Origin of the sequence: Tissierella carlieri (assembly GCF_018917285.1) — a bacterium.
Lineage (GTDB): Bacteria > Bacillota > Clostridia > Tissierellales > Tissierellaceae > Tissierella > Tissierella carlieri.
The window spans coordinates 57,672-114,328 of record NZ_JAHLOH010000035.1 but is presented as its reverse complement, the minus strand read 5'-3'; the positions used below and the strand labels follow the sequence as shown (position 1 = coordinate 114,328).

At 31.7% G+C, this 56,657-nt stretch carries 52 protein-coding genes, 1 tRNA gene and 1 other RNA gene (1 of these 54 only partly in view); 40 read left to right on the top strand and 14 right to left on the bottom strand.

Going from position 1 to position 56,657, the window contains the following annotated elements; genetic code table 11:
* The coding region (locus tag KQI38_RS11825; protein WP_338114467.1) for an IS1 family transposase at positions 1 to 239 on the bottom strand (239 nt) is incomplete at its 3' end.
* 123 nt (positions 240 to 362) lie between these two features.
* On the opposite strand from KQI38_RS11825, the gene KQI38_RS11820 reads away from it, so the two are divergent.
* From KQI38_RS11820 to KQI38_RS11800, 5 genes are all read left to right on the top strand, one after another.
* On the top strand, positions 363 to 932 hold the full coding sequence (locus tag KQI38_RS11820) for a M15 family metallopeptidase (protein ID WP_216559658.1): 570 nt from the start codon (positions 363 to 365) through the stop codon (positions 930 to 932).
* Between the two features lie 294 nt (positions 933 to 1,226).
* A complete protein-coding gene (cuyB, locus tag KQI38_RS11815; RefSeq protein ID WP_216559656.1) occupies positions 1,227 to 1,925 on the top strand; it encodes a cysteate racemase in 699 nt (232 codons plus the stop codon).
* A gap of 108 nt (positions 1,926 to 2,033) precedes the next feature.
* On the top strand, positions 2,034 to 3,437 hold the full coding sequence (locus tag KQI38_RS11810; RefSeq protein ID WP_216559654.1) for an APC family permease: 1,404 nt from the start codon (positions 2,034 to 2,036) through the stop codon (positions 3,435 to 3,437).
* Positions 3,424 to 5,073: an amidohydrolase gene (locus tag KQI38_RS11805; protein ID WP_216559652.1), complete on the top strand. Its 1,650-nt coding sequence runs from the start codon at positions 3,424 to 3,426 to the stop codon at positions 5,071 to 5,073. Before KQI38_RS11810 ends, KQI38_RS11805 begins: the two co-directional genes overlap by 14 nt.
* A gap of 23 nt (positions 5,074 to 5,096) precedes the next feature.
* Positions 5,097 to 6,260, top strand: a complete 1,164-nt coding sequence (locus KQI38_RS11800) for a hypothetical protein (RefSeq protein WP_216559650.1) — start codon at positions 5,097 to 5,099, stop codon at positions 6,258 to 6,260.
* A gap of 258 nt (positions 6,261 to 6,518) precedes the next feature.
* Here the strand turns inward: KQI38_RS11800 and KQI38_RS11795 are convergent, their stop codons facing one another.
* From KQI38_RS11795 to KQI38_RS11770, 6 genes are all read right to left on the bottom strand, one after another.
* Complete coding sequence (locus KQI38_RS11795; RefSeq protein WP_216559648.1) at positions 6,519 to 9,158, bottom strand: ABC transporter permease; 2,640 nt, start codon at positions 9,156 to 9,158, stop codon at positions 6,519 to 6,521.
* Positions 9,158 to 9,838 (bottom strand): ABC transporter ATP-binding protein, encoded by a 681-nt coding sequence (locus KQI38_RS11790; protein ID WP_216559645.1) that lies wholly within the window; start codon positions 9,836 to 9,838, stop codon positions 9,158 to 9,160. Before KQI38_RS11790 ends, KQI38_RS11795 begins: the two co-directional genes overlap by 1 nt.
* Before the next feature lie 283 nt (positions 9,839 to 10,121).
* A complete protein-coding gene (locus KQI38_RS11785) occupies positions 10,122 to 11,702 on the bottom strand; it encodes an ABC1 kinase family protein (protein WP_216559643.1) in 1,581 nt (526 codons plus the stop codon).
* A 45-nt stretch (positions 11,703 to 11,747) separates the two neighbouring features.
* Positions 11,748 to 12,032 (bottom strand): phasin family protein, encoded by a 285-nt coding sequence (locus KQI38_RS11780; RefSeq protein WP_216559641.1) that lies wholly within the window; start codon positions 12,030 to 12,032, stop codon positions 11,748 to 11,750.
* A 111-nt stretch (positions 12,033 to 12,143) separates the two neighbouring features.
* Positions 12,144 to 14,153 carry a methyl-accepting chemotaxis protein gene (locus KQI38_RS11775; protein WP_216559639.1) on the bottom strand — a complete coding sequence of 670 codons (2,010 nt, stop codon included), beginning with the start codon at positions 14,151 to 14,153 and terminating at the stop codon, positions 12,144 to 12,146.
* A gap of 53 nt (positions 14,154 to 14,206) precedes the next feature.
* Positions 14,207 to 14,653 carry a YaaR family protein gene (locus KQI38_RS11770; protein ID WP_216559637.1) on the bottom strand — a complete coding sequence of 149 codons (447 nt, stop codon included), beginning with the start codon at positions 14,651 to 14,653 and terminating at the stop codon, positions 14,207 to 14,209.
* Positions 14,654 to 14,859: 206 nt separating this feature from the next.
* On the opposite strand from KQI38_RS11770, the gene KQI38_RS11765 reads away from it, so the two are divergent.
* The 4 genes from KQI38_RS11765 to KQI38_RS11750 are packed head-to-tail and all read left to right on the top strand — an operon-like array spanning position 14,860 to position 18,744.
* Entirely contained in the window at positions 14,860 to 17,217 is a 2,358-nt protein-coding gene (locus KQI38_RS11765; protein WP_216559635.1) for a DUF6240 domain-containing protein, read from the top strand.
* Entirely contained in the window at positions 17,214 to 17,420 is a 207-nt protein-coding gene (locus KQI38_RS11760) for a hypothetical protein (protein WP_216559633.1), read from the top strand. Before KQI38_RS11765 ends, KQI38_RS11760 begins: the two co-directional genes overlap by 4 nt.
* The gene (locus KQI38_RS11755; protein ID WP_216559631.1) at positions 17,407 to 18,294 is read left to right on the top strand and encodes a flagellin N-terminal helical domain-containing protein; all 888 of its coding nucleotides are present in this window, start codon (positions 17,407 to 17,409) and stop codon (positions 18,292 to 18,294) included. The genes KQI38_RS11760 and KQI38_RS11755 overlap by 14 nt, the downstream gene beginning before the upstream one ends.
* A 12-nt stretch (positions 18,295 to 18,306) precedes the next feature.
* Complete coding sequence (locus KQI38_RS11750; protein ID WP_216559629.1) at positions 18,307 to 18,744, top strand: flagellar export chaperone FliS; 438 nt, start codon at positions 18,307 to 18,309, stop codon at positions 18,742 to 18,744.
* 47 nt (positions 18,745 to 18,791) lie between these two features.
* On the opposite strand, the gene ffs is transcribed toward KQI38_RS11750, so the two are convergent.
* Positions 18,792 to 19,058, bottom strand: an RNA gene (gene ffs / locus KQI38_RS11745) — signal recognition particle sRNA large type.
* 13 nt (positions 19,059 to 19,071) lie between these two features.
* Positions 19,072 to 19,162: transfer RNA gene (locus KQI38_RS11740), tRNA-Ser, on the bottom strand.
* A gap of 199 nt (positions 19,163 to 19,361) precedes the next feature.
* Here KQI38_RS11740 and dnaX point away from each other — a divergent pair.
* Genes dnaX through recR form a run of 3 tightly spaced genes read left to right on the top strand, consistent with a single transcriptional unit; the run spans position 19,362 to position 21,972 of the window.
* Entirely contained in the window at positions 19,362 to 20,999 is a 1,638-nt protein-coding gene (dnaX, locus tag KQI38_RS11735; RefSeq protein ID WP_216559628.1) for a DNA polymerase III subunit gamma/tau, read from the top strand.
* A gap of 16 nt (positions 21,000 to 21,015) precedes the next feature.
* The gene (locus KQI38_RS11730) at positions 21,016 to 21,354 is read left to right on the top strand and encodes a YbaB/EbfC family nucleoid-associated protein (RefSeq protein WP_094898842.1); all 339 of its coding nucleotides are present in this window, start codon (positions 21,016 to 21,018) and stop codon (positions 21,352 to 21,354) included.
* An 18-nt stretch (positions 21,355 to 21,372) separates the two neighbouring features.
* Positions 21,373 to 21,972 (top strand): recombination mediator RecR, encoded by a 600-nt coding sequence (gene recR / locus KQI38_RS11725; RefSeq protein ID WP_094898843.1) that lies wholly within the window; start codon positions 21,373 to 21,375, stop codon positions 21,970 to 21,972.
* A 387-nt stretch (positions 21,973 to 22,359) separates the two neighbouring features.
* Here the strand turns inward: recR and KQI38_RS11720 are convergent, their stop codons facing one another.
* The gene (locus tag KQI38_RS11720) at positions 22,360 to 22,599 is read right to left on the bottom strand and encodes a hypothetical protein (RefSeq protein ID WP_216559627.1); all 240 of its coding nucleotides are present in this window, start codon (positions 22,597 to 22,599) and stop codon (positions 22,360 to 22,362) included.
* A gap of 111 nt (positions 22,600 to 22,710) precedes the next feature.
* Here KQI38_RS11720 and KQI38_RS11715 point away from each other — a divergent pair, with 111 nt between their 5' ends.
* The 17 genes from KQI38_RS11715 (at position 22,711) to KQI38_RS11635 (ending at position 40,223) form a co-directional block, all read left to right on the top strand.
* Entirely contained in the window at positions 22,711 to 23,274 is a 564-nt protein-coding gene (locus tag KQI38_RS11715; protein ID WP_216559625.1) for a pyridoxamine 5'-phosphate oxidase family protein, read from the top strand.
* A 67-nt stretch (positions 23,275 to 23,341) separates the two neighbouring features.
* Positions 23,342 to 23,692 carry a hypothetical protein gene (locus KQI38_RS11710; RefSeq protein WP_216559623.1) on the top strand — a complete coding sequence of 117 codons (351 nt, stop codon included), beginning with the start codon at positions 23,342 to 23,344 and terminating at the stop codon, positions 23,690 to 23,692.
* 133 nt (positions 23,693 to 23,825) lie between these two features.
* On the top strand, positions 23,826 to 24,248 hold the full coding sequence (locus KQI38_RS11705) for a hypothetical protein (protein ID WP_216559621.1): 423 nt from the start codon (positions 23,826 to 23,828) through the stop codon (positions 24,246 to 24,248).
* 314 nt (positions 24,249 to 24,562) lie between these two features.
* Positions 24,563 to 25,579, top strand: coding sequence for a C45 family autoproteolytic acyltransferase/hydrolase (locus tag KQI38_RS11700; RefSeq protein ID WP_216559620.1), 1,017 nt, complete (start codon positions 24,563 to 24,565; stop codon positions 25,577 to 25,579).
* Positions 25,580 to 25,758: 179 nt separating this feature from the next.
* Complete coding sequence (locus KQI38_RS11695; protein ID WP_216559618.1) at positions 25,759 to 26,253, top strand: RNA polymerase sigma factor; 495 nt, start codon at positions 25,759 to 25,761, stop codon at positions 26,251 to 26,253.
* Positions 26,250 to 26,687: a DUF3955 domain-containing protein gene (locus KQI38_RS11690; RefSeq protein WP_216559616.1), complete on the top strand. Its 438-nt coding sequence runs from the start codon at positions 26,250 to 26,252 to the stop codon at positions 26,685 to 26,687. The genes KQI38_RS11695 and KQI38_RS11690 overlap by 4 nt, the downstream gene beginning before the upstream one ends.
* A gap of 289 nt (positions 26,688 to 26,976) precedes the next feature.
* Positions 26,977 to 28,368 (top strand): MATE family efflux transporter, encoded by a 1,392-nt coding sequence (locus KQI38_RS11685; protein WP_216559614.1) that lies wholly within the window; start codon positions 26,977 to 26,979, stop codon positions 28,366 to 28,368.
* 262 nt (positions 28,369 to 28,630) lie between these two features.
* Entirely contained in the window at positions 28,631 to 29,713 is a 1,083-nt protein-coding gene (locus tag KQI38_RS11680) for an NlpC/P60 family protein (protein ID WP_216559612.1), read from the top strand.
* A gap of 190 nt (positions 29,714 to 29,903) precedes the next feature.
* On the top strand, positions 29,904 to 30,623 hold the full coding sequence (ric, locus tag KQI38_RS11675) for an iron-sulfur cluster repair di-iron protein (protein ID WP_216559610.1): 720 nt from the start codon (positions 29,904 to 29,906) through the stop codon (positions 30,621 to 30,623).
* A 229-nt stretch (positions 30,624 to 30,852) separates the two neighbouring features.
* Positions 30,853 to 32,211 (top strand): HdeD family acid-resistance protein, encoded by a 1,359-nt coding sequence (locus KQI38_RS11670; protein WP_216559608.1) that lies wholly within the window; start codon positions 30,853 to 30,855, stop codon positions 32,209 to 32,211.
* Positions 32,212 to 32,496: 285 nt separating this feature from the next.
* Positions 32,497 to 33,438 carry an ABC transporter permease gene (locus KQI38_RS11665; RefSeq protein WP_216559606.1) on the top strand — a complete coding sequence of 314 codons (942 nt, stop codon included), beginning with the start codon at positions 32,497 to 32,499 and terminating at the stop codon, positions 33,436 to 33,438.
* The gene (locus tag KQI38_RS11660) at positions 33,438 to 34,286 is read left to right on the top strand and encodes an ABC transporter permease (protein WP_216559604.1); all 849 of its coding nucleotides are present in this window, start codon (positions 33,438 to 33,440) and stop codon (positions 34,284 to 34,286) included. Before KQI38_RS11665 ends, KQI38_RS11660 begins: the two co-directional genes overlap by 1 nt.
* A gap of 13 nt (positions 34,287 to 34,299) precedes the next feature.
* Positions 34,300 to 35,271 carry an ABC transporter ATP-binding protein gene (locus KQI38_RS11655; protein ID WP_216559602.1) on the top strand — a complete coding sequence of 324 codons (972 nt, stop codon included), beginning with the start codon at positions 34,300 to 34,302 and terminating at the stop codon, positions 35,269 to 35,271.
* Entirely contained in the window at positions 35,271 to 36,287 is a 1,017-nt protein-coding gene (locus KQI38_RS11650) for an ABC transporter ATP-binding protein (protein ID WP_216559600.1), read from the top strand. The genes KQI38_RS11655 and KQI38_RS11650 overlap by 1 nt, the downstream gene beginning before the upstream one ends.
* Positions 36,288 to 36,424: 137 nt before the next feature.
* Positions 36,425 to 38,032 carry an ABC transporter substrate-binding protein gene (locus KQI38_RS11645; RefSeq protein ID WP_216559598.1) on the top strand — a complete coding sequence of 536 codons (1,608 nt, stop codon included), beginning with the start codon at positions 36,425 to 36,427 and terminating at the stop codon, positions 38,030 to 38,032.
* Between the two features lie 111 nt (positions 38,033 to 38,143).
* Positions 38,144 to 38,986, top strand: coding sequence for a serine hydrolase (locus tag KQI38_RS11640; protein ID WP_216559596.1), 843 nt, complete (start codon positions 38,144 to 38,146; stop codon positions 38,984 to 38,986).
* A 502-nt stretch (positions 38,987 to 39,488) separates the two neighbouring features.
* Positions 39,489 to 40,223 carry a TrmH family RNA methyltransferase gene (locus tag KQI38_RS11635; RefSeq protein ID WP_094898858.1) on the top strand — a complete coding sequence of 245 codons (735 nt, stop codon included), beginning with the start codon at positions 39,489 to 39,491 and terminating at the stop codon, positions 40,221 to 40,223.
* A 679-nt stretch (positions 40,224 to 40,902) separates the two neighbouring features.
* On the opposite strand, the gene KQI38_RS11630 is transcribed toward KQI38_RS11635, so the two are convergent.
* Positions 40,903 to 41,148, bottom strand: coding sequence for a helix-turn-helix domain-containing protein (locus KQI38_RS11630; protein ID WP_094898859.1), 246 nt, complete (start codon positions 41,146 to 41,148; stop codon positions 40,903 to 40,905).
* A gap of 103 nt (positions 41,149 to 41,251) precedes the next feature.
* On the opposite strand from KQI38_RS11630, the gene KQI38_RS11625 reads away from it, so the two are divergent.
* Positions 41,252 to 42,145, top strand: a complete 894-nt coding sequence (locus tag KQI38_RS11625) for a diguanylate cyclase (RefSeq protein ID WP_094898860.1) — start codon at positions 41,252 to 41,254, stop codon at positions 42,143 to 42,145.
* A 202-nt stretch (positions 42,146 to 42,347) separates the two neighbouring features.
* On the top strand, positions 42,348 to 43,175 hold the full coding sequence (locus tag KQI38_RS11620) for a MerR family transcriptional regulator (RefSeq protein WP_094898861.1): 828 nt from the start codon (positions 42,348 to 42,350) through the stop codon (positions 43,173 to 43,175).
* Positions 43,176 to 43,489: 314 nt separating this feature from the next.
* On the opposite strand, the gene KQI38_RS11615 is transcribed toward KQI38_RS11620, so the two are convergent.
* Together KQI38_RS11615 and KQI38_RS11610 are read right to left on the bottom strand one after the other, a co-directional pair.
* Complete coding sequence (locus KQI38_RS11615) at positions 43,490 to 45,052, bottom strand: sensor histidine kinase (protein WP_216559594.1); 1,563 nt, start codon at positions 45,050 to 45,052, stop codon at positions 43,490 to 43,492.
* The gene (locus tag KQI38_RS11610) at positions 45,045 to 45,758 is read right to left on the bottom strand and encodes a response regulator transcription factor (RefSeq protein WP_094898862.1); all 714 of its coding nucleotides are present in this window, start codon (positions 45,756 to 45,758) and stop codon (positions 45,045 to 45,047) included. The genes KQI38_RS11615 and KQI38_RS11610 overlap by 8 nt, the downstream gene beginning before the upstream one ends.
* A gap of 431 nt (positions 45,759 to 46,189) precedes the next feature.
* On the opposite strand from KQI38_RS11610, the gene KQI38_RS11605 reads away from it, so the two are divergent.
* The 9 genes from KQI38_RS11605 to thrB all read left to right on the top strand — a co-directional run bounded on the left by KQI38_RS11605 (position 46,190) and on the right by thrB (position 56,011).
* Positions 46,190 to 46,432 (top strand): hypothetical protein, encoded by a 243-nt coding sequence (locus KQI38_RS11605; protein ID WP_094898863.1) that lies wholly within the window; start codon positions 46,190 to 46,192, stop codon positions 46,430 to 46,432.
* A 262-nt stretch (positions 46,433 to 46,694) separates the two neighbouring features.
* A complete protein-coding gene (locus KQI38_RS11600; protein WP_216559592.1) occupies positions 46,695 to 47,375 on the top strand; it encodes a CPBP family intramembrane glutamic endopeptidase in 681 nt (226 codons plus the stop codon).
* 50 nt (positions 47,376 to 47,425) lie between these two features.
* Positions 47,426 to 48,280, top strand: coding sequence for a VOC family protein (locus tag KQI38_RS11595; protein ID WP_216559590.1), 855 nt, complete (start codon positions 47,426 to 47,428; stop codon positions 48,278 to 48,280).
* Between the two features lie 201 nt (positions 48,281 to 48,481).
* The gene (locus KQI38_RS11590) at positions 48,482 to 48,841 is read left to right on the top strand and encodes a BlaI/MecI/CopY family transcriptional regulator (RefSeq protein WP_216559588.1); all 360 of its coding nucleotides are present in this window, start codon (positions 48,482 to 48,484) and stop codon (positions 48,839 to 48,841) included.
* Between the two features lie 4 nt (positions 48,842 to 48,845).
* Entirely contained in the window at positions 48,846 to 50,603 is a 1,758-nt protein-coding gene (locus KQI38_RS11585; RefSeq protein ID WP_338114465.1) for a M56 family metallopeptidase, read from the top strand.
* 492 nt (positions 50,604 to 51,095) lie between these two features.
* Complete coding sequence (locus KQI38_RS11580) at positions 51,096 to 52,424, top strand: aspartate kinase (protein ID WP_216559664.1); 1,329 nt, start codon at positions 51,096 to 51,098, stop codon at positions 52,422 to 52,424.
* Positions 52,425 to 53,639, top strand: coding sequence for a homoserine dehydrogenase (locus KQI38_RS11575; protein ID WP_216559584.1), 1,215 nt, complete (start codon positions 52,425 to 52,427; stop codon positions 53,637 to 53,639).
* A gap of 13 nt (positions 53,640 to 53,652) precedes the next feature.
* A complete protein-coding gene (thrC, locus tag KQI38_RS11570) occupies positions 53,653 to 55,137 on the top strand; it encodes a threonine synthase (RefSeq protein ID WP_216559582.1) in 1,485 nt (494 codons plus the stop codon).
* Entirely contained in the window at positions 55,130 to 56,011 is an 882-nt protein-coding gene (gene thrB, locus KQI38_RS11565) for a homoserine kinase (RefSeq protein WP_216559580.1), read from the top strand. The genes thrC and thrB overlap by 8 nt, the downstream gene beginning before the upstream one ends.
* 265 nt (positions 56,012 to 56,276) lie before the next feature.
* On the opposite strand, the gene KQI38_RS11560 is transcribed toward thrB, so the two are convergent.
* Positions 56,277 to 56,657 carry the 3' end of a sigma-54 interaction domain-containing protein gene (locus KQI38_RS11560; protein ID WP_216559662.1) on the bottom strand. Its footprint extends 987 nt past the window's final position, so only the last 381 of its 1,368 coding nucleotides appear in the window; the start codon falls outside the window, past its right edge; its stop codon occupies positions 56,277 to 56,279.

The window sequence follows — 56,657 nt, the reverse complement described above, 5'->3', positions numbered from 1 at the left end:
TTATCACAACATCTAAAATTAGAATAAAGATCATAGTCATGGTGAAGAAAAGTAGCTTTACCACACATAGGACAACGGGGATAATTTTTATTAGACCTAAAACTAGGTTTATCAGGAGCAAATTGGTGCTTGCAGTTACGGCATAGATATTTTTGATAACCATCTTTATCTTTGCCATAATGATAAAATGAATGATTATTGTTGCACTTTGGACACTTTATTGATACAATTTTTTGCATGAGGACTTCATCCTTTCTGGGAGGTATTTGTTTTCTAGCAAAAACATTGTACCATACAGAGGTTGGAGTCCTCAATTTTCATTTAAGTTTACAAAACGCTCGGAATAATGGGGAGGAATAAGGATGAATGATAGAGACAGTTTGGTTAGATTATTAGACCTAGATGATGAGTTTGTTATTGATTTAAAATATGCAACTAGTGATAATTTTACACAAAAAAAGATTTATAATAGCAGTGAGTGCTATATAAATAAAGATACAGCTAAATTGCTAATCAAAGCAAAAGAAATATTTAAGCGTGATGGATACAAAGTGAAGGTTTGGGATGTATATAGACCTATAAGTGCCCAAAGGTTAATGTATGAGATTATTCCAGATAATAATTTAGTTGCTACACCACCAGATATGAGTAAGCCAATAGATTTTGAATATAGTCACATGAATGGAATGAGTGTAGATATAACTTTATTGGACTTAGATGGTAATGAAATTGAGATGCCTACTGAGTTTGATGATTTCACTGAGATGGCAGGTTTAAAATGTGATAAAATACCACCAATAGCTAAAAAGAATGCAGAGTATTTAAGGGATATAATGGAAAGTGTTGGATTTGAAGGCTATGATTATGAATGGTGGCATTTTAATGATATAACAAATGATCCTACGCCATATTCTGATATTCAATTTGAATAAAATAAATTCTGAAAGTCTAGATTATAGTGTTTATGAAGAAATTCTAAAGAACTATACTCTAGACTTTATTTATTAATATAGGGTTTTGATAAATTGAGGATAGTAACTAAAAAGTAGAATCTTTATGTTGAGAAAGGTAAATCAAATCTTAAGGGAAAATGGGTTAGATAATAGGACGAAATGTTACCCTAAAATCGATTTAATATTCACAAGTACTTGAAATTTAAAGTAATTATTCGGTGGCATATAATTTGCATATATAAGTAATTAGCTTATTAAATTGAGGTGATTAAAATGATTCTTGGAATAATGGGGGGGATGGGCCCTGCTGCTACTTGTGATTTATTTAAAAAAATTATTGATCTTACACCCGCAGATAGAGATCAAGAACATTTGCATATTATAATTGATAGCAATGTGGAAATACCTGATAGAACAGCTTATATTTTTGGTTCAGGAGAGAACCCTATTACAGAAATGATAAGGTCTATATTGAAGTTAGAAATGATGGGAGCAGACTATATAGCAATACCATGTAATACAGCTCATTATTTTTATAATGACATTGTTGAACATAGCAAGGTAAAGATATTGAATATGGTATATGAAACGGCGGCTTATCTAAATGAAGAATTTGGGCATAAGGATTATTTTCTTCTAGCGACAAAGGGTACGTATAAATCTGGTATCTATAAAAATATATTTGAAAAATTTAATTTAAATATAATAGAGCCTAATGATGTAGATCAACAGACAATTATGGATTGGATATATGATGTTAAATCTTCAAAATTTGATGTAGATCCTATGGAAATTGAAAATCTCATAAATCGATATATTGAAAATAAGGATATACCAATAATTTTAGGATGTACCGAATTACCTATCTTAGCAGAAAGGGTAGGAGCCCCGCAGAAATACATTGATCCAATTCTCATATTAGCTAAACGGTGTGTAGAAATTGGTAAAATTAATTCCTGTATATCATCTTAATTTTTATTGATATGATTTTAAGTATGTATTAAAAGTCAGAGAGTAGTATTTTAGCAAATTATATTATTATATAAATTGCTATGAAATATTATAATAGGAGGGAAATACATGGAAAAAGAGCAGAAGCTAAATGAAAACGAAGCAAATGATGCTAAATTTAGGCAGGAGATTGGTGTCTTTGGTGGTGTAAGTATTATAGGTGGTATTATGATAGGATCTGGCATTTTCTATCTAGGCTCCTATGTTATGCAGCGAACAGGTATGAGTATGGGCCTTTCATTACTGTGTTGGATAATAGGAGGGTTAATTTCATTACTTGGAGGTCTTTGTTTCGCTGAATTAGGGGCATCTCGTCCTGTAGCAGGTGGAATGGTAGTTTATTTGAACGAAGCTTATCACCCTGTAGTTGGGTTTATGTATGGTTTTGGCAGCTGGCTTATCAGTGGAGCAGGCTCTATTTCAGCTGTTGCTATTGCACTTCCAACAGCATTAAGAGCTTTCTTTGACCTTAGTGATATTGCTATTAAAGCAATAGCTATTGGGTTAATAGTTATGCTTACTGCTTATAATTATTTTGGTGTTAAAAAAGGTTCTATCTTACAAAATCTTTCAATGATTGCCAAATTGATACCTATTATATTAATTATGGGTGGAGCTTTAATATTTGGTAAGCAAACCCCTAATCTTAGTCTTATTCCAGCTGATGGAAATACAGTTACATTTAGTAGTATAATAGGAATGATAGCCTTTGCTACAGTTGCTACGTTATGGGCCTATGAAGGTTGGACAAACTTAAATACTGTAGCAGAAGAAATGAAAAACCCTAAGAAAAATTTACCTCTTTCTTTAATTATTGCTATTGGTGGAATTACAATTTTATATACATTATTTAACTACTCTATTTATAAAGTATTACCACATGAGAAGGTGGTTTCTATGATTAATAGTGGAGACTTTTACCTTGGTACTGAAGTTGCCAAGACTATTTTTGGTAATGTTGGGGGAATAATCGTTATTTTAGGTATGGTTGTTTCTATGTTTGGTTCACTTAATGGAATGATTTTAACCTTTTCAAGGACATATTATGCAATGGCTGAAGAGGGTCACTTCTTCAAGAGTTATAAGAGATTACATCCTAAATATAAGGTTCCAACTGCATCTTTAATAGGACAATGTATTATTTCGGTTCTTTTAGTCCTATCAAGAAGTCTTGATCAACTTACATCAATGGTAGTCTTTATAGGGATGTTCTTTAATGTTTTATGTATTTTAGCGGTGTTTATTTACAGAAAGAGATTTCCATCTTTAGATAGACCTTATAAGGTATGGGGATATCCAATCACAGTAATAATAACAGTTCTAATATTTGCGGGACTAATGATCAATACATTTGTTGAAGATCCAGTTACTGCATTAATTGGTTTTATAGTTCCGGCTTTAGGAGCTTTAGTTTATATGTATTTTGATAAAAAGAATAAAAGGGAGGCAGAAATAAAGAATGATACTATTTAAGAATGGAAACATACAAACTATGGATTCTACATTGCCTCAAGCCGAGGCAATGATCATGGATGAAAACAAATTTGTATATGTAGGCACACAAAATGGTGCTTATGAGTACTTGAGGGAACATGGAAATGCAAAGAAAGAGATCGACTTAGAAGGGCATCTAGTGATTCCAGGATTAAATGATTCTCATATGCATTTTATACATCTTGCTAAGAGCTTACGAAGTGTTGATTTAGTTGGAACTACTAGTATAAATGAAATCAGGAATCGTATAAAATCTGCAATGGAGAATAGAACTAAAGAAGACAGAAATTGGCTTGAAGGGGAAGGATGGAATCAAGATTATTTCGAGGATGAAAAAAGATTTCCTAATAAATTTGATTTAGATGAGATAACAGGTGATGTACCTACTATTATTATGCGTGCATGTTTTCACATAGGAGTACTTAATACTGCTGCTATGAAGGAAATTGATCTAAATAAAGAAACTGCAAAAGAATATGGGGATTTAGTAGAATTATTACCTAATGGAGAACCAAATGGAGTTATTAAAGAGAGCCTTTTAGAAAGAATTAAAGTTAAGATTTCTAGTTTGAATTTAGAAAATACTAAAGAAATCATTGTAGCTGCACAGGAGAGATTATTATCAGCAGGTTTAACCTCAGTACAAACAGATGATGTGGGGTATATGCCGAGCAGGGATTATGATTTGCTTTTTCAAGCTTTTGAGGAACTAGAGAAAGTTGGACAATTAAAGGTTCGTATAGGAGAGCAATGCTTATTTGAGAATCCTCCATCCCTTGAAGAATTCTTTAAAAAAGGTTATGCTGCAGGGTGGGGGACCAATAGATATCGTATAACTTCTATAAAATTATTGAGTGATGGATCCCTAGGAGCTCGTACAGCAGCATTGAGAAATCCATATGCAGATGACACATCAACTAGAGGATTAGAGATATTTACACAAGAAGATTTAGATAATATGGTAATGATTTCTCATGAAAATAATTGTCCAGTAGCTATACATGCCATAGGTGATAGGGCTATAGAGATGTCATTAGATGCCATTGAAAAGGCACAAAAGAAAAATCCCAAAGATTATATACGACATGGAATTGTTCATTGTCAAATTACCGATGGAGAAATATTAGAACGATTTAAAGAATTAAATGTATTGGCTTTTATTCAACCTATTTTCATTGACTATGATATGAATATAGTTATTGATCGAGTAGGTCATGATTTAGCCCAGACTTCTTATGCATGGAAAACTATGATGGATAAAGGCATTCATATACCTTTTGGGACGGACTGTCCAGTGGAGTCTTTTAATCCCATGGCTAATATATATACTGCTGTAACAAGAAAGAATATTAATGGAAATCAGAAGAAAGTATATTTGCCTAATGAAAGATTGAATATGTATGAAGCAATATATGCTTATACTGTTGAAGGTGCATATGCCTCTAATGAAGAAAATATCAAGGGGACAATTACTAAGGATAAGTTGGCAGACTTCATTATATTGGATAAAGATTTATTTAATTTATCCTGTGAAGAGGACATTCTTGATACAAAAGTAGTTAAAACTTATGTAGATGGAAGGTTAGTTTATGATGCAAAATTTGCTGTAAAATAAAAATAATGATGAAGGACAAAGTTATGAAAGATTATATTATTACTATTTCAGAAAAAACTAAAAGTGAAATTGCCATTGTAGGACATGTGGGCGTAGGACATGTGCATAGTCATAGTTCTTTCGTTCAGGATGATTCTGCAGGGTTTGCAGTAGTTGCTTCATTAATGAGAGAAATATTAAAGGTAGACACACGTATAAAATGTATAAAAGGAGATCTCTTAAAGGGAGATATAGTAGTAGAGACTTATGGGGGAGGAATTGGAAGAACATTTTGTCGCCGTGGCATAACACCTATGGAATTAGAGTTAATGGATAGAGCTATTGATGAAGATGGGATATATACACAAAGAACGGCAATAAAAGCCTTTGGACGTATGTATGGTCAAGGTGTTATGGAGACTCCAGTTGCTTTACAAGGAGCCATAGCATTAGCAGTATTGGATTCTTTTTATAAAAAGAATCCTAATAAGGTTCATATAACTTCTCAAAAATATTCTGGAAGAATTGATAAAATGGCTGGAATGATTGCTGACATTAATGGGATTCCTGTTTCGCTGCTATTAAATATTAACGGATCTGAAGGGGGAATCGGTCCCAATGAAGATAATGAAGGTAATACTGCTATTGGAGTGAAAGGGGAATTGATGAAAAGCATTGGAATCGATAATATTCCTACTATTATTGTAGAAAGTAAGGCATATATACCAAAGGTATCTGATGATATTGAAGAACTTACCTTTTTATTTCGTGCTCAAGAAGGGCTTGATAACCTATTTTTAGCGAAAGTATTATCTGAAGCTGCTAAAGAAGCTGGGATTCCTTATATATATTTTACGGATTCACTTCCTCAAGAAAAGGGACAGCTGGCAAAGGCTACGGTGGATTTTGCTAATAAAATTATTAAATTGGCAGAAGAGTTAAAGACAGTAGATGATTCTACGGATAAGGTTGAAATACTTGCGGATATGGCAAGGCTTATTAGTGAGGATGCTGGGGGAGTTACTTTTATGTCCAATAGCTTACATGAAGTGGTTAGATCCCCTGGGATTGTACCAGGTAATGCTGCGGTTATATCCTTATTAGTGCCTACTGAATATATAAAATATTGGAAAATACCTATGCTGAGTGTAGATGATATTAATGGATATAAGGAAATAATCATTGGTGCCATAGATAGAATTTGCTGAGATTTTCTGTAAATTACAACTTCCCTTAAATATTACTTAGCATTGTTAAAAAACTTAATTATAGTATCAAAAATTGCTTCGCGTTGTAAATTCTCATTTTGCTGATACTACCCTATAATCAATGGAGTATCTAAATCTTAAAAATAATACATTTTATCGAAATATTAAAGAGTATGAAAGCATTAAATCATAACAAAAACCGGTAGATGATGGATTTAATTACTATCAATTTACCGGTTTTTATAGCAGGTTCTAGTATTATACTATTTCATCTTTGATTGCTTCTACTACATTACTTTTTTTAACGGACGTTGAAGAAACCCAATAGGCTAAAACTATAGATACGATTATAAGAGTAGCATAGGTTAAAATTGGCCCAACTGGAAAAACAGATATAAACTCAGGCCATGTGATTGGCGTTAATCTTAACATAAACCAACAAATAAATAATACTATTGGGATACTAACAATAATCGGTGTTAATGCGAAGAACAAACCTTCTAACATCAATATTTTATTTAATCCCTTTGGTGTTAATCCTACTGACCGAAGCATAGCAAATTCTCTTCTGCGTAGTCTAAGATTATTGGAAATGGTAGAAAAAGCGTTAAAAATACCAATTATCCCAATCAATAAGGCTACAGCAAAAACACTAATGCCTACGGCTTTTTGAACCAGTTCTTCACGATTCTTGTCTTCCAATAGAGTCCATATACTAAAATCATCGGATCCAAGATAAGAACTACAAATCTGTGTTAGTTTTTCCTTCACACGTGGACTAGCCTCATCACCCACTAATAAATCAATTGACATAATACTGTATTCACGCATACGCTCTGGCATAAAATTACTAACTATTTGCTCATAAGTTTTCATAGGAACTATAAAGGCTAAGTTGTATCTATGCATTCTTAGTTCACTGGGAGAAATCTCTGTAACATGGCCCACTTGAACATTAAATCTATAATTTGTATTCATGTAATTTTCTGCTTTTTCATATAAAACTAGCTCATGTCCTTCTTTTATATTTAATAATGGTATTTTTTCCACAACTTTTGAATTATCTGGCCTATGATATGTGCTATCTAACAATACTCCTGTTATCATACCATCCTGATAATATGCCTCAACATCAGCACCAATTTCTTCACAATACTTTTTAAATGATTTATCGCTTAATCCAACTAAATTTACTATAATTCTATGCTTTCCTTGTTCACTCAATACATTATATTTGAGGTCTACCTCATCAAACCCTCCAGATTCAGCGAAAACATCTGACTCCTGTTCTGATGTTACATAGGTTGAAGTGCGTACCTGTCTTCTAACGATACTCTCCCTAACTTCAGGCACGGAAATAATTTCATTTATCATCTCATCACTTGGTTCATCAATAATATCTAGATTAACCTTCATATCATGTTTAGGCGTTTCATTGGTAGAACTGGCCAAATTGTAGATGGACATAATGTTAATATACCCTGCTACTAAGATAAAACACATTGAAAGAGATAGGATAGCCGTACGTAAAGTCCTTTTGCTAGCTGAAAACTGTGCGCTTGATATTTCACCTTCTATACCAAATATTTTTTTGATTATTGAGTGAGATTTTTGTTTTTTTAATTTTACTTTAGTACTATTTTGACGTATCCCTGCAATAGCTGATACTTTCGCCACTTTTCTTGCTGGAATATATGCTGAAACTAAAACGGTAATCAATGAGATGATGATAGAAAAAACAACTACTACCCATGAAAAGGAAACATATATATTCGTATAATCTTCTGTAACACTAAGAATTTCATTAACTTTAGAAAACACCATATGACTAAATAGATATCCTATCATGATACCAATTGGCAATTGAATAATCCAGAGCAAAAGCCCTTCATAGAGAACAGAATACCTAATTTGTCTTGGAGTTGCTCCTAAACTTTTTAGAATACTTAGCTCCTTAATCCTGCTGTTAGCAGATAAAGAAAATGCATTATAGATAATAAGAATAAATGCCCCCATAACTAATAAAATTATTGTTATTGCCATTACTAGCACCATAATGAGTTGAATGTTTGTATTACTTTTATCGTTAATCCCATATAATTTTAATAGATGTGTATTATACCTAACTGCATACTGTCCATATTCATCTTCGGTTAATCCCGTAGATTTCGCAATCTGTGGTAATGTTTCATAGATTTTACGGGGTTTCACAAAACGCATATAAACCGTAAGTTCATCTTCAGGTTGAATTTGTGAAGTATCCAAGTATCCCATGGCAAAATATCCAAGGTATGCAGAAGTACTAGAAATATCTAATTCTCCAACTATGGTATATGTCTTAGTTCCTGTTGTCTTAAAAGTCTCGTCTAATTCTTTTGATTGTTTAGCAGATTGAGTTTCAATTACTTCACTCCCCAACATGCGATCACCAATAGGAAGAGTTAACTTATCACCAATTTTATACGAAGGATTATCCAAGAAAAATACTTTTGGCACAACAATTTCTCCAGGCTCTTTAGGCAGTCTACCTTTCGTAAGAGTATTTTTTAAACCCATGTCCAACCAAAAATTTGTATCTGCATCTCTCATTAATAGATACGGGCGTTTTGCATTGGAAAGTTTAGCAGTAACCCACGGTCCTTTAATCATGGTGGTTTCAATCTCAGGATTTTCTGTGACATATTTTAATTTATCACCAGATGTATAGCCCCATAATTCCCCATGCCAATAACCTGTCTTTTCAATTGTTGAGGATACTTTTGTCTGCCATATAGAATGTAGAAATATACTTAGTGAACATAGCAATGCAGAAGCAATTGTAATAGCAATTAGTATAGAAACTGTATGCCTTTTATTCTTTCTCACATGGTGATATGTATATTCGCTCATAATCTTCATTACTTAATCACCTCATCTGACACAATTCTGCCATCATCGATTGTAATCACTCTATCTGCTGACAATGCAATTTTTTCGTCATGGGTAATCAACAAAATAGTCTGATTATACTCTTTATTTGAAAGTTTTAACATCTCAAGAGTAGCTTCCGAATTTTTTTTATCAAGATTTCCAGTAGGTTCATCTGCTAGAATAATGGAGGGTTTATAAATTAATGATCGTCCTATGGCAACTCTTTGTTGCTGACCTCCTGAAAGTTGATTTGGTAGATGATTAAGCCTTTCGTTTAAACCAAGCATTTTTACAATCTTATCAAATTCTTCTCTTTTAGGTTTTATATCATCTAACAGCATGGGTAATAATATATTTTTTTCTACATTTAACGTGGGAATAAGATTGTAAAACTGATAGATTAGCCCTACCTTTCGTCGGCGGAATAAAGCTAATTCAGTTTCATCCATTGATGAAATATCAGTGTCCTCGATATATATTTTTCCTTTTGTAGGGCGATCTACTCCTCCTAACATATGCAGGAGTGTAGATTTTCCTGATCCACTCGATCCAATTATTGAAACAAATTGTCCTTTGCTTATTGTCAAATTTAAATTATCCAATGCAGTGACCTTTGTATCACCTATTCCATAAGTTTTTGTAAGATTTTCAGTTCTTAATATTTCCAAAGTATTCTCCCCTTTCTCTATTAGCTCATGTTATACTATATAAAAATAAGGGAAATCATCCTATTGATTTCCCTTTCAAACTAGATTTGTATCTTACAATATTGTCAGATTAATTCTTTTTTAAATTATAAATACTTTTGCCATCGTAAAATGTAGCAATCACTGTAGTTTCTTTTTCTTCAATAGACCTATATCTACATCAGATGTTCCTTTATAAGTTTTTTCATAAAAAATTCCCTTAATTTGGATCGATACCAAAGAAAGGGAATTTATTTGTTCAGCTTTATAATTTTCCTGATTTTAATATTGAGATTAAAAGTAAAAAACCAGCTAATCCAGCACCTAAATAGCCTATAATACCTATTGCAGAAATACCATAAATTTTTAATCCAACATTAGCATTTATGACTAAGGAAGAGCTAACTAGTAGGCCTGCTACAATAACAGAGAAAATAATTCTATTTACCATTTTATTAATTTCATTTAAATTCTCATCAGAGTTTTTAAACTGTAAGTTTAATTTTAATCTACCTTGCAACCCTCTATCAATAATTTGTGAAAGCTTTATAGGTAAATCTAAAGAGGCCTTTCCAGCGGAGAAAATTTTGTTGCCTAATAAGGTTAAGTCATAGTCTTTCAATTTATCTTCTATTATTTTATTTTTGAAATAAGGAAGGGCAATATCCATAATATTTAAGTCTTTATCTATCTTAGCTAAAACTCCCTGCAAAGTTAAAATCCCTTTTGCTAGTAAAATAACATCTTTAGGCATAAGGATATTATTCTTTTTACAAACAACTATGATTTCTTCTAAAATTTGGGCTAAGTCATATCTATATATTGATTCTTCTATATATGTATTGTAAATCAAATTTATATCTTGATAAAGTTTATTTATATCAACTTCATCTTTTTTAATACCAATACTTAGGATGGAACTAGTCATTAGATCAATATTGTTAGTGGCAACCCCTTCCAAAAATGAGTTAAACTTCTTTTTGATTCCTAAATCTAAGCAGCCCATCAACCCGAAGTCAACAAACCCAATCTTATTATTATGAATTAAAATATTTCCTGGATGAGGGTCTGCATGGAAAAATCCATCTTCAAAGACTTGCTTAAAATAATTATAAGTAAGCTTCTTAGCAATTTCGTTAGTATCATAACCCTCTGCTAATAAAGTAGAAATATTATCTATTTTTATTCCACCAATAAATTCCATTACTATCATATTAGAAGTACAATATCTTTCGTAAACAACAATACCCTTGATATATTTTATATCTTTGTTATTTAAACTAAATTTCTTAATATTTTCCTTTTCATTTAAAAAATCCAATTCCCTTTCTGTGGAAATTCTAATTTCTTCAATAACTTCTTTAACATCAAGGACTTCATTTTTTGTTGTGAATTTAATAAAAGGTGATAATCTCTTTAAAATATTAATATCAGCTAGAATTTTTTCCCTTACAAAAGGCCGTTGAACCTTTAACACTATTTTTTCCCCTGTTTTTAACCTTGCAAAATAAACTTCAGCTAAAGAAGCAGAGGCTAAAGGGGTAGTTTCGAAATCTAAAAATACGTCGGATATACTTCTCTTTAAGTTTGCTTCAATAATTTTTTTCATTACGCTGAAATCTTCAGACTTTACACTATCTTGAAGTTTTTCTAATTCTATTATATATTCTTTAGGTAATATATCAGGTCGTGTAGACAATATTTGGCCAATTTTAATAAAGGTAGGTCCCAATTCCTCTAAGACTACCCTTAATTCTTTAGGATTTCCAATTCCGTTTTTAAATCCATGTTTAATTGCTACAGAAATAATTTCTTTAAATCGTAGTTTAGTATAATTATTTTCCATATTGAAAAATACCTTGAAAAAATCAAGGTATTTACTCCCCCCAAACTAATGGTTTTTCTCTAAATTGCTAATTCTTAACTCTAAATTAGCTATATCCTCTTTAGTAGCTAGATTTAATTCTTTTAACATTTCCTTTAAATCAGATTTATCGGTTTTAGTAGCTTCTTTACTGCTTAGAACTCTTTTCAATTCTTCATTTAATTCTTTACCTTGATCTACAGTGATTTTACCTTTTTCTACTAGTGTTCCTACCATTTCGTCAGCTTTTTCATAAGTTAAAGCTAAGGTACCAATACCAGCTAAAAAAACTTTCTTTAACATATCTTCCATAGTAATTCCTCCTTCTATTTAGGGAAGAGTATAAAAACCGTCATTATATTCTCTCTATAAGAGAATATACCCATGTTTATATAAAATATTCAAATCAATTATCTGAAAAGATTAGTTAATTTTAAATTTAGAAACTAAACTTTTCAATTCTTGAGCTAAATCTGCCATACTATTACTAGCACTATAGATTTCTTCCATGGAAGCTGTTTGTTCTTCTGTAGAAGCAGAGGCCTCTTCAGTAGCTGCCGCATTTTCTTCAGCAATAGCAGATAAATTTTGAAGAATGCTAACTATTTCATCCTTGCTGCTTCCCATGGACTCACCAATAGCTCCCAATTCATTTATTATTTCTTTTGTTATTTCAAGTTCTTTAGCTATTACACTAAAAACTTCTTTAGTCATCTCTACACTAGACCCTTGTTCTTTTGTAATTTCTGAAACCTCTGTGATTATATCTACATCAACACGGGAATTAGTCTGTAAATTATTAACTATAGATTCAATTTCACCAGCAGACTTATTAGATTGCTCTGCTAATTTCCTTATTTCCTCGGCTACTACAGCAAATCCCCTACCAGCCTCGCCTGCTCTAGCTGCTTCTATAGCGGCGTTTAAGGCTAATAGATTTGTTTGCTCTGAAATACTTTGTATTACATTACTAGCAGACTGTATTTTCACGGTACTATTATTTGTTTCAATAATTCCATGATATACTTTTTGTATACCTTCGCTGCTTAGCCTAGTTTTATCTATTAATTCTGAAACAATGGACTCACCATCATTTTTTAATTTTATAACCTTGTCAGCTTGAGACACAAGTTTTTCCATGTAGACAAGTTCTTCTTCTATAATATTATTTAATTCATCAGTTTTCTTTGCACCTTCTTCTGTATTTATAGCTTGTTCTGTTGCGCCTTCAGCTATTTGCTCTATAGTTTTTGATACTTCCTCAGAAGCTACAGATGATTGCTCGGAAGTACTTGCTAATACTTCTGATGCAGTAGCCACTTGATCTGCAGAGTTACCTACTGTATTAATAAATTCTCTTAAGCTATTTGTAATAGATTGTAACGAATTTGCCAATATTCCTATTTCATCATTTCTCTTAATTAACTTGTCTGGTAAATTATCTGAAGCATCTAAACTTGCAATTTGTTTTGCAAAATTAGATCCTTGAATAATAGGTTTAGATATTGCATTTGATAATAAATATACCATAAGGATTACTAGTAATATAATAGATGATATCAATATAATAATAGTTTTTAAAATATGATTAGATCTTGCATGTAGTTCACTAACGGGAATTTTAACAGCGATATTCCAATTAGGAGTACTTTCAATAGATGAAAAAATTAAATTGCTTTTAACTCCATTTGTATCTGTATAGATATGGTTATCGGCTTGTCCAGCTTGCATCTTCTCAAATAAGCCATCAGTGTTCTTATATCCAGAATCACTAAGTTCTGAGATGTTAAGTTTTAACCTTACTTCATCATCGGGATGGGCGATAATTAATCCAGAGCCATCTACAATCATACCGAAGCTATCATTACCAACATTAATCGCCTCAACTATTTCAGTAAGTTTATCAATTTTTATTACTCCAGCAAAGGCACCGATTAAATTATTTCTGTCATCTAATACAGAATGAGCTATTACTACAATAGGCTCTTTAGTTACTTCAGAAATCATAGGATTAGAGATGTATACATCCTTCTTGTCATCTAATATTGCCTTTATATCCTCTCTCTGTCGAATATTTCCACTATGACCTGTGGTAGTATAAAAATCCCCATTTAAATCAGCAAACCACATTAATAAAAAGTCTTCTCTTAAATAAGAATTTCGATACTTCAAATATTGCTTTATAGCTTCTAAATCTCCAGACTTGATAATTTCATCTGAAGCAATAGCCTTAATTTCATGGCTATTTCCTTGAAGCCATTGTGTTATTTCACCTGCTCTAGCTACTACTATTTCAGTAGTCATATCCTCTGTTAGTGGAATGATTGTATTACTGACCTGGGAGTAAATTAAGAGGCCCATAATAATAAGTAAAATAGCAAATGGTAGTCCAAATAGTACATTGATTTTGTTGCGTAGTGTTGAAATAGACATTTTTTAATTACCTCCTGTTTTTTATGCTAAATAATCTTATAAGATTATTATAACTAGGTCATTATATCCATTAATATTCCTTGAATATCGTTTAATCTTTTCAATATATTAATTCTTTTATTTTCCAAATCCAAAAACTCCTGTGTTAATTCATCTAGTTCTTGATCTACTTTTTTAACTAATGAATAAATTCTATGACGTCCACGTCTATCTAGGGAATTTTCCTTGAAAAATATATGAGAATTCTTTACAGTTATATTCAAAAACTCTCTAACTAGCTTCTTATATTGAATTAAATCATCTATAAATAATTTATTAGATAATTTATTAGATTGAGTTTCGATTTTATCATATAAGGATTTTAATTCAGCTCTAATCTGATCTTGTTCTAACTCATTTAATTTCAATTTAAAAGTGTCCTTTACAGCTTTTTTATCTACAGCCCTTGAAATTTCAATAGGTGAAATATTTTCCATACCAAGTCTATTAATTTTATTCATGATGACACCTCCTGCCTTCTCTATTATATATTATCGGCAGAAATATTAAAATGAATAATAAGTCCCTTAAGAAAATTGGATGAAATGACGATAGATAAGATAGTGAATAGTGAAAGGTGAATAGTGAATAGTTTTGAGTAGGGACTAGGGTCTTTTAATCTTTTAACTGTTAGTTATTCGCTGTATTTATGAAAGGAAAGAATTCAATGGAGATATTGAAGATAAACAATAGAGACAATATAATAAATAGCTATGGAATTACCCCTACGCTTCCCTATGACGTAGAAGGGGTACTTGTAGAGAAAAATGGTAAGGATGTAAAGATTGAAAAAACTATAGATAACAAAACAGTAGAGTATTCTATAAGACTAAAAGAGGAAATAGTAGCAAATCTGGGAGATAACGTAATAATTGAAAAAGAAGATATAGTTGCTGCTAAAGTAGAAGAAAAAGAAGAAGTAGTAAAAGAAGAGAAGCAAACAAGAAAAGTATCAGATATAATTGCAGAACTAGGTCTAGAGTATACAGAAGAAAATATTAGGATGGTAGAGTTTCTGCTTAATAGTGGAATACTAATTACTAAGGGGAATGTGGATTCCTATATAAAGTCAAAGGAATATTTAAATACAATAATAGAAGACATCGATACTAATTCTTTTGTAAAGCTTATAGATAGAGGGATAGACTTGGAAGGAGAAAGCCTCCAAAAAATAGCCCAAGCTCTGGAAGAAATAAAAGGAGAAAAACCATCTTTCTCCCTGAGACGATTTTTGAAACTAGAAAAAGACATTACTTATAAAGAAGCTGAAGCAATATCAAAAGAAATTTATGGTCAGAAAATGGGAAAAGATGTATATGATACAATAATAGCTTTGCATAAAGAAAAGATTCCAATTACAAGGGAAAATATAGATAAAACCATTGAAGTAATATCAAAGCTACACAATCTAAAGGGATTGAAGGATAATGTCTATATTAAGATACTGAATGAGGATATATCATTTAATATAAACAGCCTATACAAGCTAAATAACTCCTATACTGTAACCGCTATAGAGAATAATATGGCGGCAAAAAGCTTTGAAACCTTTACTGTAGCAAAAGAAACAACTATAGATGGAATAAAAGAAATATTAACTAATCTAGGTTTAGAAGATAGTATAGAGAATATCAATATTTTAAGAGAATTTATAGTGAATGATATGGTAATGGATGAAGAAAAATATAATAAGATAACTGCCATGAAAGAGGCTGTAAAAGAGTTAATAGATTTACTAGGACATGAAGAAATAATCAAGCTAAATGAAAAAGATATAAATCCATTAGAAGAACCTATAAATCAATTAGTGGAGGAATTAAAAAAAGAAAAAGATGCTGAAGAAATAGACAAGCCTATAGATAATAAAAAAATAGAAGAGATAAGAAATGATTTAGAAGTTTTAGGAAAAATTAAAGATAAAGATCTTCTAATGTTAATAAAAAATGGGGAAGATTTTACGCTAAAGTCCATAAAGGAAATTATAGATACTAGCATAGATAGGGAGCTAAGTATTGAACATAAAACCCTAGATAAAGCTATTCATATATCTAATATATTGGATACATTAGGGGAGAATTTAAATGTAAATACAGTATCCCTTGCATCTAAGAAATATAATGTCATTACATTAGATAGCTTATTTATGGCTGAGAAGGAAATAACTACTAGTCAAGAAACCTTTGCCCCAGTCGATAAAGTATACGAGGGGCTAATATTTGAAGAATATCTTAGGGCAAGGAATAATTTAACTATTAATATGGTAAAAGAAAGTATTAAAGATGGTCGAACTTTGGAACATATGCCGCTTAATGAATTAAACAATTATATAGAAAAGAAAGTAAATAGGTATAAAGAAAGCCAGAAAATGACCAAGGAAATAAAAGATATCAAAGGAAATGAGGAAAAGATATTACCAATTATTATGAGGAATCATATTCCCATGACTTTGAAAGAAATTAAAGATATAAATTCTTTCTTAAATGGAGAAAAGGGATTAGTTAATGTCTTAAAGGACATGACTCAATCTAATAATTCAAAGTATAGGGAAGAGTTTAAAGAAGGTATAGAGTTACTTAAAGAAAAAATATCCACATCTATTAAAAGTGGAGATGCTGGTTTCAAGGATGATTATAAAGAGCTGATGAGTTCTTTAAGTAATTCAGGTAATTCTTTTGATACAAATAAAGGAGAAGAGTCAAAAGAGGAAGAGTATATAAAGATACAATCAAAGATATCAAAAAAGGATATGGTATTTCAACTGCCTATACAAATAGGTAATGAATACAAGAGCTTAAGTATCATAGTGCCCGATATCCAAAAAGGCATTGATAAAAATAATATGAAGTTTTTCATCAGTCTTGAAACTGATAATCTAGGACCAGTAAGTATTGAACTTAATGTGAAATCTAGAGAAGTTCAAATCAATATAGATGAAGAAGGAACTGCCTTGAGAAATAACTTGGATTCTCTAGATAAAGGTCTGCAAAATTTGGGATATAGCTTAAATGAGCAGGTGATATTATGAAGAAAAGACTAATATCACGAAAGCATATTGAAAAGGCATATACAACAGATATATTAAGTCAAGATATAGACCTGAATCTGGAATCTATGGAAGAAAAAATTGATAAATTACCTAAGGAAATGTTTCAAATATTAGGAGAAGTAATATCATTTATAGAAAATACAAATAAATTTGAGGGGGATAAAAACCATGAGAATCAATAATAATATACCAGCATTAAATACACATAGGCTATTAAATGTAAACACAGATAGCTTACAAAAATCTTTAGAAAGACTTTCATCAGGTAAGAGAATTAATAGGGCATCAGATGATGCTGCAGGTCTTGCTATATCACAAAAAATGGAAGCACAAGTAAGAGGCCTAAGACAAGCTTCAAGGAATTCATTAGATGGAGTGTCATGCATACAAACAGCAGAAGGTGCACTAAATGAAGTACATGAAATGCTTCAAAGAATGAGAGAACTTAGTGTACAAGGGGCTAATGGAGTATATGAAGAGGATGATTTAGATGCTATAGCAAATGAGATGAGGGAATTAACTGAACAGATTAACATGATAGGAAGAGATACAGAGTTCAATGGCATAAAGTTGCTAAATGGAGAAAATCCATCAGGTACATCAGGACTAAGACTTCAAATAGGAGCTAACGAGAATCAATATATTGAGATAGATATGAGAGATATTAATATAATTGTAGGAACTGGCTCTGGAGAATTAAATATTGAAACGAGCATCATTAAGAATTTAGGTAGTGGAAAGTTTGAAGTTGAAGCTGGTAATTTAAAGTCAACAGAATTTGAAAAAGCCGTTACGATTTACAATGATGCCATAGAAAGAGTATCCTCCATGCGCTCAAAACTTGGTGCAATTCAAAACAGACTTGAACACACCATAAGAAATGTAGATAATACAGCGGAAAACCTAACTGCATCTAAATCCAGAATAGAAGATTTAGATATGGCAAAGGAAATGAGTGAATTTACAAAGCTTAATATATTACAACAGGCAGGCACATCAATGCTAAGTCAAGCAAATCAATTGCCGCAAACGGTGCTTCAACTACTACAAAGATAGGAGTGACAGTAAATGGAATGCATTACTCTAGAAAAAAAGGTAATGTCAACAAATGATTGGGGATTAATAGCTTTATTACATGAAGGATTGATGGAAAGATTTGAAGAATCATCACAAGCTATAGAAGAAAAGAACAATGATAAATTAAGTATACTTATCAACAATTCTCGTGATATATTAACGGAATTGTTAGTAACATTTAGAGAAAAAGATGAGTTATCCACAAACCTTAGATCTCTTTATCTATATACGAACAAACTGATAACTGAGGCTCAGATAAAGAAAGACCCAACCTTTTTTAGAAAGGCTATAGATGTAATAAATCCAATATATATAGGCTTTAAAGGATTAGAATTGAAAGAAGAACCTAATATAGTATCAGGGCTTACTTATGGAAAGGGAATTCTTGAGGAACATAATATAAAGTCAGGAAAGATTTTTCAAGGATAGAAATAAAAAATCTGTGGTATATATACCACAGATTTTATTTTATGTAACCGTGCACCCAGCTTTGGCAATCCTGTTCCAAGCGTTACCCAAACAGTTAACTCAAATCAGGCTTCCCTACGGCACACGAAAAGATTCACTTACCGCTGCTTCCTTCCGGACCTGACGGAGTTCATGAGTTTCCGTTGCGCAGGACCCAATCGTCACTGCCACTTATTTGGGGCAGACCTCACAACAGAGATGCCTAAACTGGGAATTCAATCCTGCTATAGCGGATTGCAGGTTATAGGGCACCGCTACCTCCCCATCTAGCACGGCAAAAATTTCTAATGGCGGAGAGAGAGGGATTCGAACCCTCGAGACGCTTTCACGTCTACCCGCTTTCCAGGCGAGCGCCTTCGACCAACTCAACCATCTCTCCATGATTTTTGCTCTACAAAACAATATTATACACTACAGAAATATATTATACTTGAAATGCTTTAATAAGTCAACCTTTAGTTTAAAGGAAAATAATTAAGATAATGTGATCTTCAAAATGTAAAATTATTAATTTAGTGTAAATATACCTCTTTTCTGTTATAATATATAATATAATTAATATAAATGTAGGTGAAAATATGTATCAAGCCTTATATAGACAGTATAGACCAAAGACCTTTGATGAAGTCCTAGGTCAAAAACATATAACAATTACATTAAAAAATCAAATACAAAAGGAAAATATTGGTCATGCATATCTGTTTTCAGGTACTAGGGGGACAGGAAAAACTTCCACAGCTAAGATATTTTCTAGAGCAGTTAACTGCTTAAACTCAAGAGACGGTAATCCATGTAATGAATGTGAAATCTGTAAGGGAATACTAGATGAAAGTATAATGGATGTTATAGAGATGGATGCTGCTAGCAATAGAAGAATAGATGATATAAGGGAGTTAAGGGATAAAGTAATATATCCCCCAGCTAGGACAAAATATAAGGTATATATAATAGATGAGGTTCACATGCTCACTCCTGAGGCATTTAATGCACTATTGAAAACTCTGGAAGAGCCTCCTAAACATCTAATATTCATACTAGCTACCACTGAGCCTGAAAAGTTACCTCAAACAATCCTTTCCAGATGTCAGAGATTTGATTTTAAAAGAGTTACAACAAAAGATATAATAGAAAATATGAAAAATATCTGTAGCACCTTAAGTATTGATGTAGAAGATAAGGTACTAAATCTAATAGCAAGGAATTCCGATGGGGCAATGAGAGACGCTCTAAGTTTACTTGATCAATGTGTATCCTTTGGAAGTGGTGAAATTACTTACTCAGATGCAATTAGTATTTTAGGAATAGTAAATACAGATATGATACTGAATATTGTACAAAATATAATAGATAAAAATCTGGAAAATGTGCTACAATCAATAGATGAAGTCATTCAAAACGGTAAGGACATTCATCAGTTTATCAAGGATTTAATAAATCATTTTAGAAATTTAATGATAATTAAAACATCAAAGAATCCAGTTGATTTAATTGACATAGACGAGGAATCATTAAATAAATATTTAAACCAGAGCAAAAATATTAGTATAGGTTTTATACTGAGGGGTTTAGATATACTGGTGGAAGCAGACGAAAAGGCTAAATGGTCTACTCAACCTAGGGTTATCCTTGAAATGGCATCTATACAGTTGACAAAACTAGAAGAAGAACTTTCATTGGAAGAACGAGTAAAAAGACTTGAACAGGGTATAAAAACTGAAAAAGTTTTAAAAGAAGAGTCTGTGACATATGGAAATAAGTCTGCTGAGATTAGAAAAGAACAAACTGAAAAAGAAAAGCCAACAGTAGATAAACAGCAAGAAGTACAAAATAAAAAAGAAATATATATAGATGATGGTAAAGAGCTGCAATTCGAGACAATAGTTAATGATTGGCAGAATGTACTTCAAGCAATAAAAGCAATAAAGGTCAACGTATTTGCATTACTTATGGAAGGTGAACCTATTAGTTATTCAGGAAATGTACTTACAATAGGATACAAACCTGATTATGGAATCCATAGGGCAGCTATTAGCACACCTGCAAATGCAGATGTTGTAAATCAAGGTATTTCAGCATATTTTAAGAAAAATATAGATGTAAGATTTACAATGATAGGTGATAAACCTATAGATAAAAAAGAAGAGAAAGACAATAAAGAAAAAGCCATAAAAGAGGTTATAGACTTCTTTGGAGAAAATATAGTAGAAATAAAATAAGGAAGGAGAATTTAAGATGGCAAAACGTGGATTCCCAGGAATGGGCGGAAATATGGGTAATATGATGAAACAAATGCAAAAAATGCAAAAACAAATGGAGGAGATGCAAGCACAGCTTGAAGAGGCAGAAGTAGAGGCTAGTGCTGGTGGTGGAGCTGTTACTTGCAAGGCAAATGGAAAGAAAGAGATATTAGCAATAACAATAGATGAGGGAGTAGTAGATCCTGAAGATGTAGAAATGTTACAAGATTTAGTTTTAGCTGCTGTTAATGAAGCACTTAGAAAAGCAGAAGAAATGATGAGCAAGGAAATGAGCAAATTAACTGGAGGAATGAATATTCCAGGATTGTTCTAATAGAGAGGAAGTAATATAATGGAGCAGTATGCACTACCAATAGCAAATTTAATAGAGCAGCTATCAAAATTACCAGGTATCGGTAGAAAAACTGCTCAAAGACTTGCATTTTATATATTAGAAATGGAAGAAGTAGAAGCAGAAAAACTATCAAAATCCATAACTAATGCAAAAGAGAAAATAAGACTTTGTAGTATATGTTGTAATTTAACAGATGAAGATCCATGCCATATATGTAGAGATACTATGAGAGATAAATCCATAATATGTGTAGTAGAAGGTGCTAAAGACATCATTGCCATGGAAAAGTCTAAGGAGTATAAAGGTCAGTATCATGTACTTCATGGAGTTATATCGCCAATGGATAATGTAGGGCCAAATGATATAAGGGTAAAAGAACTTCTAGATAGATTATCCGATGGAGTGGTAGAAGAAATAGTTCTAGCCACTAATCCAACAGTAGAAGGTGAAGCTACAGCTTTATATATTTCTAGACTTATAAAACCACTAGGAATAAAGGTAACAAGAATAGCTCATGGAATCCCAGTAGGAGGAGATCTTGAATACTTCGATGAGGTAACTTTAGCAAAGGCTATGGATAATAGAAGAGAAATATAATAAAAACTAGAGAGATGTATAAAAATAATAAACTTCTTTCATTTTTTAAAATGCCTGAAGTGAAGTAAATAAAGTAGTGTTAGAAAATCATAGGGAAAAGGTATAAGGAATGCCTTGGAACTATGGTTTTTTTATTAGGTTTTAAATTAGAAAAGAACATGGATACAAGGCTAAAGTTCAGATAAATCAATGGATTGGAAGATTGATTAGAAAAGAAAATGGACATGAGAAATGGATAAAAGCCACTCATTCATCTTCATTCTAGAACATCATTTTATAAGTACTTTATTTTCGGTTTTTAAGGTAAAAATTAGAAAATGTAAGGACTTTAGAAGGGCAGGTTTAAGGAAAAAGGAAATTAGTAGGGAAATGGAATAGAATAACAAGTTAGAGTTTCCAGGGGTTTGAAGGGTGTTCGTGAAAGAGGTTTATTTTGATTGTGAGACGAGTTTGTTTGATGGATACAAGAGATTGTATTAATAAAACAAAGTTCTTCAAAAGCAGGAGAAAATATGGAATAAATCCCATGAACTCTCCTGCTTTTTTATATCCTTTTTCTTTTCCCCTTCTTTTTAACCCCTTGAAATCACTATAATTCCCTTTCCTTATCTCCTTATCACTTCCCATATTAATCCTGATTTCTCTTGAAGAACTTGGCTTGTTTAGATAGAATATGAAATAAGGAAATTAATGATTTTTAGATATAAAAATAATCTATTAATTAGGTAGGTGAAAATTATGAGAAGAAAAGACAGAGAAATGAGTGCAGAGTTTGGAAATCAAATCATAGATAAGTCAAGATATGGAGTTATTTCCATGGTAGATGAAGATAGTGAATCTTATGGAATCCCTCTTTCAATTGTTAGAGATGAAAATACCTTATATTTTCACTCAGCAATGGATGGAAGAAAAGTAAAGTTATTTGAGAAAAGCCCGAATGTTAGTGTAGTTTTTGTAGGAGAAGTAAAAGTACCAGAAAATTATACAAAAGAAGAATTAGATGAAATAGTAAAGGATGAATCTAAGACAGTATTACTTATTAGCAGTGTTTTTACAACAGAGTATGAGTCAGCAGTTGTAAAAGGTAAAGTAAAATTAGTAGAGGATATGGAAGAAAAAATTAAAGCTATGAAACTTATATGTGAGAAATACACTCCAACAAAGATGGATTACTTTAACATGGCTATTAAAACAGGGTTAAAAAGAACTAATGTATATAGAATAGAAATAGAAGAAATCAAAGCTAAAAGAAAAAAATATGATACACATGGTGAAGAGATGAAATGGGGTAGAATGGAGTAAGATTATAGATGATTAATGAGATGCAGAATTATTTAAATTATAATGTATCAAAAAAGTTGGTGATAATATGGCTTGTGTTGCTGAATTTGGTATTATAGATAAATTTGAGAAAGATAAAGATTATTCTTTGGAGTATGAGTCTAAAAAGTATAGTTGTATTGCCATTGATGACGATATTTTAGATGATTGGTGGGATGAATTGTCTCTTATAAAAACTTATTTTCATAGTTATAGTAGACCTAATTTTGCATTGGCAAGATGGGGAGTTACCATCATTCCGCCAGAATCATTGGAAGCTTTTTATAAAGTAATATCAACTGATAAGCGTTCTAAAACATCAAAGGAATTAATTGACTTAACTACATTATTACAAAAGGCAATTTATGAAAATAAATATGTAATTCATTATGGAATATGAATATTTAACTAATCGGCAATACTTTTATAAGGCATATCAGTAGAATTATGTGGTGCGACTGATATTAATCTTTAAAAATGTAGTAATTACTATTATTATTCATTGAAATAGAAAGATTAGTGGAGTGATATTTATGAAAAGAAATCATTTGAAGATTATAATAACCATTGTACTTATAGGCATATGTTTGATTCTTTATATAGCAAGATATAATATGACAAAAAATAGGACTATTGATATGACAGGGAGTAATGATGCATGGAGAGCATCTCTAAATATGGCTATAGGTTATAATAGTGAATTAGTAATTAAATTAGTAACAGAGGAATTTGAGCCACCTTCTGAAGTATTTGTAGATATTTTGGTAAAGGATGAAAGTGTATATAATAAGAAATTAGAAATAGAACATGATAATTTCCCACATTCTGGTATATATAAATGTTACTTCGATTCTATTAAATATTTAGAAAAAAACTATAATGATGTTTCTGTGTTTGTGAATTTCAATAATGAAACTATAACAATCCCATTAACTTCAATAAAGATAATAGAATAGTTTTATTTTATTATAAATATTTTTAAGACACATCATTCATAATAAATTTACATTAGTTAAATTATATATCTGAGGTATTTGGTACTGTGTCCCCCTAAAATAAAGTTCTTCAAAAGTAGGAGAGAACATGGAAAAAATTTCATGAACTCTCCTGATTTTTTATTATAAAATAAGTTTAGAAATGAATATTTATAAGGAAATTATAAAAGGGAATATACAATATTAATATAGTTCTTGACATAAAAATTTTATTAAACTAAGCTTGTAGTATGAGTTAACGTTAGCTCTCAAACTGAAAATAGGAGAGTGAAATTATGTATCATTCAAGATGGAAAGGCAGTCATTACGAAGCCGGACTACGTTATGGGGATATATTGCGTAAAAAAGGGGTTAATCCTATAGATAACATACCTATGAATGATGAGAGAAAAGAATTTGCAGCAAAATGTCTACCGATTTATGAGAAATTTTATCCTGAAATAGTTGAAGAAATAAAGGGAATGGCAGATGGATTACAAATTGATTATATGCATATAGCAGACTTTCTTTTCACTATGTATTGCTTTATATTTGATAATAAATGCTCTTGTTTTGCCTTTTCTTACAAGGGAAAAATCATCTTTGGTAAAAATAGTGATTTTATTGTGAGTATGGAAAAGTTGTGTGACAGCGCTTATTATAAACTTAATAATGCTTATTCATTTGTCGGCAATACCACTGCATGGACAGAAATAGAAGACGGTGTCAATGAACATGGATTAGCAGCTGGATTGACTTTTATTTATCCCATAAAAATAAAACCTGGATTTAATGCAGGAATGCTTGTCAGATATATTTTAGAGAAATGTAAAACAACAGATGAAGCTATTTTAGAATTAAAAAAAATTCCTATTGCTTCACCGCAGACAATTACACTGGCAGACAAGTCTGGTAATATTGCAGTTGTGGAATGTAATTGCGATAAGGTTGTTATCCTAGCCCCTAAGGAAGGAAAAAGTTATGTCTTTACAACCAATCATTTTGTATCTTGTGAAATGCAAGAATACCAATTTGACGGTGTTGATGATATACATTCTCATGAGCGATATGAAACATTAGTAAATGCATTTACTAATATCCAAGATTATTCACTAGATTTTGCAAAAGCTCTTTTATCTGGAGAGATGGGATTTATGTGTCAATATGACCGTAAGAAAGGACTTGATACTGTTTGGTCATCAATCTATGATTTAACAGATGATATAATTTTGAGGGTTGAAGGAAATCCTTCAAGAAGATCATTTAAGCAGGATAAAAGACTTAGCTTCATAAAGCAATCATTGTCCGAATAAGGCAACAAGTCAATAGCAATAATTCCAATGGCTTTAAAGAAGGAAATAACTTTATAAGATATATTATTCTAATTCAAGATAAAATTTATATATTCTTTATTGAGCCACTTGATTTTGTAGGTGGCTTAATAAATTTTTGTGGAATGTTGTAACGAAATACGAAAATGATAGTCTTATATATGAAGGATGGTGAGAATGTGACAGAATTTGAAGAAATATACTCCGAATATTTCAAGGATGTATACAGATATGTATTATGTCTTTCTAAAAATGAGAGTATTGCAGAGGATATAACACAAGAAACATTTTTTAAAGCATTAAAAAATATTGATAGCTTCAAAGGAAATTGTAAGATGAGTGTTTGGCTCTGCCAAATTGCTAAAAACTCATATTTTTCATATTTAAAGAAAAAACAAAACAATTTTGAAAGCATTGAAGATATAGCCGATGTTTTTGATTCTGGTTTTGAACAAATATTAGTTGACGATGAAAGTGTATTTGAAATTCATAAGATACTCCATAATTTAGAAGAACCGTATAAAGAAGTATTTACATTGCGTTTTTTTGGAGATTTATCATTTTCAAAAATAGCTGAATTGTTTGGGAAAACAGAAAGCTGGGCAAGAGTCACTTATCATCGTGCAAGAATAAAATTAAAGGAGAAGTTAATATGAGATTATCATGTGAAGTTATTAGAGATTTGTTACCATTGTATTATGATAAAGTTTGTAGTAAAGAAAGTTCTTTGCTGATAGAAGAACATTTAGTCGAATGTACGCAATGCGTAGAAGAATTGGAAAAACTTAAAATGAGTTTAGAAAAGCCAACTATTTCAGATGAGAAGATAAAAGTAGTGGAAAATATTTCAGCAAAATGGAAAAGGGATAAAAGGGCTTCATTTCTAAAAGGTTCCATGTTGGTTTCAGCTTTAGCAGCTATAATTTGCTTCATTACTTATAATGTTATAGGTGCAAAGATTTTGCCAGATGGGACATTGGTTGAGCCATTCGCATTAATACCAATAGGATATTTGTTTGTTTTTGTGTTCATCATTTCACTAATATGCAATTTTGTATTTTTAAAGAAGCATAAAATTAACACTAAATAAAATAAGTATGATGCGAATTTAAATTAATTTACAATATTTATAAAATGCATATTAATTAAATTGTGTATCTAAGATATTATTTATTTTGTTCCAATAAAATAAAGTTCTTCAAAAGCAGGAGAAAAAAATGGAAAATATTCATGAAATCTCCTGTTTTTAATATTTCTCTTTATGTGTAATAAAAATTTTAACAATGAGATTTGACTTGTTGAATTTTTTCTAATATAATTATGTCAAATTATATAAATTAAGGAAATCTGTCTTCTGATACTTAGATGGATTTTTTATTTTGAAGGGACTTGAAACATTGAAGAAAGATATGAAAGAAAACTATATTTTTTCCAAAAAAACGCTTATTTATCTCATTATGCCCCTTATAGTTGAGCAGTTGCTGGCAGTTGCTGTCGGTATGGCAGATACCATAATGGTTGCCAGTGTTGGGGAAAGCGGAGTATCAGCTGTATCTTTAGTGGATTCAGTAAATATTCTGCTTATAAATATATTTGCAGCACTAGCAACGGGTGGAGCCGTGGTTGCGGGGCAATATATAGGAAGAAATCAGAATGAAAAAGCTTCAAAGGCAGGAGAACAGCTCATAGTATTTGTAACACTTATTTCACTAGTTATAATGGCAGTGATGTATGCTGGTAGAAGCTTTATATTAAACGTGGTATTTGGATCGATTGAGCCAATCGTTGCAGAATATGCAAATACCTATATGATGATTGTATTTGCAAGTATTCCATTCATAGCAGTATATAACAGTGGGGCGGCCTTATTCAGGGCCATGGGAAATTCTAGAATAACCATGAAGACCTCCCTAATAATGAACACCATAAATGTAGTGGGAAATGCAATATTAATATACGGATTTCGTATGGGAGTTGAGGGGGTTGCTATTCCCACATTTCTATCTAGGGCTGCAGCTGCTGTAATTATAGTCTTATTGCTTAGGGATGAAAGTCTTGTTATCCATATAAGTAAGCCCTTCGAATATAAATTTGATAGTAAAATGGTTAAGAATATCCTTCAGATAGGAATACCAAATGGAATAGAAAACAGTATGTTTCAGCTGGGTAAGATATTATTACTAAGTGTAGTATCAGGTTTTGGAACTGCTGCTATTACAGCAAATGCAGTTGCAAATACGGTTACCGCCTTTCAATTTCTTCCAGGTGCTGCAATAGGACTGGGTTTAGTTACCGTAGTCAGTCAGTGTGTTGGGGCAGGAGATTATGATCAGGCTAGATATTATACAAAGGTACTTCATAAATATGCTTATATGGCTTTAGCTATGATAAACGGAATTATAATATTGTCATCTCCATTTATACTTAAGTTGTATAATCTGTCACCAGAAACTACTGCGCTGGCACGAAAGATAATAATATTCTATGGAATAAATGCTTGCTTAGTGTGGCCATTGGGCTTTACTCTTCCAAATACACTAAGGGCTGCAAATGATGTGCGATATGCCATGATAATAAGTATAGGTTCCATGTGGATTACAAGGATTGGACTGGGTATATTATTTGCTAGATATTTGGGTTTTGGAATGTTTGGTGTCTGGATAGCCATGATTTGTGATTGGTATGTAAGAGCCACATTTTTTATCCACCGATATAGAGGACATAAATGGCAAGAAAAGACTGCTATGAGTATGCAAAAAAATATGGAATAAAGTAATTAGGTTGAATATAAGAGAGCAATTATGGAGGATATCTGTAATTGTTCTTTTGTTTATAGATTTATCTTTAAGCTTAGATTTTTTAGCACTCATTATAAGTAGGATAGTTTTTATTTTGTTTGACAATCACCAAGTATTGGATGGGTTGGTTTAATAAGGAAGGAACAAATCATAGGTTTTTGTGGTAATATGTAAACATTACAAAATGGTTACAGTTTAATTTCTATCACTATACTTTCTAGAAAGGTGGGAACCAATGATAAAAATATTTAATAAGATTAGCCTAGTTTTAATGTTTATAATTGTTGTTATTACTGTAAAGCCCCAAAATACATATGCTAGTTTAGCTTTATCACAAAATGGAATGGATAATCCAAGTGGTTGGGCGAAAGAGGAAATTGATAAAGCCAAGGAGATTGACCTTATCCCTGAGAGGATTCAAGGAGACTATAGAAATAATATTACACGTGAAGAATTTAGTGAACTTGCCGTATCATTATATGAGGTTTTAGGTGGAAAAGAAATTATGCTGGGAGAAGAAAAACCATTTACTGATACACAAAACCCTAAGATCATAATGGCAAATAAGTTAGGAATAGTAGCGGGGAAAGAAAATGGAATATTTGCTCCTGATGAAAACATTACTCGAGAACAAGTGAGTGTAATTATATATCGTACCTTACAGGTAGCGAAACCAAGATATAATTATTCAGATTTATATGAGTATAAATTTGAAGATTACAATCTTATTTCTCTATGGGCAAAGGAAGCTGTAGGTTATTTATATGGTGTAGAAGTTATAAGTGGAGTTGGCGACGATGAATTTAATCCTAATGAATATACTTCTCGGGAAGAAGCAATAGTTCTTGTAAAAAGAATGTATGATAAGGTTTTAGCATCTGAGAGAGCCTCAAGAAATAGTTTAACCGTATCCCGAAGTGCCACCGCAAATAGGCAAGAAGATTCTTTAAAGGTAAAATTGAAAAGTCTTATACCCAAGGAGTTAGGGAAGCCCTATAAATGGGGTGGAATAGGTCCTAATAGTTATGATTGCTCTGGTTTGGTCTATTCTTTATTTGCAAAGCTGGGAATAGAATTACCAAGAACATCACAGTCTCAGGCTAGTGCAGGAACCTATGTATCAAAAAAGGATTTACAATATGGAGATATAGTATTTTTTGCAAGGAATGGTAAGACTATAAATCATGTAGGGGTATATGTAGGGAACGGTGAATTTGTACATGCTCCTCAGTCGGGAGATGTAGTAAAGATAACAACACTTATGTCGGGATACTATGCAAATAGCTATTATACGGCAAGGAGGGTTCTCCCTCAATAAATTCTATATAAGCTAATATATATAATAAAAATTGTTGTTAAAAAATAAGAAAAGTCTAAAATTTTGACCTAGGTCAAGGTAATCTCATTTAATCTCTTCTATAATTAAATTATAAAATAAGAGATATAATACTATTATAAGAATAAATTTAATAGTGATGTCTTAGCTTAAATAAATTGGAGGGATGGAAATGAGTAAGTTCAATAGTTCCGAAAGAATTGGTGAGATAGTAGCGAAGTTTCCAAAAGCTGCAGATATATTTATTGAAAATAAAATAGATTTTTGCTGTGGTGGAGATAGATCATTGATTGTAGCTATAGAAGAAAAAGGGCTTAATGAAACAAAGATACTTGATGATTTAAATAAATTGTATGAAGAGTTTGCAAATAATTTAGATTCCAAAGATATAAACTGGCAAGAAGCACCTATTATTGAATTGGTTGAGTATATAATTAATAAACACCATGCATATCTCTGGGATGAGCTTCCGAGGATTAGCAAACTGACTACTACAATATTAAAAGTTCATGGACAAAGTCATCCAGAGCTATCAAAGGTCCATAAATTATTTAATACACTTAAGATGGAATTGGAAGAACATTTAAATAAGGAAGAAACGATGCAATATCCAGCAGTTAGAGAATATGCAAGAACTAAGTCTTATGCTGATTTAGAAAGAGCTATAAATATAATCAACGAATTAGAAAAAGAACATACTGGGGCAGGTGATATTCTTAAGGAATTAAGGATAGTAACTGATGATTATAAAATTCCTGATGATGTATGTCCTACTTTTGAATTAACATATGAAAAACTTCAAGAAATGGAATCAGACTTATTTAAGCATATCCATTTAGAAAATAATATATTATTTCCAAGATTAAGACAATTGTTTGGAAACAAAGCTTAATTTTAGATAATTAGAAATTAAGTAAAAATAAAAAATATTAGTGAGTTCACTAATATTTTTTATTTTTACTTAATTATTATAATGGAATATTTCTAGAGTTTTCTTTTGTTTTATAGAAGAACTGTCTATTATGATCTATTTTATAATATAATGTAGAAAAGGGTATCTATTATATAAATTAGAAATAATTAGAAATGTATTAAAAGATATATTAGGCAGGTGAAGATATATGGACATTAAGTATTTAAAGATAAAGGATATCGATGTTTTTTCAATGGTTTTTTCAGGACTTCTATACTTAGGTCTTGGGATAATATTTTTAACACAAAAGAATATCCTTATGTTTGCAGTAAGAAGTTTATTAAACCTATTAGTGATACTCTTTGCTATTATAGCGATGTTTCAGCTTATGGGTTTCACACCCCTTAGAAAAAAACGACTTACTGCTATATCAAGGTTATTTGGGTTTGTAGTTAATTTAGTAATGGCGTTAATTATTTACTTTATCCCTGAAGAAGTAGTCTCAGTCCTTCCTATAGCCTTTGGAATTTATGCTTTTTTTAGTGGAGTTGTTAGATTTTTGATTTATTTACAATATAGAAAAAATAAAGTATCTAGAAGATTTTTTATTTTAGTAGGTGCAATTGTTTTGACCTTCTTTGGAATAATGATGGTTACTAAACCTTTAGCATATCTTGTACCTCTTTCAAATCTAATAGGAACATTTTTTCTATTCTATGGATTTACCTTTCTTATGGATGGACTATTGGAAGGACTTCCTTTAGAAACAAAGAACTCCTTTAAAAGAAGGTTTAGAATAAGCCTTCCTGTTTTTATGGTTGCTCTTATTCCTCATAAGATTTTAATGGAGATAAATAAGGCTTTTGAAACAGAAGAGTTGAGTCAAAAAGATTTAGTTTATTTCAAAGAAAATACTCCTTGTGATTTAGAGGTTTTCATACATGTAGCAGAAAAAGGAACCTATGCCTTTGGCCATGTTGATATTTGGTTTGAAGGGAAGATCATGACCTATGGATGTTATGATGAATCTACATTTAAGTTAGGCGGACTTATATCTGATGGGGTTTTAGTGGAAATTGAAGATAAAGAAAAATATATAGCCTTTTCTCAGTCTCATTTAGGAAAGACTCTTTTTGGTTTTGGACTTAAGCTGACAAAGGAGCAAAAAATAAGAGTTAGAGAGAAAATAGAGGAGATCCATGAGAACTTATATGAATGGAAGCCTAAAAGCAGAATAGATGAAGAAATGGGTATAAGACCTGAGAAACCATATAAAGATTATTCCAGTATACTATATGAAAACCTTAAAGGAAAGTTTTATAAATTCATAAAAGGTCCTTTTAAAACCTATTTCGCTATGAATACAAATTGTGTTCTTCTGGCAGATACTATAGTTGGTCAAGCAGGAATAGATTTAGTGAAAATCCAAGGATTAATTTCTCCAGGAGCATATTTTGAGTACTTTAATAGAGAATTTTTAAGGAAAAATAGTTTTGTAGTATCAAGAACAATTTATTATGATTTAGAAGGGCAGAGGAGAAGGAAGCTATCAGGAAGAAAATGGTAGGGGCCAAGATTAAATTAATAGAAAAGATTCTTCATCACGGATGATGAAGAAATGGGCATGTAAAAGGGATGTAAAACATCCCTTATTTTTTTTGAAACTCTAAAGAACTAAGAATATTCAATAACTTCTAAATGGCATGAAAATTGCAACAATAATTGATGTAATTAAATAAAGATACATTCAGTTATAGGGAAGCTTTTCTATCAATTGCTTTGGAGAGTAGGATTTGCTTTATGAATTTAATGTCCCATATGAGGACAAGTATACTAATAAGGAGATGATCTGTTGAGAGACTATATAATCAGGCGATTAATTATTGGAGTATTTCTTGTGTTTGTAGTAACAGTGCTGGTATTTAGCATGCTTCATCTTATGCCGGGAGATCCCATTGATCTGCTAGTTGACAGAAAAGTTCCACCCGAGCGACGTCAAGCAATGAAATCCGAGTTTGGGCTTGATCGTCCTTTATCCGAACAATATTGGAAATGGATAAAAGGTATAGTTACCAAAATGGACTTTGGAATTTCCCTTAGGAACAGACAGCCAGTATGGGAAATGATGAAAATGCGGATTCCCATAAGCCTTAAGCTATGCGGTTGGATTCTCCTAATGGAAATACTAATAGCGGTGCCTTTAGGTCTATTTTGTGCTTATAAAAAGGATACATTTATTGACAGGATTATAGTGAATATTACACTTTTGTTAACTGCTATTCCTGGATTTTGGATTTCAGTTTTGTTAATACTTGTATTCGGTATAAAGCTAAAATGGTTTCCTCTTAGTGGATATGAAACGTCAAAACATTTTATACTTCCTATTGCTAGCGGTGTCATAGGAAGTTTGGCAGGCACCATACGTCTTACTAAGAGTGAAGTTTTGGATGTTTTCCGTGAAAAATATGTACTTACGGCTTATGCAAAGGGATTGTCAGAACGTAGGGTAATGATAAAACACGTACTTCGCAATGCTTTGATACTTATAACTGTTTTAGTATTTATGTCTATTCCTTGGTTGATTTCTGGTGCAGTTATAACTGAGAGAATTTTTGCTATACCAGGTATGGGAAGCTTAATGATAAATTCTATTGTTCAGCAGGATTATGCTGTTGTACAGGGTTGTGTTCTAGTGATTTCATTGCTTACTGTTATATCTAATATAATTAGTGATATTATTATAGGATTATTAGATCCAAGAATAAGAGTTTCGATTTCGGGAGGTGATCGTTAATGAATAGTAGTCCAGCAAAGGAGTTTTTTGAATCAAGTTGGAAAAATATTAATTTTATGGTAGGTCTTTTAATTCTTATTAGTGTAGTTATATTGGCTATTTTTGCAGAAGAAATAGCTCCTTTTCCTTTTGATGAGGCTCATAAGGAGGCAGTACTTCAAGGACCTAGTAGAACCTATTGGTTTGGCACAGATGATTTTGGACGGGATATGTTTAGCCGTATCATCAATGGAACGCGTATAACCCTAAAGGTTGCACTTCTGGGTGCAGCCATTCAACTTACTCTTGGAGTGACTATAGGTCTTATAAGTGGTTTTTTTGGAGGAGTAGTTGATAAGATATTGATGTTCATAGTAGATGTTACTTGGTGTATACCAGGCACCATATTAGCATTGGCAGTTGTAACAGTCCTAGGTAAAGGTCTCACAAACTCTATTATAGCTATATCTCTCGTAAACTGGGCTAGTTATGCAAGGACTGTGCGTGCTAAGACTATGGCATTAAAAAACATGGCATTTATAGAAACTGGTATAGCTTTTGGTGAAAAACCAATGGCCTTGATGTTTAGATATATATTGCCTAATGTCATTCCGTCACTTATAGTTTTGGTGTCCATGAATCTTCCAGGAACTATAATGTCCACTACAACTTTGAGTTTTCTAGGACTTGGATCTCAGCCACCATCTCCTGACTGGGGTCTTGCCATTGCCCAAGGTATGAAATACATTAATCGTGCACAATGGATGAGCATCTTCCCAGGACTTGCACTGGTATATACAGTGTTAGGATTTAATCTATTGGGAGAGGGATTACGTGACTTGCTTGATCCACGTCTCAATTCCCAATAAGGAGGTATAAGAAATGAGTGAAGAGTTATTAAGACTAGATAATCTTAGTATAGAATACAAGGTTAAGGGGGGATATCTTTCCGCTGTAAAAGATGTCAATTTGACAATAAATCGTGGTGAAATCTTTGCGATTGTAGGTGAATCTGGCTGCGGGAAATCTACAATTGCACATAGCATAATGAGATTGCTTCCTGATCATAATGAGCGTATAAGTGGAGGGATATATTTTAAGGGAGAAAAGCTAAATGACATGACTGACAACCAGATGGAAAAAATTCGTGGGAAACACATTGGCATGATATTTCAAAATCCATTGGATTCTCTTAATCCTGTATATACTACAGGAGCACAGGTGGCTGAGGCTATATATATGGACAATAAAAATCGTCTAGAAGTTTGGGAACAGGTGGTGAAACTCTATCGAGATGTAAAGATGCCAGACGCTGAAAAACGTGTTCATAGTTTTCCTCATGAGCTTTCTGGAGGGATGCGTCAAAGGGTAATGATAGCTATGATGCTTTCACGAAATCCAGAACTTTTGATAGCAGATGAGCCTACAACGGCTCTAGATGTTACTATAGAAGCACAAATACTTCAAATAATTGAAGAATTAAAAAAGAAATTTTCTACATCTATAATGCTTATAACCCATAACTTTGGTTTGGTTGCTGAGGTTGCAGATAGGATAGGGGTTATGTATGCCGGGGAGATAGTGGAGCAAGGAGATGTATTTCAGATATTTGAAAACCCAATGCATCCCTATACACGGCTTTTGATGAAGGCATTACCTCGTAAGACCAAGTTTGAGGGAAGACTTCAAACCATAGATGGGGCAGTACCTAGACTTACAGATGTGAAGCCAGGGTGTCGCTTTGCTAACAGATGTCCTCTGGCAAAGGATATATGTTTCAGTGTTGACCCACAGACTAGAAATGTCAGCAAAGATCACTTTTTTCGCTGTCATTTCGGAGAGGAGGCCCTTTAATGAATAAAGCTGCGAATGTTTGTACTAATACTAAGGAACCGATGATAGTTATTGAGGGGTTGAAGAAGTATTTCACAATATCAGAGGGGATCTTTGGCAGAAAAAAACAGATGGTTAAAGCTGTTGATGACATTAGCTTGACTATTAATAAGGGAGAAATAGTGGGAATTGTTGGAGAGTCTGGTAGCGGAAAGACTACTCTTGCTAGGGTAATACTTAATCTCACTAGACCGACGGAAGGTTCAGTTATGGTAGATGGTATAGATATGAGATGTGCTACTAAGGAAGAAGAAAAGCGTCTTCGAACAGATGTAGCTGTAGTATTTCAAGATCCGGCATCAAATCTTAATCCTAGGCAAACAGTTGCAAGTTCCATTATGCGACCTATGATATTACATGGAAAATCTAAGAAGGAGGCTATGGAGAAGGCTAATGAGGCACTTGATATGGTAAAAATGGATAGAAGGTATCTTAATAGTTATCCTCATCAACTTTCCGGGGGACAACTTCAACGTATAGCCATTGCTCGTGCCTTAGTTCTCAAACCAAAGATAATGATTTTGGATGAGCCTACATCAGCTCTTGATATTTCAGTTCAGGCACAGATACTCAATTTACTTTTGGATTTGCAGGAGGACATGGGGTTGACATATGTGGTGATAACTCATGACCTTAATGTTATACGATATATAAGTGATAGAGTTGCAGTTATGTATCTAGGAAAGCTAGTAGAATTTGGTCCTACAAATGAGGTAGTGGATAAATCTAAGCATCCTTATACTAATGGACTTATGGCGGCATCACCCATACTTGACCCCAAGCTTAGGGGAAAGAAAAAAGAGCTAATGGGAGGGGATCCAGGTAGTCTCATAAATTTGCCAGATGGCTGTCGTTTCAGTTCGCGCTGTAGACAAGTTACTGATCGTTGTAAAAATATGACCCCTAGGAATTACAGTATTAACTCTAATCATCAAGTATCTTGTTTCATTTATGAAGGGCAAATGGAGAGTGTTTAATTTTATTACTTTAGCAAATTCAGATAGTTGTTTTTGATCGAATTATAATTTTCTAGTTAAATACTGGATCATTATATATTTAGGACTAAATGCTAATGCGTTATGTCTGAGATTATTATATAAGGAGGAACAAAGGAATGAAAAAGAGATTTTTAGTTCTGTTAATGGTCATGATGATGGTAATTAGTGCTGCTGGATGCTCTAAAGAGTCAGCTTCTAATGGTGAATCCAAGGATACTTTATCGAGAGCCAAGACATTAACTTTGCATGATAGCGAATGGATGGGAACTGACTTATTCCGTTGCTCTAGTTGGTATACTTCTCAAAATCTGATTTCAGATACTTTCTTGATTCAAGATCCCAATGATCCATCTAAGCTCCTTCCAAATATATGCTCTGATTATAAGGTGAGTGAGGATGGAATGAGTTTTCGTTTAACATTTCCAGAAGACATGAAGTTTGCTGATGGCACTCCTTTAGGACCTGAGGATTTTATTGCATCAATTGAATATGGGCTTGAGGATAGAGATGGTGATGGAGAACCCGACTCAGATTGGGGCTATGGATATAGTAATATTAAATCCATGGAGGTAGATGGTCGTGATGTCATTTGCTATCTTAGTGAGTATCGCTCTGACCTAGAATATTTTCTTACACAACCTTTTATGGGAATTATAAGTAAAAAGCAGCTTGAATCAATGTCTCGTGACGAACTTCTCTGGGGTGCCCTTCCATATGGTCAGTTTTATGTTGATGAGTTTGTTCCTGGTTCCCACGTTATACTTAAGCCTAATCCCTATTACATGACTTCCAACCCATTAGTGGAGAACAAAGGACCCTCTAGGCTTGAATCTATAACTGTTAAGATAGCGGATGTAGAAGCATTTACTCTCAATACTGCTATAAAAGAGGGAGATATTGATATATTAACAGGTATCAATATGGAGCAATATGCTGAGCTTTCAGGAGCTGATGATATAACAATATTAGATGTCACTTTTCCTAACATTGAATATTTTGAGCTTAATCAGGATAGCAAGCATCTTAGGGATATTCGTGTCCGTAAGGCTATTATGAAAGCCCTTGACCGAGATGCTATGGAGGTTATGTGCCAGGGGTCATTTAAGCCTGAGTATGCTATGGTTACATCTGTTATGCAAAATTATAGTCAAAAGGCTGAAGAATATTTCAAAAAAAATCTTTCTAATGATGTAGAGGGCGCAAAGGCTCTATTGGCTGAAGCAGGATATACAATGAATAGTGATGGTTTCCTTTATAAAGATGGTGAAAAACTTAGCTTTAATTTCCTTGCCCGTTCTTCGGGAACAAGCGTCACCGTTGCACAGGAAATGCAGCTTCAACTTAAAGAAATCGGTATAGACATGAGCATTGAGACTATTGACTGGAACTATATATATGAGAAAATAAATGCAGATGATTATGATGCTGGAATAGAAGTGCTTCAATGGGGAGAGCCAATTCTTATCTTAAACTATTGCTACTATGACCTTAATAGCAAATCTAAGGAAGGATTCCAAGCATACAAGGATTTGGTAAATCAATGTGTAAATGAGCCAGATTCTGATAAACGTACTCAATTGATTTCTGATATTCAGATGAGTATATTTGAGGATTGTGCAATGGTTCCACTTTATTCTGATGTAGAATACTGTGCTTATCGAAATGATATTGAGGGTCTTCTTGTTACAGAGAATGGCAGTATTTACTATAATGATATAAAGTAAGATGATTTTTTAAAGCAGCGATGAATAGGTAAGGAGTAACATTTATAATTGAGATTACTCCTTTACCTTTATTATTATACTTTTATAATATGAAAAAATAAGGAGGTTTTTATGAATAAATTATCATTAGAATCGAGAATCAATGCTGAAGTTTATAATTTCAGTGGAAGAATAGGATTATATGCAAATGATTTTAAAGGAAATATAATAGAGATTAATTCAGATGATAAATTTGAAACAGCTAGTACTATTAAAGTTTTTGTATTAGCAGAATTATATAAGCAAATACATGAAAATAAAATAAATCCCCATAAAATTTTAAAATATGAAAAGGAAAATTATGTTGTAGGAAGCGGGATATTAAGAGATTTAGACTACGGAGTAGAGATGACAGCTAAGAGCTTTGCAACCCTTATGATTATAATTAGTGATAATATTGCAACTAATGTTTTAATAGATTTACTAGGAATAGATAATATAAACAATACCTGTGCAGATTTAGGCTTGAAGGATACTATCCTCCACAATAAGATAGATTTTGAAAAATACAGTAAATTAGGAACTACTACTCCAAGGGATTATGGAAGATTTTTTGAGTTATTATATAAAAAAGAATTATGGAGCAAAGAAATCAGCGAGGAAATGATCGATATATTAAAAAAACAACATTATAATACAATCCTAACAAGGGATTTGCCTCAATACTTCTTAGATTCAGAAAATACTGGTGACGAAGAGTTAATTTCTATTGCTTCAAAGAGTGGTAGCATGGATGCTTGTAGAAATGATGGTGGAATTGTATATACACCTTATGGTGGTTATGTTATATCTTTATTTACAAAGGATTTTGTTGATAATTTATATTATAATGACCATGAATCCTATAGATTTGGTGGAAAAGTAAGTAGATTAATGTTTGACCAATATATATCATTAGAAGGCCGTTTCAAATAGACAAAAGGTATCAGCGATTTTACCATATTGGCTAACTAGCAAAAACATATTTTGGTATAGATACGGATTGTATTTTGTTAGAAAATGTTACAGATGATTAGACAGGAATAGACTTAATGAAGTTCAATAAATATAAATTCCCTGTAGTATTTGCAAGCTAACTTTTGTAAGTATTTCTGGGAATTTTATTTTATGCCATTAGATTTTTTTATTAATTATCAAAATACTTGTAATCCGTTGAAAATGAGTATAATCTATAGTTGAAACATTATATATTAACAGTAATAAAACTTCTTATTAATCTATTGAGAAATTTAACCATACGGAGGTGATTCTAATGGCAATAAATTTTGGCATTACGCTGGGCGCACTCCATGCAAAGTCTATTGATAAACAGACTGCGAGCTTTGCATGGAGGTTAGATGTCGCTCTGTAATATAATTCTGTTTATTATTTAGGCTTTGCATCCTTAAAAATCATAATATTTAAGGAGCGGGTCTATATGAAAAACAAATTAGCTTTAAAACCATATAAAAAGGATTTTGAGTATTCCTATACCTATGGTGCATATGCAACCTATGAATTGATAAAAACTAAGCCTGAAATTGTCAAGGCAGTTTATATCCATTCCAGTTATTCTGATAAGGCGGAAATGGAGAGGTTCTGCAAAGATAATAGAATTCCCTTTCTATATGATGATAAAAGTTTTATAAGAATAAGTCAGAAAGAAAATATTTATATTATAGGAGTTTTTGAAAAGCATTCATATGTTTTAGAAAAAACAAAACCTCATATAGTTCTTGTAAATCCAAGTGACATGGGAAATATTGGAACCATAATGAGGACTATGGCAGGGTTTAATGTATGTAATCTTGCAATAATTACTCCTGCTGCAGATATATTTAATCCCAAAACTGTAAGAGCTTCTATGGGGGCGTTGTTTAGGATTAAGTTTCAATTTTTCAGTTCTTTTGAAGAATACAAAGCAATTTATCTAAAACATTCATTTTATCCTTTTATGCTTAATGGAGAAATATGTTTGAATCTTGATAATTGTTCAAAGGAAAATCTTTTTAGTTTAGTGTTTGGCAACGAAGCAACAGGACTTGATGAAAGTTTTTCAAACATAGGTACAAGTGTGAAAATACCTTCTTCAAATCTTGTCGATTCATTGAATTTATCAATTGCCGCAGGTATAGGTATTTTTACTTTTGCAAGTAAAAATGGCTTAATATAAATAACTAATTATTATTTTAACCCCATGCCTAATAATCATAAACTATTAGGCATGGATTGGAATACAAAATAATAAACATATAATTATTAAACCCTGAGGTAATGATAAAAAATTAACATGCCTTAAAAGTTTACTGATGTAAGTATAAAAAATTGTTTTTCCCCATTCCTGTTACTCTTATCATTAAATAAGTTTACATCTCTATAACAGCTAATCCATATACAATTCTAAATATGATAGCTTCATATTTTTATATATTTATTAGTTGATTTTCAAGGATTCGTTAAGTTAATAATGTTAAAATTAGATTTATAAAGGTACCTCTTGCTCTATTTTCCATAATATTCTTCTAACTTTATTCCCATAAAATATATGATAACATTAATATTTATTATTTAATAAAATATATTTTCTATAAAAGATTATAGATATATCTATGCATATATTAAAGATAAAGAAATACAATTTAAATAGTTTAAATTCATTCCTTTCTTTCCATTTTATCTGTTATCCACTTGGAAATTTTATTTTAAGGAAAAACTTTCATGTAATAAAATTAGAATAAAAAATGAGCTAGTACTACAGATGTTGTAGCGTTAAAGAATATGAATAACAAAAGAGGTCGTTATATTTACAAGAATAAGGGTAAATGATATAATGTTCTTTATTAGAACAAGCGCTATTTTTCTAATCCTAAAAGCCAATTTACACTGACATTTAATACTTGAGATAAGGCTGTTAATTCGATATCAGTAATAATTCTTTTTTGCTGCTCTAATTTAGAGATGCTTGCTCTGTCAATATAAACAGCTAATGTTTCGAGTTTTACTGATAGTTCTTTTTGTGTCATGTTGTTTTTTAATCTTGCAGTTTTTACTCTGAAACCTGCGATATTGCGTTCCTTGGAATCTAATACTAATTTCATAATCATCACCTTCTGTTCTTTATTGGAACAATTGTATTTTATATGAAGTTATACAACAATACGTTCTAATGAAGAACATATTATAAATTTGGAGGCTACAGTAATGTACAAAGAAGACCTTGAAATTAATGGGATAATTCAAATTATAATGAATCAGGAACATAGGATTTATTATAGTAGTATTGACAATAAAAGAACTTATAATTACCTAAAAAAGTTAAAAATTTTAGAGAATTTACCTATTGATTTACATGTTCAGTATGCTACAGGAGATAATTTTATAGGTATTGATAAGTTTTATATTTGTGATGAACTTTATTACATAATTATAATTAATCCGAAATCATCTAAATGCTGTAATTGTAGTAAAACACTAATAGATGATGTTACAGGTTTATATAGTAGGAGTTATTGGGAACAGATTAATAGTGAAATTCACTGTCACCTTAGTTTCAAAGATCTTTCTTTAATATTAATAGATATAGATAATCTAAAAAAGATTAATGATAGTTATGGACATCTAGAAGGAGATAAGGCTATTAAAGTAGTTGGGCAAGCCATTCAAAAGAGCATAAGAAAAGAAGACATAGGTATACGATATGGTGGGGATGAGTTCATAGTTTTACTTTTAAGCCAGGATAAAAATGCTGTAGATAAGGTTATAAAAAGGATTAGAAGACAAATTTATAAGCAAACAGTAAAAGAAAACATAGATATTCAAATTAGTGCAGGAGTGGCCTCAAATAATGATTTTTACAATATGGAAGATATTATAAGAACAGCAGATAAAAATTTATATAAAGAGAAAAAAATGAAGAAAAGTGAGAATCGAGAAAAAATGGATACTTTAAAAGAGCTAAAAGAACAGATTGAAGTAATGAGAGATGAGTTAAATAAGCAAGTTATAGAAAAAGATAAAGTAATGAGCAATGAGGATATATTAGAATTAAGTCAAAAGCTAGAGAAATTAATTGTAAAATATTTGAAAGATGCATAGGACGAATATTCATAAAGATCAAAAAATAATATATCGAGATAATGCCTCGATTTACTTTTTGAATATTATTTAAGAGAAATAATCCCTAATAATTTTAATTAAAAATATCTAAACATTTATTAAATTTATATTGACTCTCCTAGTACAGGAGGGTTTATTATTTATATGAGGACCTCAAAATATACATGTATAGGTGATTGAAATGTTTAAAATTGGAGATTTTGCTAGACTAAATAGAGTGACTGTTAAAGCACTAAGATATTATGATAGCCTTGGTTTGTTACAGCCAGAGAAAATTGATTCCTTCACAGGATATAGATACTATTCAGCAAGCCAGATGCCTAGACTCAATCGAATAGTTTCCTTAAAGGATATAGGATTTTCCTTAGATGAGATTGCTTTGATTCTAAACAGCAATATGGATTCGAAACAAATACAAATTCTCTTGGAGTTAAAGCATTCGGAAATCTCAGACAGAGTGAGAAGTGAACAAGCAAGATTAGATCGTATTGAAGCTTTTATTAAAATATGTAAACAGGAGGCGTATATTATGAAATATGACATTGTGTTAAAGGAAGTTGAACCTTTGAAAGTTGCCACATTGAGAGATACTATTCCATCCTATAGTGAACAGGGACATTTATGGGAAGAATTAGTAGAACATATAGAAAAATACGGTGTCAGGATAGTTCCACCATGTATGGTTATATATCATAATACAGGTTATAAGGAGGAATCAGTTGATGCAGAGGTAGTTGAGCCAATAGATGAAGACCTGCCTGATACAGAAAGAATTAAGGTTAAAGAACTTGAGGGAATAAAAGAAATGGTATGTGTCGTTCACCAAGGTTCATATCAGACTCTTCATATGGGCTATAATGCCATATCAAAATGGATTGAGGAGAATAAGTATGAAATAGTTGGACCACAGAGGGAATTATATTTAAAGGGGGAGTGGATTACTTCTGACCCTAATGAATATATTACTGAAATACAATTTCCAGTACGAAAAATAGAATCCTACAACTAATCAAAAATCTTTGAATAATTAAAATAGTTAAGTTTAATAATTATAGAGATTCCTTGGATAGAGATTACGTATCCAAGGAATTTTTATAACGAATAGAAAAGTTCTGCTTTAACATTCCATATCAAGAATTTGATCTTAATGAGTTTTAAGCAGATTGTGGAAATCTTTGATTTCGTGTAAGTCGTTTATGCAGTGACCAAGAAAAGCTACCTTTAACGTGTTGATAGATGCTTTTCATATTTTGATAATATTTAATGAGTTTTCAAATATAATATACTGGAAGCTAATAAGATAGTTTTATGGTGCAGAAGATACTATAAAGCAGGAAAATGTACATAGAAAGTAGTACCTATGCCAAGATGGCTTTCCACATCAATTTTCCCATTATGTAGTAGTACAAGTTGCTTTACTATAACTAAACCTAGGCCGCTGCCACCCTTTGCCTTACCTACATTTCTATGAGATTTGCTTTGATAGAATCTATCCCAAATATGAGGTAAGTCATCACTAGATATCCCAGTCCCATTATCTCTAACCATTAGAATAACAGAGTTCGGGGAACTTTCTATCTTAACTATAATTTCTCCATTTTCTGAAGCATTAATAGCATTTTGTAGCAGATTCCTGATTATCTGCTCAATTCGATCGATATCACCCATTATCGTTGCTTGGTCTATATTTTTTTCAAAAATAATATTTATATTCATACTTCGAGCTAATGCTTCCATGGATTCAATGACTCTATGTACTAGAGTTATTAAATTTAAAGGAGTTTTTTCTAGTTTTATGCTGCCGCTTTCTAAGCGGCTCAATTGCAGCATATCATCTACTAGTCTATTAATGTGAACAGTCTGAGTGTAGATGATTTCTAAATATTTGTTTAATAAATCCTTGTCCTGAACTATACCATCTTGTATAGCCTCTACAAATCCTTGAACAGCTGTAAGTGGTGTGCGAAGCTCATGGGAAATCTCAGAAAAGAGCCTTGTCCTTTCCTCTTCTACGCTTCTGTTTTCCTCCTGTATTTTTTGCACTTTTTCTGCTAACTTATTAAATTGATCTATTAATATTTTAACCTCATCAAGGGCAGGATGGTATTGTTGTGTAACATAGTTTCCACTATTTAATTCGGCCATGGCCGTACTTAATTCAGAAATTGGTTTCGAAATGTGCTCGGCTTGGTAGATAGAAACAAAAATAATCATAATAAGGACAAATATTCCTACTAATATTAGATATAGACGCATTTTAGCTATATTATGGTCAAGTTTAGAAGGAGTTGCTTCTAGGAGGATGCCATTAATAATAATATCATTACTGTCACCCATAGGGACGGCAGCGATAAAAGTCAACTCCTTTGTTTCCTTATTAATAACCTTTGCAGTTATGGTCTCGCCGCTAGATATTGCCTTGGCAAAGCTTTTATCTACCTGAGAGCCAGGTACTATTTCTTGGTTTGCGGAGGTAGCTACAATATTAGCGCTTTTATCAAAAATTGTAATTTTTGCATCGAAGATATCAGATAAAAATTTGATTTTTTCTTGCTGCTTTTGAGCAATATTACTACTATCATATTCTGACAGTGTAAGCTGATCCCAACTTTCTTTTTGTAACAATGCAAAATTTGCTCTTTTAGCTTTTCGTAATAATTCCTGTTGAATTTGATTATAAGTTACCTGTTTAACCGAAAAATCAAAAAATGCTATTAAAGCAGTTAGACAAAGAACAAAGCATATTATATTTATAAACAATATTCTGGTATAAATATTTCGATTGAACTGTTTTTTAAAAAAATGCCTTAAAAGCAATCCCAATTTTTTAAATTTTTGTAAGGATTTCTTAGCTTGCTTTTCTATAAGTTGTATATAATTATTCATAGGCTACTTCCTTTACTTTTAATGGGGATGTAAATTGATAACCTACGCCCCAAATAGTTGTTAAGTACTCATGGTCTAAAGAGGCTAACTTCTCCCTTAATCTTCGTATGTGTACATCTACTGTACGTTGATCGCCAAAGTAATCATATCCCCAAACTACAGATAATAGGTTTTCTCGTGAGAAGACACGAAGGGGGTTCTGTGCAAGATAATATAACAAATCAAATTCCTTTGGTGTGACGGCTATATCTTTACCATTTACTAGTACTGTTCTAGTACTAGACATAATTTCCAATCCCGGGTACTTTATATTTAAATGCTCTAATGTTTCATATGTGTTCGTTCTACGCAAAACCGCTTTTATTCTAGCCATTAATTCCCTAGGACTGAAGGGTTTTGATACATAATCATCGGCACCCATTTCTAACCCCAAGACTCGATCAGCTTCTTCTCCTTTAGCAGTAAGCATTATAATGGGAACCATGCGGATCTGTCTTAGATCTCGACATAGTGTTAATCCATCTTTACCTGGAAGCATAATATCAAGTATTATCACGTCAGGATTTTCTCTATTGAACACAGATAATGCAAGATCGCCATTGTTTACTCCTACAACTTCAAAACCTTCTTTTTCACCATATATCTTTATTAATTCTAATATATTCTGATCATCATCTACAACTAAAACCTTTCCTAAGTATTGCAATATTATCCCCCCTATTACTTTACTTAAGTTTAATAAATATAATATTTAGAAAGTGGAATTGTATATAAATTTATATTAATTATATCATTGAAATTCACTACATACTAGTATACTTATATTCTATATTTTGGTATGAAAATCCTATTCACTCAATAAATAAAGTTTAAAATGGAAATGATTAACATTAGTAAATATCATATATACATTAGGTTATAGGCTTATTTTAAATCATTAAATATTAAAGAAAAAGCCCAATAATCATATATTCTTGTAACAATTTGTAACAATTTAGAAACAAATGTTAAAAACTTAGAAAAAAATATGAAATAATATTCCAATATAATTATTTATAAGGTCCTTGGTAATTAAAAACCTATCCAAAATCTAAGCATTAAAATAGGAGGTGAGAAAATGTTAAATAAAATAGAAATATGGATTTATGGATTTACTTAAAAGATCTTATTAAGGAAAATTGTTTCAAAGGGGGATATTTTGGGAAACTACAAAGGAAGACTGAACACGTTCAAGAATTTCAAATTTCAAGACAAATGGATAAAGATGTATTGGAAATAGAGGAAGATAAAGATAACATTAAAATAGATATATCAAAATTAATTGATACTTTCAATCAGCTAGTAAACAACTATAATAAATCAATAGATTTTTTGAAATAGTTATTATAGACTAGATGATTTATATATAGATATAGGTCTAGCGGTTACCCCTTAATTTAAACTAAGCTAGAACCAATTGACTCTTGGAATTTTATCCAAGAGTCAATTTTATGTATGCCCAGCAAAGGTATAATTTGGATAAAAAATGAAATTTTAGTAGAATAAATAATTTAAAATTCCTAATTGAAAATAAAACTGATTCGAGATATAGTTATAGATATAAAATAAGCTTTAGTACTAGCTAACATGAGGAAGTGCAAAAATGAACAAAAGAAAAACGATAATTGGTATACTTATAATCACTGCTATATCTATAGCCATAATGTCCATTGTTGATGCTATTATAAATCCTGGCTATATGTATAAGTCAGCTATAAAGATAATAATGTTTCTATTTATCCCTTTAATATATATTTTTTGTGATAGTAATATTAACCTTAAAGATATATTTAAGGTTAAGTCTAAGAAGAAATTAATAATCTCAACAATTCTTGGATTATTAGTATATTTAATAATACTTGGTGCTTATTTAATATTAAAAAAATATATAGATTTAGATAGTATCAAAAATATACTAGCAGAAAATCTTAAAGTAAATAAGAATAATTTTATTTTAGTAGCATTATATATTTCTTTTATCAATTCTCTTTTAGAGGAATTTTTCTTTAGGGGATTTATATTTTTAAATCTTAAAAAACTAATTGCAATAAAAAGTGCCTATATTATAAGTGCTTTTGCATTTACAGTATATCATATAGGGATTATGGGAAGTTGGTTTAGCCCATTGATCTTTTTATTAGCTATGGTTGGTTTATTTGCAGGAGGAATTATTTTCAATTATCTTAATGAATCTAACTCAAATATATATAGTTCATGGTTAGTTCACATGATGGCTAATTTTGCTATAAATACTGTAGGATTTATTATGTTTGACATAATTTAAACACCTATTATTGGGTATATTATATTTACTAAAAGTATGAGGGTGATTTTATGTCAAAGTTTCATGAAAAACCAGATATATTTGTTAATCAGATAGTATTAAAAGCAGTAGATATAAAAAGGTCTATAGAATTTTATACAGAAATAATGGGATTTAGAGTATTAGATAGAGAAGAAAAAGAAGTGACATTAACGGCAGATGGAGTTAATCCTATGATTACAATTATAGAACCTGATGATGTAATACCAAAACTACCAAGAAGAACGGGAATTTATCATTTTGCACTTCTTTTACCAAATAGATTCTATCTAGGGTTATTTTTAAAACATCTAAGAGAAAAGAGTTATCCTATAATCGGGGGAGCACATCATGGCGTTAGCGAGGCTATATATTTAGAAGATCCAGATGAGAATGGAATAGAGGTCTATAGAGATATCGACAGTGAGGAATGGAAACGTAAAGGAAATCAAATAGAGATGGTAACAGATCCTTTAGATTATAATAGTATTATATTTGATGCTGGTGAAGAAAAATGGAGTGAAATTCCACAGGAGACCATAATAGGACATATCCATTTACATGTAGGAGATTTAGATGAAGCAAAAAAATTTTATTGTGATGGGTTAGGATTTGATTTAGTAATGAAAATGGCTAATTCAGCATTATTTATTTCGTCAGGAGGATACCATCACCATATAGGACTAAATATTTGGAACGGAAAGAATGCTCTAGCTTTGCCAGACAATGCTGCAGGTATGAAATATTATACTATAATATTCCCTGATATAGATGTAAGGGAAAATATAGTAAATAATCTAAGTAATCTAGGCTATGAGATAATAGAAGAAGATAATAATATATTTACGAAAGATCCATCTAATAATTTGATAAAATTAGTGGTATAAAAAGTTTTTGTGCTTTAGGATGATTCTAGTTATGGAATCATCTTTTTATATAAGAAAAACAAGCTATACTCAGGAAGGCAAAGACTAATAGATACTTATATAGAATTCAAAATATTATATTGACAACTCCATTCTACTATAGTAGAATGGAGTTGTCAATATTCTACTGCAGTAGAATAAACTGCAAAAAGGAGTGTAGTAATGGAAATTAAACTTTATGATTCAGAACTAAAGGTTATGGAGGTTCTATGGAAAGAGGGTGATACCACAGCTAAACAGATTGCTGAAACCTTAAAAGAACAAGTTGGATGGAGTAAAACCACCACTTATACGCTAATTAAAAGGTGCATCGATAAGGGGGCCATAGAGCGAATTGAGCCAAATTTTATCTGTCACCCTCTTGTAACTATTGAACAGGCGAGGGAATTAGAAACTACGGAACTGATTAATAAGATGTATAATGGTGCTGCTGACCAGCTTGTGGCTTCTATTTTAAGTAAGAAAAATCTATCGCAAGAAGAAATTAAAAAGCTAAAACAACTTGTCGGAGATCTAGAATGAGGATATGGCTATGGATATACTAAAAATGAGTCTTTCGTCTATTAGTCTTATTCTAGTGATTATTATTATTCGTGCACTGACACTTCACAAGCTACCTAAAAAAACATTCCTTGTTCTTTGGGGAGTGGCATTGTATCGCCTGTTAATTCCTTTTTCTCTATCATCACGTTTTAGTATTTATACGATTGCAGACATATTAAAAAATAAGGTTTCAACCATAAATATACCTTCCATGGTAACTACCATGCCTAATATTGGAATGACAGATAATAGTATAAGCACCATGTTATCAAATGAGACAATCAAAAATATATCTCCTGTAATAATAGTGTGGATAGTCGGTTTACTGGGTCTTGCTTTGTTTTTTCTTGTAACCCATATTCGTTGCCGTATAGAATATAAAACTTCATTGCCGATTGACAACGAATTTGTGAAAGATTGGCAGCAGAGGCATCACATATGCAGAAGAGTACAAATCCGACAGTCAGATAGAATAGTAGCCCCGCTAACTTATGGAATATTCAATCCTGTAATATTGTTACCTAAAAAAACAGATTTGATGGATGAAACTCGACTTGGATATATACTTACCCATGAATTCGTGCATATCCGAAAATTTGATATACTGAAAAAGTTGATTTTAGTATTTGCTTTGTGCGTACATTGGTTTAATCCATTTGTATGGGTAATGTATATGCTAGTAAGCAAAGATATTGAACTTTCCTGTGATGAAACTGTAGTGAGGATATTCGGAGAAGATATGAGATCCAATTACGCCATGACGCTGATTAGCTTAGAAGAAAAGAAAAGTAGGTTAACCCCTCTGTGCAACAATTTTTGTAAGAATTCTATTGAAGAAAGGATTGTGTCAATTATGAAAATAAATAAGACTTCTTTTACAGGAATATTACTTGCTCTTGCTTTAATCATTAGTACCACAGTCATATTCGCTACGAATGCCGCTTCTGCTACTGATAAAGAGCAAGAGAGCAAGCATATCACTGCGGTAGAAGAAGAAATAACATACGTGGAAACACCAGAAAGTAAAGCGAAGGCGTTTGCAATGTATGAACAATATGGACTTAGCTACAACAAAGACAGAGATCAGCTATTCTACAAGGGAGAATTAGTCAGATATTTTGAGGACTACTATCCACTTGGTGAAGGTACCAGTGCAGGGAGAGATTATTTCAATGAAAATGGTATTATAGACGTTCACGCTTTAAGGGATTTATCACAATTAACTCGCAATCCTGACGGTTCCACTAATCCCAGTGGTAAACTTATTGGAGTAGAACCCTATAGCAAAGCCGAGTTTGATGCAAGAAACGTCGATGAATTGAAAAATCCGTCTCAGACCTATACAGCATCGATTGATGAGTCTACTGAGAATAATAATTCTGATGTAGCGCAGGAATTACTATTACAGGATGGAGATTCACCTGTGGTCCATTATATCTCAACGGAAAATATGATGATGCCAGATGAACTGGCAAAAGTGTACGCTGTTTACGAGCCCTTTGGTGTAACTTATGATAAAGACCAGGATTGCTTTTACTATAACGGCAAGCTCGTCCGAGAGTTTATCGATATTTTATCGTCAAACGGCGAAGATTTGGACAGGGGAAAGTTTAAGGGATCTTTTCGTCAGATGAACAATCTTGATGGAAAGGGAGAAATTGATATAAAAGCTATACGTGACTATACGAAGCTTAACTCTGAGGGAGAAGGAGAACTCATCGGAATTGAAGTTGTAAAATAGCTTGTTGCCATGATAGTATTTTATGGACAAATGCTAAGCCAGTTGAAGATCTAAATGTTATTTTAGATAGGGTAAAATAGTTAGATATATAATATACAAAATAAAGATCACAGTTCCAGGTAAATGCTACCTTTGAGCTATGGTCTTTATATTTTACAGAAAATGTATTTAAAAAAACACTTTACTTTAACGGGATAATACTGTACAATAGTAGAAATATTAAAATTTCAATTAAAAGCTTTGAATAGGACGAGTAAATCTTTTAAGGTCATTAGAGATAGAAGTTCACCGGCTGAAAGACTTCTTTGATACACTAGATTGAAAACCACCTATGAGCCCAGTCCTGAACAATAGTAGGGATATGCGTTTGCTGCGTTAAAGCTATTTACTTAATTTGTTTTTGGGTGGAAACGAGAAGATAAAACTCGTCCTATTTAGGGCGGGTTTTTTTGCATATTTTTTTAGATATAGGAGGAGTTAAAATTGAAAGATATAATCGTAGCAAAATTTGGAGGAAGCTCCCTAGCTGATAGTACGCAATTTATCAAAGTGAGAGATATCGTTAAATCAGATATTAGGAGAAGGTATGTAATACCCTCTGCCCCTGGAAAACGAAATAGTAAAGATCATAAAATAACGGATTTATTATATATGTGCTATCAACTTGCATCACATGGTCTAAACTTTGATGAAGTATATACAATTATTGAAAAAAGATATAAAGATATATGTGATGAGTTAAATTTAAGTTTGCAGATTGATAAAACATTAAATGAAATAAAGGACAAGATTAAAAATGGCGCCTCTAGAGATTATTCTGCAAGTAGAGGGGAATATTTAAATGCTATTATACTTTCCAATTACTTAGGTTTTGAGTTTATAGATGCTGCAGAATTGATTTTATTTGATAATAAAGGAAACTTTGATTCAGAAACTACAGAGGAAAAAGTTAAGTCACGATTATCAGAAGTTTCTTATGGTGTCATTCCTGGATTTTATGGGGCTAAAGAGAATGGTGAGATAATAACCTTTTCTAGAGGTGGGTCTGATATAACAGGTTCTATTATTACCAGTGGAATAGATGGTGAGCTCTATGAAAATTGGACAGATGTATCTGGATTTCTTATGGCAGATCCCCGTATTGTTAAAAATCCAAAACCTATTAAAATTATCACATATAAGGAGCTTAGAGAACTTTCTTATATGGGAGCTCCAGTACTTCATGAAGAGGCTATTTTCCCAGTGAAAAAGGCAGGAATACCTATAAATATTAAGAATACAAATTCCCCAGAGGACCCTGGAACTATGATTGTAAATGATCATACTCCTATTAGCTCTGGAAATATAACTGGTATTTCTGGGAAAAAGGATTTTACTGTTATATCTATAGAAAAAACTTTGCTGAATTCAGAAACAGGCATTTTGAGAAAGTTAATTTCTGTATTTGAGACTAATGATATTTCCATTGAACATGTACCTACTGGTATAGATTCGATCTCAGTAGTAGTTTCAAATTCAGAGCTTAACTCAAAAATGAATAAAGTAATAGAAGAGATACGAATATATTGTAATCCGGACTCAATTTCATGTTATCCCAATATGGCACTTATTGCTGTAGTAGGAAGAGGAATGATAAAGGCTAAAGGGGTGTCTGCAAAAGTATTTAGTGCTTTAGGAAATAGTGGAGTTAACGTCAGAATGATTACTCAAGGTTCATCTGAATTAAATATAATTATAGGAATTGAAAACGATGATTTCGATAAAGCCATGACTGCTATATATGAAGTTTTCGAAAATGATAGTTCTATGGAGAGTGATTAAATGATAAATATTGGTTTACTTGGTCTAGGTACAGTAGGCTTAGGTATAGTAGAGATACTAGATAAAAGAAAAGATGAGCTTAAAGCAATTTTAGGCTCAGAATTGAGGATTAAAAAGATATTAGTAAAGAATAATAGTAAAAAAAGAAGTATAGATATAGAAAGAGAAATGATTGTTACTGATTTTGAAGATATTTTAGAAGATGAAGACATTAGCATAATAATTGAGGTTACCAGTGACTTGGAAAATAGCTATAAATATATAAAGAAAGCATTGAATGCTGGTAAACATGTGGTTACAGCTAATAAGGCTGTTGTATCGAAATACTTTGAGGAATTATCTAGCTTGGCAAGTGAAAAAAAATTAGCATTTCTTTATGAAGCTAGTGTAGGTGGAGGTATTCCAATACTAAAACCCCTTAGAGAACAAACTGCAATTAACGAGATAACTAAGGTGCAAGGTATTTTAAATGGTACATGTAACTATATTTTAACTAGGATGTTTGAGGAAGGGATGGACTATGAGGATACTTTGAAAATAGCCAAGGAATTAGGGTATGCAGAAGTTGATCCAACAGCAGATGTTGAAGGATATGATACTTTGAGAAAACTTAGGATACTAGGAACGATTGCATTAAGGGGAAAAATCTCAGAGGAAGATATGATATTGGATGGAATAAGCAGTATTACAGCATTTGATATGGAACAGATAAAAAATATGAATTCAACAGTAAAATTAATTGGAGAGGTTAATATGGAAGATGGTAAATTTACTGCAGTAGTTCAACCAACGATTATAAATAAGGATTCATATTTTTCAAAGGTAAATATGGCATATAACTCCATAGTTTTGATAGGTGATAATGTAGGAGAGTTACGATTTTATGGCTCAGGGGCAGGCGCATTACCCACCGCAGATGCAGTTTTAGGGGATGTTATAGATGTAGTAAATAACTCATATGGAAAGATAAATCCATTAGGAAAAAGGAAAGTTCAAAATAATAATTTAATGATAAAGGACAAGTATTATTTAAGAATTTCTGAAATGGAAAAAGAGGATATTAGCAAATTACGAAAAATAGCTGAAAAAATATTGACTACGTCAGAAAACTTTGCAGTTATTACGAAAAAAGTCTTTTTAAAGGATATCTTAGATTTAATAAAATCATTGGGACTCCGTAAAGACAAGTATTTTTTAGGAAGAATACTTAATTAAAGGGGAGAAAGATATGAGATATATTAGTACTAGAAATAAAGAAATTTCAATTTCATCAAGTGAGGCAATTATTCAAGGTATTTCAAAGGACGGAGGATTATTTGTCCCCCAAATATTACCTAGAATAGAAGACCTAGAAGCTATGGAGAATATGGATTATAGAGAGATAGCATATACAATAATGAAGAAGTTTTTTACAGATTTTGAGCCTGAATCACTTAAAACCTGTATAGATAAAGCCTATGATAATAAATTTGATACAGATATTATTGCCCCAGTAGTAGAGGTAAACAATTCTTTTATCTTAGAGCTTTTCCATGGACCGACTTTTGCCTTTAAAGACATGGCTCTATCCATACTTCCATATTTACTAAAGGAATCCATAAGGATTACAGGCATTCAAAAGGAAATAGTGATTTTAACTGCTACTTCAGGGGATACAGGAAAAGCTGCCTTGGAAGGGTTTGCAAATGTGCATGGAATAAAAATAATAGTATTTTACCCTGAGAATGGAGTATCAGAGATTCAGAAAAAACAGATGATAACTCAAGAAGGAGAGAATACTTTTGTAGTAGGCATAAGAGGAAATTTTGATGATGCTCAAAATGGAGTTAAAGATATATTTAATGATAGAGAGTTTATTGAACTCATCGATAAAAATAATTATATGTTCTCATCTGCAAATTCAATAAATATTGGTAGGTTAATTCCTCAAATAGTCTATTATTTCTATAGCTACTCAATGCTTGTGAAACAGAAAAAACTAAATAAAGGAGAAAAGATAAATATTGTTGTACCAACGGGTAATTTTGGAAATATACTTGCAGCCTATTATGCAAAAGTTATGGGTCTTCCCGTAAATAAATTAATATGTGCATCCAACGAGAATAATGTTTTATCGGATTTCTTTAGGACTGGTGTATACGATAAGAGAAGGGAACTGATACTTACTTCATCTCCATCTATGGACATCTTAATCTCAAGTAATCTAGAACGACTCCTATTTCATTTAAGTGGGGGAGATGACAAGATAGTGGCAAGTAGTATGGAGAAGCTTCCTAAAGAAGGATTTTATAAGATAAATGATCTAAATTTTGAAGATTTCTACAGTAATTATTCCACAGAGGAAGAGGTTAAAGAAAGGATTTGTAAAGTATTTAAGAAAGAAAACTATCTTATGGATCCTCATACTGCGGTAGCCATAAATGTATATGAAAAATATAGATCAGAAACTAAAGATAATCTAAAAACAATTATAGCTTCCACTGCCAGTCCATATAAATTTGGTAATACAGTAGCCTCAGCAATAGGTATAAAAACGGGAAATAAAGATGAATTTAGGATACTAGAGGAGTTGGAAGATAAAACCAAGATTGCAGTTCCAAAGGCTATAAAAACTTTAAAAGATAAAGTAATATTGCACAATAACAATTGCAATAAAGGTGATATGAGACAGATAATAGAGGAGTTCCTAAAGGTAGGTGTGGCAAATGATTAAAGTGAAAGTTCCTGGAACCAGCGCAAATATTGGTCCGGGTTTTGATGCCCTTGGTTTAGCACTAAATATATATAATTCTTTTATATTTGAAGAAATTGACAAAGGATTAGAAATCAGCGGATGTAATAAAGCCTTTGCAAATAAAAATAATCTAGTTTATAAGTCTATGTTAAGGACATTTGATAAGATAAGGTATTCACCTAAAGGAATTAGGATAGATATGAGTACTGATATACCAATTTCAAGAGGATTAGGCAGTAGTGCATCTTGTATTTTGGGAGGAGTCATAGGGGCTAATCACCTAGCTGGAGAGCCTCTTTCTAAGGATGAAGTTCTAGAGTTAGCTACGGAAATTGAAGGACATCCCGATAATATAGCACCTGCTTTATTTGGCGGATTTGTTGTATCCGTTATGGAGAATAAAAGGGTAATATATAATAATATACATATTCCTAAGGGAATTAAATTTATTGCTTTGATACCAGACTTTACCTTATCAACAAAAGAAGCTAGAGCTGTTTTACCTTCTACTGTTTCATATAAAGATGCCATATATAATGTGGGTAGGGTATCTTTGTTATTATCAGCATTATCTAATGGTAGATTTGATTTGTTGAAATATGCAGTAAATGATACTCTTCACGAACAATATAGAGGAAAATTAATTCCCAATTATTTTAATATAGTTAATAAATGTAGAGAAGCTGGATGTCTTGGAGTATTCTTAAGCGGTGCTGGCTCTACAATAATGACTATTATTGATAATAATGATAATGAATTTAAAGACAAGATAAATGAATTTATAGATGATATTTGGGATATTAGAGAGTTTGAACTAGATTTAGGGGGAGTCAGTATCCAAAGAATGTACTAAACCTGTGCAATATGGAAATCTTCTATATTGCACAAGTTTTTATTATTTTGATTTCAATACTTTTCTAATATCAAAGATATTCCAAGGATATTCATCATAAGGCAGATAAATAAAAGTAGAATTTGTCTTATTAGTAGGGTGATAAGATCCTATTTTATAAGATAGAATGAAATAATTATCTATACTAAGAGATCATATATAGTTCAAAATAAGTATCATGAGTATATAGTATATTCGTGGCACCTGGTCTTTTTTCTTCTAAATTTTAGTATTTTTCCAAGAGCCTATATAGTCTACTTCTAGATATTCCAAGGGATTTAGCCGTTAATGTCTTATTACCATTATTTTTTATTAAAGCATCTAATACTCTATCTCTCTCCCAATTGTGAAAATCATCAATAATTGATTTCGGTTTTAGAGAATCATCTACTGGAATATTTTGAATGAATTTATTATAATTACCTAGAACATTTATTATTTCTTCTTCCATGATGGCGTTATTATCACTCATTATGCAAATTCTTTCTATTACGTTTCGCAGTTCTCTTACATTTCCTGGCCACGAATAGGATTGCAATACTCTATAAGATTGTTGTGTCAGCTTTTTTTGGTAGCCATATTTCTTATTAATAATATCAATAAAATG

Excerpts from the sequence above, each read along its gene's own strand:
- KQI38_RS11630 (WP_094898859.1), bottom strand. The coding sequence starts at position 41,148 with ATGAAATTAGTATTAGATTCCAAGGAACGCAATATCGCAGGTTTCAGA.
- KQI38_RS11820 (WP_216559658.1), top strand. The coding sequence starts at position 363 with ATGAATGATAGAGACAGTTTGGTTAGATTATTAGACCTAGATGATGAG.
- KQI38_RS11720 (WP_216559627.1), bottom strand. The coding sequence starts at position 22,599 with ATGGGAAGTGATAAGGAGATAAGGAAAGGGAATTATAGTGATTTCAAG.
- KQI38_RS11715 (WP_216559625.1), top strand. The coding sequence starts at position 22,711 with ATGAGAAGAAAAGACAGAGAAATGAGTGCAGAGTTTGGAAATCAAATC.
- KQI38_RS11760 (WP_216559633.1), top strand. The coding sequence starts at position 17,214 with ATGAAGAAAAGACTAATATCACGAAAGCATATTGAAAAGGCATATACA.
- ric (WP_216559610.1), top strand. The coding sequence starts at position 29,904 with ATGAGTAAGTTCAATAGTTCCGAAAGAATTGGTGAGATAGTAGCGAAG.
- KQI38_RS11695 (WP_216559618.1), top strand. The coding sequence starts at position 25,759 with ATGAAGGATGGTGAGAATGTGACAGAATTTGAAGAAATATACTCCGAA.
- recR (WP_094898843.1), top strand. The coding sequence starts at position 21,373 with ATGGAGCAGTATGCACTACCAATAGCAAATTTAATAGAGCAGCTATCA.
- KQI38_RS11635 (WP_094898858.1), top strand. The coding sequence starts at position 39,489 with ATGAAAAACAAATTAGCTTTAAAACCATATAAAAAGGATTTTGAGTAT.
- KQI38_RS11765 (WP_216559635.1), top strand. The coding sequence starts at position 14,860 with ATGGAGATATTGAAGATAAACAATAGAGACAATATAATAAATAGCTAT.
- KQI38_RS11625 (WP_094898860.1), top strand. The coding sequence starts at position 41,252 with ATGTACAAAGAAGACCTTGAAATTAATGGGATAATTCAAATTATAATG.
- KQI38_RS11750 (WP_216559629.1), top strand. The coding sequence starts at position 18,307 with ATGGAATGCATTACTCTAGAAAAAAAGGTAATGTCAACAAATGATTGG.
- KQI38_RS11800 (WP_216559650.1), top strand. The coding sequence starts at position 5,097 with ATGAAAGATTATATTATTACTATTTCAGAAAAAACTAAAAGTGAAATT.
- KQI38_RS11730 (WP_094898842.1), top strand. The coding sequence starts at position 21,016 with ATGGCAAAACGTGGATTCCCAGGAATGGGCGGAAATATGGGTAATATG.
- KQI38_RS11810 (WP_216559654.1), top strand. The coding sequence starts at position 2,034 with ATGGAAAAAGAGCAGAAGCTAAATGAAAACGAAGCAAATGATGCTAAA.
- KQI38_RS11600 (WP_216559592.1), top strand. The coding sequence starts at position 46,695 with ATGAACAAAAGAAAAACGATAATTGGTATACTTATAATCACTGCTATA.
- KQI38_RS11620 (WP_094898861.1), top strand. The coding sequence starts at position 42,348 with ATGTTTAAAATTGGAGATTTTGCTAGACTAAATAGAGTGACTGTTAAA.
- KQI38_RS11700 (WP_216559620.1), top strand. The coding sequence starts at position 24,563 with ATGTATCATTCAAGATGGAAAGGCAGTCATTACGAAGCCGGACTACGT.
- KQI38_RS11705 (WP_216559621.1), top strand. The coding sequence starts at position 23,826 with ATGAAAAGAAATCATTTGAAGATTATAATAACCATTGTACTTATAGGC.
- KQI38_RS11690 (WP_216559616.1), top strand. The coding sequence starts at position 26,250 with ATGAGATTATCATGTGAAGTTATTAGAGATTTGTTACCATTGTATTAT.
- KQI38_RS11595 (WP_216559590.1), top strand. The coding sequence starts at position 47,426 with ATGTCAAAGTTTCATGAAAAACCAGATATATTTGTTAATCAGATAGTA.
- dnaX (WP_216559628.1), top strand. The coding sequence starts at position 19,362 with ATGTATCAAGCCTTATATAGACAGTATAGACCAAAGACCTTTGATGAA.
- thrC (WP_216559582.1), top strand. The coding sequence starts at position 53,653 with ATGAGATATATTAGTACTAGAAATAAAGAAATTTCAATTTCATCAAGT.
- KQI38_RS11770 (WP_216559637.1), bottom strand. The coding sequence starts at position 14,653 with ATGAATAAAATTAATAGACTTGGTATGGAAAATATTTCACCTATTGAA.
- KQI38_RS11575 (WP_216559584.1), top strand. The coding sequence starts at position 52,425 with ATGATAAATATTGGTTTACTTGGTCTAGGTACAGTAGGCTTAGGTATA.
- KQI38_RS11755 (WP_216559631.1), top strand. The coding sequence starts at position 17,407 with ATGAGAATCAATAATAATATACCAGCATTAAATACACATAGGCTATTA.
- KQI38_RS11590 (WP_216559588.1), top strand. The coding sequence starts at position 48,482 with ATGGAAATTAAACTTTATGATTCAGAACTAAAGGTTATGGAGGTTCTA.
- KQI38_RS11650 (WP_216559600.1), top strand. The coding sequence starts at position 35,271 with ATGAATAAAGCTGCGAATGTTTGTACTAATACTAAGGAACCGATGATA.
- KQI38_RS11605 (WP_094898863.1), top strand. The coding sequence starts at position 46,190 with ATGGATTTATGGATTTACTTAAAAGATCTTATTAAGGAAAATTGTTTC.
- KQI38_RS11640 (WP_216559596.1), top strand. The coding sequence starts at position 38,144 with ATGAATAAATTATCATTAGAATCGAGAATCAATGCTGAAGTTTATAAT.
- KQI38_RS11780 (WP_216559641.1), bottom strand. The coding sequence starts at position 12,032 with ATGGAAGATATGTTAAAGAAAGTTTTTTTAGCTGGTATTGGTACCTTA.
- KQI38_RS11660 (WP_216559604.1), top strand. The coding sequence starts at position 33,438 with ATGAATAGTAGTCCAGCAAAGGAGTTTTTTGAATCAAGTTGGAAAAAT.
- KQI38_RS11795 (WP_216559648.1), bottom strand. The coding sequence starts at position 9,158 with ATGAAGATTATGAGCGAATATACATATCACCATGTGAGAAAGAATAAA.
- cuyB (WP_216559656.1), top strand. The coding sequence starts at position 1,227 with ATGATTCTTGGAATAATGGGGGGGATGGGCCCTGCTGCTACTTGTGAT.
- KQI38_RS11645 (WP_216559598.1), top strand. The coding sequence starts at position 36,425 with ATGAAAAAGAGATTTTTAGTTCTGTTAATGGTCATGATGATGGTAATT.
- KQI38_RS11670 (WP_216559608.1), top strand. The coding sequence starts at position 30,853 with ATGGACATTAAGTATTTAAAGATAAAGGATATCGATGTTTTTTCAATG.
- KQI38_RS11710 (WP_216559623.1), top strand. The coding sequence starts at position 23,342 with ATGGCTTGTGTTGCTGAATTTGGTATTATAGATAAATTTGAGAAAGAT.
- KQI38_RS11585 (WP_338114465.1), top strand. The coding sequence starts at position 48,846 with ATGGCTATGGATATACTAAAAATGAGTCTTTCGTCTATTAGTCTTATT.
- KQI38_RS11615 (WP_216559594.1), bottom strand. The coding sequence starts at position 45,052 with ATGAATAATTATATACAACTTATAGAAAAGCAAGCTAAGAAATCCTTA.
- KQI38_RS11775 (WP_216559639.1), bottom strand. The coding sequence starts at position 14,153 with ATGTCTATTTCAACACTACGCAACAAAATCAATGTACTATTTGGACTA.
- KQI38_RS11785 (WP_216559643.1), bottom strand. The coding sequence starts at position 11,702 with ATGGAAAATAATTATACTAAACTACGATTTAAAGAAATTATTTCTGTA.
- KQI38_RS11805 (WP_216559652.1), top strand. The coding sequence starts at position 3,424 with ATGATACTATTTAAGAATGGAAACATACAAACTATGGATTCTACATTG.
- thrB (WP_216559580.1), top strand. The coding sequence starts at position 55,130 with ATGATTAAAGTGAAAGTTCCTGGAACCAGCGCAAATATTGGTCCGGGT.
- KQI38_RS11655 (WP_216559602.1), top strand. The coding sequence starts at position 34,300 with ATGAGTGAAGAGTTATTAAGACTAGATAATCTTAGTATAGAATACAAG.
- KQI38_RS11680 (WP_216559612.1), top strand. The coding sequence starts at position 28,631 with ATGATAAAAATATTTAATAAGATTAGCCTAGTTTTAATGTTTATAATT.